The organism is Calditrichota bacterium (assembly GCA_013152715.1).
Taxonomy (GTDB): Bacteria; Zhuqueibacterota; Zhuqueibacteria; order Thermofontimicrobiales; family Thermofontimicrobiaceae; genus 4484-87.
On the sequence record JAADFU010000001.1, the window covers coordinates 1 to 43,422 of the forward strand.

The 43,422-nt window shown below is 45.3% G+C and carries 32 protein-coding genes; 10 read left to right on the top strand and 22 right to left on the bottom strand.

The window, feature by feature from the left end; translation table 11 throughout:
* Nucleotides 1–259 precede the first annotated feature (259 nt).
* The 9 genes from pyk to GXO74_00045 all read right to left on the bottom strand — a co-directional run bounded on the left by pyk (nt 260) and on the right by GXO74_00045 (nt 10,702).
* Nucleotides 260–1,693: a pyruvate kinase gene (gene pyk, locus GXO74_00005; GenBank protein ID NOZ60039.1), complete on the bottom strand. Its 1,434-nt coding sequence runs from the start codon at nt 1,691–1,693 to the stop codon at nt 260–262.
* Between the two features lie 12 nt (nt 1,694–1,705).
* On the bottom strand, nt 1,706–4,087 hold the full coding sequence (locus tag GXO74_00010) for a DNA internalization-related competence protein ComEC/Rec2 (GenBank protein NOZ60040.1): 2,382 nt from the start codon (nt 4,085–4,087) through the stop codon (nt 1,706–1,708).
* A gap of 25 nt (nt 4,088–4,112) precedes the next feature.
* Complete coding sequence (locus tag GXO74_00015; protein NOZ60041.1) at nt 4,113–4,715, bottom strand: dephospho-CoA kinase; 603 nt, start codon at nt 4,713–4,715, stop codon at nt 4,113–4,115.
* A gap of 214 nt (nt 4,716–4,929) precedes the next feature.
* Nucleotides 4,930–5,154, bottom strand: coding sequence for a DUF433 domain-containing protein (locus GXO74_00020; protein NOZ60042.1), 225 nt, complete (start codon nt 5,152–5,154; stop codon nt 4,930–4,932).
* Nucleotides 5,155–5,416: 262 nt separating this feature from the next.
* On the bottom strand, nt 5,417–5,644 hold the full coding sequence (locus GXO74_00025) for a DUF2283 domain-containing protein (GenBank protein NOZ60043.1): 228 nt from the start codon (nt 5,642–5,644) through the stop codon (nt 5,417–5,419).
* A complete protein-coding gene (locus GXO74_00030; GenBank protein NOZ60044.1) occupies nt 5,629–5,943 on the bottom strand; it encodes a hypothetical protein in 315 nt (104 codons plus the stop codon). Before GXO74_00030 ends, GXO74_00025 begins: the two co-directional genes overlap by 16 nt.
* 104 nt (nt 5,944–6,047) lie before the next feature.
* On the bottom strand, nt 6,048–7,217 hold the full coding sequence (locus GXO74_00035) for a hypothetical protein (protein ID NOZ60045.1): 1,170 nt from the start codon (nt 7,215–7,217) through the stop codon (nt 6,048–6,050).
* 9 nt (nt 7,218–7,226) lie between these two features.
* Complete coding sequence (locus tag GXO74_00040; GenBank protein NOZ60046.1) at nt 7,227–7,640, bottom strand: DUF2809 domain-containing protein; 414 nt, start codon at nt 7,638–7,640, stop codon at nt 7,227–7,229.
* A gap of 107 nt (nt 7,641–7,747) precedes the next feature.
* On the bottom strand, nt 7,748–10,702 hold the full coding sequence (locus tag GXO74_00045; protein ID NOZ60047.1) for a T9SS type A sorting domain-containing protein: 2,955 nt from the start codon (nt 10,700–10,702) through the stop codon (nt 7,748–7,750).
* A gap of 273 nt (nt 10,703–10,975) precedes the next feature.
* Between GXO74_00045 and GXO74_00050 the strand changes: the two genes are divergently transcribed.
* The 3 genes from GXO74_00050 (at nt 10,976) to GXO74_00060 (ending at nt 14,414) form a co-directional block, all read left to right on the top strand.
* A complete protein-coding gene (locus tag GXO74_00050) occupies nt 10,976–12,196 on the top strand; it encodes a BamA/TamA family outer membrane protein (GenBank protein ID NOZ60048.1) in 1,221 nt (406 codons plus the stop codon).
* A 119-nt stretch (nt 12,197–12,315) separates the two neighbouring features.
* Entirely contained in the window at nt 12,316–13,653 is a 1,338-nt protein-coding gene (locus GXO74_00055; protein ID NOZ60049.1) for a BamA/TamA family outer membrane protein, read from the top strand.
* 11 nt (nt 13,654–13,664) lie between these two features.
* Nucleotides 13,665–14,414 (top strand): 16S rRNA (uracil(1498)-N(3))-methyltransferase, encoded by a 750-nt coding sequence (locus GXO74_00060; protein NOZ60050.1) that lies wholly within the window; start codon nt 13,665–13,667, stop codon nt 14,412–14,414.
* Between the two features lie 179 nt (nt 14,415–14,593).
* Here GXO74_00060 and GXO74_00065 read toward each other — a convergent pair whose 3' ends face one another.
* The 10 genes from GXO74_00065 to GXO74_00110 all read right to left on the bottom strand — a co-directional run bounded on the left by GXO74_00065 (nt 14,594) and on the right by GXO74_00110 (nt 27,824).
* On the bottom strand, nt 14,594–18,163 hold the full coding sequence (locus tag GXO74_00065; protein ID NOZ60051.1) for a DUF3078 domain-containing protein: 3,570 nt from the start codon (nt 18,161–18,163) through the stop codon (nt 14,594–14,596).
* A gap of 104 nt (nt 18,164–18,267) precedes the next feature.
* Nucleotides 18,268–18,957 carry a rhomboid family intramembrane serine protease gene (locus GXO74_00070; protein NOZ60052.1) on the bottom strand — a complete coding sequence of 230 codons (690 nt, stop codon included), beginning with the start codon at nt 18,955–18,957 and terminating at the stop codon, nt 18,268–18,270.
* A gap of 6 nt (nt 18,958–18,963) precedes the next feature.
* Nucleotides 18,964–19,260: a hypothetical protein gene (locus GXO74_00075; GenBank protein ID NOZ60053.1), complete on the bottom strand. Its 297-nt coding sequence runs from the start codon at nt 19,258–19,260 to the stop codon at nt 18,964–18,966.
* 303 nt (nt 19,261–19,563) lie between these two features.
* Nucleotides 19,564–20,310: a LysM peptidoglycan-binding domain-containing protein gene (locus GXO74_00080; GenBank protein ID NOZ60054.1), complete on the bottom strand. Its 747-nt coding sequence runs from the start codon at nt 20,308–20,310 to the stop codon at nt 19,564–19,566.
* A 214-nt stretch (nt 20,311–20,524) separates the two neighbouring features.
* Nucleotides 20,525–21,637, bottom strand: coding sequence for an SH3 domain-containing protein (locus GXO74_00085; GenBank protein NOZ60055.1), 1,113 nt, complete (start codon nt 21,635–21,637; stop codon nt 20,525–20,527).
* 16 nt (nt 21,638–21,653) lie between these two features.
* Complete coding sequence (locus tag GXO74_00090; GenBank protein ID NOZ60056.1) at nt 21,654–22,319, bottom strand: hypothetical protein; 666 nt, start codon at nt 22,317–22,319, stop codon at nt 21,654–21,656.
* A 560-nt stretch (nt 22,320–22,879) separates the two neighbouring features.
* Complete coding sequence (locus GXO74_00095) at nt 22,880–23,851, bottom strand: HD domain-containing protein (GenBank protein NOZ60057.1); 972 nt, start codon at nt 23,849–23,851, stop codon at nt 22,880–22,882.
* A 62-nt stretch (nt 23,852–23,913) separates the two neighbouring features.
* Nucleotides 23,914–26,328, bottom strand: coding sequence for a penicillin acylase family protein (locus tag GXO74_00100; protein NOZ60058.1), 2,415 nt, complete (start codon nt 26,326–26,328; stop codon nt 23,914–23,916).
* A gap of 32 nt (nt 26,329–26,360) precedes the next feature.
* The gene (locus GXO74_00105) at nt 26,361–26,939 is read right to left on the bottom strand and encodes a hypothetical protein (GenBank protein ID NOZ60059.1); all 579 of its coding nucleotides are present in this window, start codon (nt 26,937–26,939) and stop codon (nt 26,361–26,363) included.
* Nucleotides 26,940–27,008: 69 nt separating this feature from the next.
* Nucleotides 27,009–27,824 (bottom strand): hypothetical protein, encoded by an 816-nt coding sequence (locus GXO74_00110; protein NOZ60060.1) that lies wholly within the window; start codon nt 27,822–27,824, stop codon nt 27,009–27,011.
* A gap of 226 nt (nt 27,825–28,050) precedes the next feature.
* Here GXO74_00110 and GXO74_00115 point away from each other — a divergent pair, with 226 nt between their 5' ends.
* Together GXO74_00115 and GXO74_00120 are read left to right on the top strand one after the other, a co-directional pair.
* Nucleotides 28,051–29,976 carry a TonB-dependent receptor plug domain-containing protein gene (locus tag GXO74_00115; protein ID NOZ60061.1) on the top strand — a complete coding sequence of 642 codons (1,926 nt, stop codon included), beginning with the start codon at nt 28,051–28,053 and terminating at the stop codon, nt 29,974–29,976.
* 200 nt (nt 29,977–30,176) lie between these two features.
* Nucleotides 30,177–31,190, top strand: a complete 1,014-nt coding sequence (locus GXO74_00120; protein NOZ60062.1) for a YhdH/YhfP family quinone oxidoreductase — start codon at nt 30,177–30,179, stop codon at nt 31,188–31,190.
* Nucleotides 31,191–31,339: 149 nt separating this feature from the next.
* Here GXO74_00120 and GXO74_00125 read toward each other — a convergent pair whose 3' ends face one another.
* Nucleotides 31,340–32,449, bottom strand: coding sequence for a hypothetical protein (locus GXO74_00125; GenBank protein NOZ60063.1), 1,110 nt, complete (start codon nt 32,447–32,449; stop codon nt 31,340–31,342).
* Between the two features lie 351 nt (nt 32,450–32,800).
* Between GXO74_00125 and GXO74_00130 the strand changes: the two genes are divergently transcribed.
* Both GXO74_00130 and GXO74_00135 read left to right on the top strand, forming a co-directional pair.
* Nucleotides 32,801–35,644, top strand: coding sequence for a hypothetical protein (locus GXO74_00130; protein NOZ60064.1), 2,844 nt, complete (start codon nt 32,801–32,803; stop codon nt 35,642–35,644).
* A gap of 39 nt (nt 35,645–35,683) precedes the next feature.
* Nucleotides 35,684–36,481: a hypothetical protein gene (locus GXO74_00135; protein NOZ60065.1), complete on the top strand. Its 798-nt coding sequence runs from the start codon at nt 35,684–35,686 to the stop codon at nt 36,479–36,481.
* A 109-nt stretch (nt 36,482–36,590) separates the two neighbouring features.
* On the opposite strand, the gene GXO74_00140 is transcribed toward GXO74_00135, so the two are convergent.
* Complete coding sequence (locus GXO74_00140; GenBank protein NOZ60066.1) at nt 36,591–37,442, bottom strand: sugar phosphate isomerase/epimerase; 852 nt, start codon at nt 37,440–37,442, stop codon at nt 36,591–36,593.
* Between the two features lie 204 nt (nt 37,443–37,646).
* Between GXO74_00140 and GXO74_00145 the strand changes: the two genes are divergently transcribed.
* From GXO74_00145 to GXO74_00155, 3 genes are all read left to right on the top strand, one after another.
* Nucleotides 37,647–38,684, top strand: a complete 1,038-nt coding sequence (locus GXO74_00145) for a hypothetical protein (protein NOZ60067.1) — start codon at nt 37,647–37,649, stop codon at nt 38,682–38,684.
* A 432-nt stretch (nt 38,685–39,116) separates the two neighbouring features.
* Entirely contained in the window at nt 39,117–41,324 is a 2,208-nt protein-coding gene (gene selD / locus GXO74_00150; protein NOZ60068.1) for a selenide, water dikinase SelD, read from the top strand.
* A 286-nt stretch (nt 41,325–41,610) separates the two neighbouring features.
* On the top strand, nt 41,611–43,026 hold the full coding sequence (locus tag GXO74_00155) for a hypothetical protein (protein NOZ60069.1): 1,416 nt from the start codon (nt 41,611–41,613) through the stop codon (nt 43,024–43,026).
* On the opposite strand, the gene GXO74_00160 is transcribed toward GXO74_00155, so the two are convergent.
* A partial coding sequence (locus tag GXO74_00160; protein NOZ60070.1) for a hypothetical protein occupies nt 43,023–43,422 on the bottom strand: 400 nt, incomplete at its 5' end. The two genes, GXO74_00155 and GXO74_00160, sit on opposite strands and share 4 nt — an antisense overlap.

Genomic DNA, 43,422 nt, shown 5'->3' on the forward strand with positions numbered 1-43,422 from the left:
ACGCACCATATTCAAACCGTTGAGAAAGAAAATAATAAAAGATGCATAACACATATTTGTCCTTAAAAGCCCCGCCAAAGATGGCCCCAAAACACTTTTGTGCTTGAAATGGCGTATATCGGTGTTATCTTTCGCCAACTGGCGAACTGAAAAACAATCCGTGAAAATCCGTTTTATCTGTGGCTTTTATTTTCTGGCGCGGCATTGGCTTGGGACTCCGGAATATTTTGAATCTCCAGAACGGCCCTATTCTTTCGTCTTATCTCTGAAAAGACCCTTCGCCAACCACGTGTAATTTCATCAAATTTGTTGTCCCGCGCGCGAAAATCGGAGCGCCTAGCAGCACGGAAACAACATCACCTTTTTTTACCAATTCTTTTTCGATGAGAATCTCTTCGGTTTTTGCAAAAATAGCGTCGGTGTTTTCCAGATAATCCATGCGAAACGGCGTGACCCCCCAGGATAAATTTAATTGTCGGCGCACAACATCCGATGGCGTAAAAGCGATAATATTTGTTTTGGGTTTGTACTTGGCTACCATCCGCGCGGTGAAGCCCGATTTGGAAAATGCCACAATAGCGCGCGTGTTCAAATGTTCCGCAGCTTCGCAGGCAGAATTGCTCACGGCATCGGCGATGGATTGCGTTTTCTCATCCGCTCTCAGATGCGGCACGGCAATGAAATCTCTGTGACTTTCGGCTTCCCGAATAATTTTGTCCATCACGCGCACTGCTTCCACAGGAAATTTGCCGGTGGCAGTTTCGGCAGAAAGCATCACCGCATCGGTGCCGTCGTAAATGGCATTTGCCACATCGGACACTTCCGCCCGCGTGGGACGAGAAAAAAGACGCATGGATTCCAGCATCTGCGTGGCAGTAATTACCGGCTTGCCCTTCTTGATCGCCTTGCGAATGATGATTTTTTGCAAAGAAGGCACCTGCTCCAGCGGCATCTCCACGCCCAGATCGCCGCGCGCAACCATCACGCCGTCCGCAACTTCGATAATTTCATCGAGAAAATGAATGGCTTCTGGCTTCTCCAGCTTGGCGATGACCATGATTTCGCTTCGATTTTGCTCAATAATTTTTTTTATTTTCAAAATATCATCCGGATGCCGCACAAAAGACATGGCGACAAAATCCACTTTTTGCTCGATGCCAAACTGCAAATCGGCGACATCTTTTTTCGTTAGCGAAGGCTGGCTGATGCGCACGCCCGGCAAATTGATCCCTTTGTGATCGGAAAGCGCGCCGCCTTCGACAATTTCGCACTCGACTTTTTCGCCGTCTGAGCGAAGCACTTTCAATTTGATCAAACCGTCGTCGAGCAAAATCGCGTTTCCCGGGCTGACATCACTGGCGAGATGCCGGTAGGTCGTGGAAATTAATTTTTCTGTTCCCCAAACTTCTTCGGTCGTAATCGTAATTCTCTCACCTGTTTTGAGAAATATTTTTCCGTTTTTCATCTTGCCCACGCGTAACTTTGGGCCCTGCAAATCTTGCAGAATCGCAACGGATTTATTTAACTTCTCCGCCACGCGGCGGATAATTTCAATTCTTTGCCGATATTCTTCGTGGCTGCCATAGGAAAAATTTAGCCGCGCCACATCCATGCCTGCGTTCACTAACCGCACAATTTTCTCTTCCGTCGCCGTCGCCGGTCCCAAAGTGCACACAATTTTCGCCTTTCGCATCTTTCACCTCTCTCATCGAATTCGTTCTAAAATCTTCCCATTTGTTCGAAAAACAACCGCGCCGGAGTAATCGGTGCGAGCAATTTTTATTTTCATTTTTTCTAACCGTTCAATCACCTCATCTGAAGGAAAACCAAATTTGTTCATTTTTCCCACGCTGATCACGGCAAAATCCGGTCTCACATTTTGCACGAATTCCTCGCAACTGGAAGTATTGCTCCCGTGATGGGCAATTTTCAGCACGTCCGCTTGCAAAAAATCGCCGTAGCGAACGAGCGCAACTTCCGCCTCTTTTTCGATATCGCCGGTGAACAGAAATTTTTTCTCCCCGTAAATCAATTTCAAAACGACTGAGTTGTTATTCACATCATCGGGATTCATGCGCAGAAAATCTTTCATCGGCTGCAACGCAACCAAACAGTGTGAACCAGTGGAATCCAGCATTGTCGGCGCACTCACTGCCACGTGCTCCGCGTCGAGTAAAAATTTGTACAAATGACAAATATCGCTATCGTGGTAAATGCCGTTGTCCACCACACGCTGCACGCTGATGTGTCGCAAAATTTCCGGCAATCCGCCGATGTGATCATTGTCCGCGTGGGACAAAACGATCGTGTCCAGATGGCGAATGTGTTTCCTTTTCAAAAAAGGCAAAATAAAAAAATCGGCCGCATTGAAATTTTCTGATTGGGGACCGCCGTCGATGAGCATATTCTTCCCGTCAGGAAATTGAATAAAAATGGAATCTCCCTGTCCCACGTCCAAAAATGTCACGTACAGCCAGTTATCATCGGAAAAAACCGAACCCCACAGAGAAATGTTTCCCAAAATCAGCGCCAAAAAAAGGGCGATTTTTGCCACGCGCTTTTTATTGATATTCAGAAAAATCCAAAGCAGAATGTAAAACAAAACGACGAACTGAAAATTGCTCACAAAAACATCAGCCGACGCCCAGTGAAAATTTCCTGCGACGTTAGTCAGCGCGAGTAAAATTCGCGCGAACAAAGTATTGGCATAGGCAAAAATATCTCCGACAGCAAAAATCAAAAAAGAGAAAATCAGCGATGCAAAACCGTAAGCGATCACCACGCCCACCAGAGGAATCACGATCAAATTCATGAAAACAGCGATCAGCGGCACGCGGTGAAAATAGTACACCGTCAGTGGCAGGGTTCCCAACTGCGCCGACAGCGAAACAAGAAACAGAGTGCCGATACTGTTGCCAAATTTTCCGACAGTCAATTTACGAAAAAGTGCGCTCTTTTCAAAGAGAATTTTTAATTTTTGGTAGCCATAAATGATGGCGATCACTGCCGCAAATGACAATTGAAAAGATGCCTGAAACAAATCTTGCGGATGAATAAGCAAAATGATCAACGCTGCCGCGGAAATCACATTCCAGATGTCAATGGGGCGTTGCAGCCATTTTCCCAGCAGAAAAATTCCCGCCATCAACGACGCGCGCACGATGGGCGGTTTGAATCCGACGATTAGATTGTAGGCAATCAGTCCCAGAATGATGAGCAAATATCCCTGCCGTCGGGGAACGCGGAAAACGCCGAGCAGGCTCCAGAAAATGAGCAAAATATAACCTACGTGCAGCCCGGAAATTGCCAGCGCGTGAATCACGCCGCTGCGCGCGAACGAATCGCGAATGCGGTAGGAAATTTCGCTGCGCTCGCCGATGAGCAATCCTTTCAGCAGCGCCGCCACATCGCCGGAATAGAGTTTGTCGATTTGCTCCGCAATTTTTGCTTTCACTCTTGCCGCCAGCGCCAGAATTGAAAAGCTGCGTTTTTGCGGGAGACAAATTACCTGCCAGTCTGAGCGAATGTTCACAAGACCGTAAATTCCCTGCGCCGCCAAAAATTTCCGATAATTAAAATCGCCGGGGTTTCTCTCCCCGGGCGGAGTTTCGATTTTTCCCAGAAATTTTAACCTATCGCCATAAGCCAATGGCAAAACGAAATTCCGCAAACGCAGCAAAATTTTTCCCTCGGTGGCATAGCTACGTCCCTGAAAGAGCACCGTATCCGGTTCAAATTCAATGCGCATACCGGAGTTTTTCTTTTGCGGAAAGCCGCAAACTTCGCCGGTAACGATGAGATTTTCTCTGGTGTCGGTGAAATATTTGATGTGATTTTTTGAAAATAAATGGCTGGAAAGTGAAAGCCGCATCGCCCCAGCGGAGATGAGAGTGATGAGTAAAAAATAGCCGGCGAGTGGAGGAGAAAATTTTAAACTGACCAACGAGATAACAGCGAAGAAAATCAACATTCCAAAAATGAGTACAGGAGGCGGTTCCAGCAAATACGCCGCAATAATTCCCAGCAGAAAAGGGAGAAGAGCTTTCAGAGCCGGTTTGGTTTGCAATCGTTTGAGAATATCATCCATTGCGTCGGAAAAATTCGGTCAACAATCACAACTTTTTCTGTAAAAATCGAATAAATTCATCCACTTCGTTCGCTAAATCTTCCAGCGTGCCGTCGTTGCGAATCACGTAATCAGCGCGGCGGATTTTCTCTTCCAGCGGCATCTGCGAAACAATTCGGCGCTCGATTTCCGCCTCGTTAATATCGTCCCGCTTTCTCAGCCGCTCAAAAATCGCCTTTCTCGAAGCACTGACGACAAGAATCACGTCGTAGTGAATATCAGAGCCAGCCTCGAATATCAGCGCCGCCTCGACGCCGGCGATGGGGCGCCTGCCTTTTTGCGCGATTTTTCCCAGCAATTGATGTTCGTACTGAATAACCCGCGGATGGACGATGTCGTTCACCTTCCCCCGCATTTCAGGATCGGAAAATAAAATTTCCGCCATTCGTCCCCGATTCAATTTTCCGTCAGGCTGGTAAATTCCTTCACGCAAAAGATCAACCAATTGCGCTCGAATTTTCGGATCGTGATTCATCAAAATTTTCGCCAGCCGATCCGCAGCAAAAATGGGGATTCGCCTCTGACGTAAAAGATGACTGACTTCAGATTTGCCGCAGCCAATGCCGCCGGTGATGCCGAGTTTTAGCATTTATTCAATTTGTTTTTTTGCACGCGGACACACACGGATTCTGCGGATTTGCACTGATTTATCAATTAATTTCCGCAGAAATTCGTTCGTAAGTGTTTATCAACGTTCTATTATTTCATCTCTTCTGTGTGATTGATTGTTTTTTGAAATATCAAAATTATTTTTTTAAGATAAGTGACAACTCATTAGCTAACACTTTCACCCACTACTATCTTCATGAAATTGATATCTCTTTTTCAGTTGCTAAATATGAAGCGTATTCGAGGCACGCCTTGATATCTTCGATTGTAATCCCCGGAAAATTTTCTAAAATTATATCAAAACCATCACCAGCAGCCAAATGGCTTAAAATTATATGAACCGGAATGCTAATTCTCTTTAGGTAAGAAAATCCACTACAAATTTTTGAATATGAAAAATAATTCGTTCTTTGATTTATATTATTATATATGAATGACCAGTTGGAAAATTTTAAGTAAAATAGCAATGAAAATAATAAAAGCCTTACGGCTTAATTCCTAAATTGGAGTGGAGTTATGGAGTTAAGGCGTCAGCCTTTTAAAAACAATAAATTAGCGACCTATGTTCAATTTTAACTGGTCATTCGCATTATTATTTTCATTCCCAACTTTGCTTTGTTACATTTTTAAACATAAAAGCATTCTATTAATTTCAATCAAAAGACTTTCGAAGCTACTATCTTACCTCTTGCTCACATTTGTAATGGTAACTCCAACAACTTTTTTCCCGCGAAGTCTGAGCAAAATTCCATCCGGCAAAATATCAGTGTCAGTTGCGTGTTGTGGTCGTTCAAAGCTGATGTATAAAACGTCGGCTTCTTCATCAAAATCAAACCAGATATGTTTTGAACCAAGTTTTTTGATGAAGGGTAACGCATTAAAAATGTCTTTCACTACTGTGGTTTCCATAATATTTTCCTCTTCAATAATTTTTCGATCTTACTGGTAAAAAAAGCGGTAATAACAAATCCATCCGAATTCTCTTTTATTTCTCGATAGATAACCAAAAGTGTTTTTCTTTTAGAAACGAATCTTACTGCCCACAATTCTCCCTCGTTTCCTTGCACTATCATATCAGGATTTGCAATAGCCTCCAAAACATCGAAATAATGACCAGCCATCTCATCATGGTTTTCAACAACATGAGTCCATCTTTCAGTCGTCAGTCGAATAGGTATATTGTTTATTGAATAAGCGAAATTATTCATCATTATTTTAATTTTTAATATCTTTGCTTTGTCAAACGTTAATTTCTAAGGCAAGTCAAAATCCACCTATTACCTTCTTAATATACCACAAAAAACCACTTCTGTCAAGCAAATTTATCCGATTCGTAAACTGCCCGCTGAAGAACCCATTTTTTGATCGGCTTCCACAGTAACATCGAAATCGGCACCAGCAAATTTAGCAACGGGAATAAAATGAGAAACCAGAAACCTGTTTTGACGAGTATCGGCGGAATCGAAAATCCTTTTGCCACCAGAGCAGCGGCGTGGTTGAGCAGACTGGGTTTGACGATCACCAGCGCCAGCGCGTACCATTTGACGTATTTGAATTTCAACAATGTTCTCAATGGCAGAGTTCTCCAGACAGCGCCGGATGCGCGGGCAATTTTTGCCATTCTTCCCGTTTGAATCGCCGTGCGGCTGCCCTGCCGCACGATGGTTCGCTCCGTGATTGTTCCGCCGCGCAGGGCGGCAGCTCCGGATTTGGCAGACCTGGCAAACCAGGAAACTACCGGAATCAACACCACAACATCCAGCCCGGCATCGAGCAATTCTTTGCCTGTAACGTGGGACAGGCCACGTGTCGCAACAGCAGCGTTGAAATTGGAAAGCCCGCCGCTGAAAAAATTGACGATGGTACTGGTGGTGGTCGCCACGTAATTTCGTTTTGCTCCGGATTCGGTAAAAATGAAACGCGCCAGAAAATTGTGTTTTTGATATTGGATTTCATTGAGCACAGAGAGCAAGCGCTTCTGGCGGTCAGTAAGCGAATCGGCTTGCGGAGATTTTCCGAAAATCTTGTCGAGCAGTTGGTTAAATTGCTCTTCAGCGGAAATGGCGAGATTTCCTTCGTTGTAAAAATAATCGAGCACCGGAATCACGTGATGCGGGCCAAATTCGTCGATGATCTGATAAAAGAGATGAAAATCTTTCAATTCTTTGTAAACGCGCACCGTGGCTTTGGGGTACCGCTGCAGCGCGACGAGACCATCCAAATTCAGACGATCGATTATTTCCAGTTCCTCGCCACTGAATTTCGCCAATCGCCCCGGTTTCATGCCCAGATCATCAGAAATCTCTTTCACCAAAAAATCGCGGCGAATCTCCGGCTCCGGCGGCGTGCGAAAAAAAGTCCGCCAGGTGACGCAACCCGCCAGCAAAATGATAATGAACGTGATCACTAAAATTCTTCCTTCGTAACGAAAGAATCTTTTCAGCAGCGATTCTTTGCGAATTGATTTGAAACGTCTAACCATGTTATCACCTCACTTTTCAGTGGGTTTTTCGAATTTGCGCAGCAAATGGAGCCATCCCCAGCCGACGATGGCGCCCAAAAAATAATAGAAAAAATCGCTCCAGACAAAGGAAGTTCCGATGAGCGCCCTTCCCAAAAAGAATGACCGCATCCATTCCAGCATTGGCGGATGCCAGAGCTGTGTAAATTCCAGCAGCGAAGTGACGCCCAAAACCCACGCCGCAATGAGTAACGGTTTTGCTCCGGCAACAGCCAGATGAAAAAACAGACACCAGAAAATTACGTAAAAAAATCCACCGAGCGAATTATTCACCCAGTTCGCTGCTGCGCCCGAGTAAAATTTTGAAGCAAAACCAATCGGAATGATGAGAATCAAAGAGAACCAGGTCAGGTGTCGTCGCAGAAAAAATTGTTTGATTGTCATCTTTTTTTTCGGAATGGAAGTAAGATTTCAATGAAAAATCGGATCGAAAACCAACGCGTGAAAAACGCAGCTTCCGATCCGATTGATTAAATTCCACAAAAAATTGGTTACTTCAACAAGAGCAATTTTTTCGTATTTTTGTATTTTCCGGCAACTTCCAGTTGATACAAATAAACGCCGGTGCCGACAATTTGTCCGCTCTGATCCCTGCCGTTCCACTGCACTCGATGTGTACCGGCAGTTCGCAGGCCACTTTCGAGCGTTCTGACAATTTCGCCATTAATATTGAAAATAGTCAAGTTAACGTTGGCTTTTTCCGGCAGATTGTAACTAATGCTGGTTTCCATGTTGAACGGATTGGGAAAATTTTGCTTCAATTCATAACGATCCGGCACCATGGCTTCTGTGGTTGGCGTTTCCACGGCAGAAACACTACCCTCAAAAATTTCGACGTCATCGATCAAAGCGCCGATGGACGGATTCTGCCCGTCAGAGACAAAATGAAATCTCACGTACACCTTCGTGACACCTGACGTAATCAAATCACTCAAATCCACCACATGCTGCTGCCATTTGGCGTAGTAATTTCCTGTCATGGTGTACAATTTCTGCCAGTTCACACCATCCGTGGAAGCTTCAACGTACAGGAAATCTTTATCCGCTTCGATGAAATATTTTGCCCAGAATTTCATCTTCATCGCATTAATCGTGGTCACGTCAAATCCGGGCGTAAAAGTCATCATCGCGTCCATGTTGTTGTTGTAGGGCACTTTGCCGCCATTGACATGAATGGATTGGCCGCCTGAATGAGCGGACATTTTTGTCAAGCCCCAACCGCCGGAGAGATTCCAAAAGCCTGTTTCATTTTCAAAATCATCCACCAAATTGGAAACATTCGAGGCTGAATGAAAACTATTGTTGTAAGTATTGTAGTCACCGCTAAAATTTGGCAGCGAAATGTCAAAATCAACCTGGCCTGACTCAGTAAACAGATATGGCTTGAACTGCACCACTGTTTCCCCCCAGGAAGCCAAAGAAGTGATTCGAGAAGTATCCTGATAAATGATGCTGCCGTTCTGCGTACCGGTAATTACCAAGTCAACGTTTGTCTCGGTGCTGGCACCCTCGTTGCGGATTTTCGCGCCCAGAGAAATCGGGAAAAATAATGGAATGCTCTGTCCTGGTAAAGTGACATCAGTTAGCGACAAATCATGTTGCGGCAACGCTACATCTATCTGCCAGTTAAAGCTCAAAATTTCCGGATTATTAGAATTGTAATCCAAATACACAATTCCTTTGTAGCTGCCGGCATCTAATTTTTTGGCATTGATAATCAAACCTAATTCAGCAGTGCCATTGGGCTGAATAACGCCAACGCCATTTTCCAGATTAAACCAATCAGTAACGAACTCTGCGCCTTTACCATTCCGGACTATCGTACTATCATCGTCACCATGGTTTTCATAAATTGTATTTGAGCCGTCGGCAACCTGAATTTCGTCAACAAAGAAACCTTTTAAACTCGGATCATCCGGCGTGCTGTAGCCCATGTCTGAAGCCAGCGCAAAACGGATGATGACGCTGTCTGATTTGAAAGCTGACAGATCAAACTCCGCAGGCTTCCAGCCATAGCTTTGACCGCCCCAGCCGGGGATCCCGATTCCGTAATTCCAGCCTTGTTCCGGATGACCGAAACTCCACATACTCTGGCAGTTGTAGGCTGGTGTCGTCGGCTGCAGGACAGAATATGTGGCGCCGCCGTCAATAGAAACCCACACATTGCAGCCATCCCAACCGTCGTAATTCGGATCAGCATCTGAAGCGCCGGCAGGATCTTCCACCGCCCATTTTACCAAACAATCCAATTTTGGATTAGTCGTTGTTGTCAAATCAAGCATTGGCGTTTCCATCCATTGCAGCCAATGATCCTGATAGCCGCCGATTTCCGGATCGCCGCACCACCATGATTGACCGTCGTATGACTCAAAGTCATCAGTGTGGAAGAAAAATTTAGTCAAATAATCGGTCGCGGCGTAGTACAGTGGCTGTGAACCAGTATTTTTCAAATTTACCAACTGGACGACGGAGTCACCGCGCGTGAATGAGTATTGGTATTCGTTCTGTTCCAAGGAAAGAGAACCGTTATTGGTCAACCCGTCCCAAATAAATGGGCTCCAACTTCCCATATTGCTATTATTCCACTTAATGCGAAAATACCCTTTCTCGCCCCAATTTTTTCCCCAGCTATTTTTAACGATCCAACATTGTAAATCGTCTTCCCAGCCCACGATCAAAACTGCGTGCCAACCAATAGACTGGCCGTACACATGTTCGTAAACGCCGCTGCTGTAAGCATTGAAATCCTCGAACACTTCGTAGCTAACAGACAACGGGTGCAAATAGACCGCATTTTTTATTTTTTGTATGTCAACTTCTTCCTGAGTCACATATCCCCAGCCGGGTATTGTGATTTTTTTACTTTCCCAGCCATCGCGGACACTGTCGCAGGGGACAGTATCGTCGGCCTGATATGACATATATTCTTCCGGAGGAACGCCGGTGTCTTTAATGAAGTCCAGCGCTCCGGAAATTGACCATCCGTTACAAGTTCCGCCGGAGCATGATAAGACGAACTGTTCCGATAAATCAATGGTAGTATCCGGTAGATTATTTTTTATTTTCCACCACGTTTCCACCTGCGCCACTGCGGAAAAATCCCAGCAGCTTCCGCAATTTGCCTGGTTCGTGACCGGCGTCAGCCAGTCGCCATTATTATTTCTCCAGTCAAATTTTGCGGGGAGATCATTTTGCGTTGGCAGCTCAATTATTTTGGCCTCCGAAGGATTGGGATGTTCGGGAATAGTACCAAGTAATTTGATTTGTTCTTCGCGCGGCAATCTGGTGACCCAATTCTCCCCGGCTGTCCAGCTCGCGCCTTTCGCTTTAATTGCCTGCTGTATTTGGCTAATTTCAGTATTGTCCATCGCCGATGAAATTCCAAGCAAACAGTACAACAAAAACAGAACCGAGAATAGAACAAAAAATTGCTTTTTCTGGAACATTATCTTTCTCCTGTTTGTAAATTAGCTGATTCATTGATTTGAAAGGGATACCTCTAATTTAACAAAAAAAAAATTACTCGCAACATTTTTTTTGATTTTTTTTATCCATTGCAAAAATCGAGATAATTTTTTTCACCAATTGTGTTCAAAGCCGAAGAGAAAAAATCTTCCAGCAAATACTTCTTGACTCTAACGATTTATTTTAATAATTTTAGAAAAAATATTAGCCATCTTTTCTCAAAAATCTAAAGCAAATTATCACAGGAGTCAATTATGACTTACTGCAAACGAAACGCCGGACTCACTTTTTCCCTCATTCTCTTCTTTATTTTCCTTGCAACCGCGCCGTCAGCATGGGGGCAATTCAAAATCGAAAAAATCGAGACTGCCACGCAAAGCCTTTTTGAGGGAGAAAAAGGCAAAATTGACGTGACGCCTGCTTTGCGCTACAACCGCGTGCAAGGATTTGTTGTTGGCGCCGATGCCACAATTGCATTGAGCAGTAGCAAAAAAATCGACCTGCTGGGACATATCAGCTACGGATTCAAAGATGAAGTGCGTTACATTGGCGGCCTGCAAAAATCTTTTTTTGAGTTCAGTCCCCTGACAATCGGCATACGTTACCAAAATGTTGTCGCTTCGCAGGATGACTGGTTCATCAGCTACAATGAAAATTCCGCTGCCGCGCTGTTTCTGAAAGAGGATTTCATGGACTATTTCGTAAAAAAAGGCTTGCTGGGATTCATCGACCAGAAGATCGCCGAGAAACACACGATTCGGCTCGAAGTGGAACAATCGCGATTGGAGCCAATTGAGAAAAATACCAACTGGGCACTGTTTGGAAAAAATAAAAATTTCAGGGAAAACCCGCTCGTCAAAGAGGAAGACGTCACCAGCTACCGGCTTGTGGGCGCGCTGGACTGGCGCGATAATCCGCTCATGCCCATGTCCGGCTGGTACATCGAAGGGAAAGGCGAGCTCACTAAAGGCGATTTTTTTGACACCAAAGGAATTTTTCTCACAATTAAAAAATATATGCTTTTGTTCAGCAATCACTCTCTCCGTTTCAAAACCATGATCGGTAGTCGCAGCGGATGTAAGCCGGACGCCAATTATTACACCATGGACATGGGCGGCATCGGCGCGCTGGTCGGCTACAAAGACAAAGAATTCAAAAACGGCAATCGGTTTTTTTACGCCACTGCTCATTATTTATTCAACAACACTTTGCTGGGGAAATTGCCACTGGGATTCATTCCGTTTTATGACCAGCTTTCGTTGGGCATTTTTGCCGAGAGCGGCTGGTTAGATTTTGATTTTGCTGATGAAAATGTTTTTTCCGGTTTTAAAAGCATGACTTTCGCTGACATGAAGTCGGATGTCGGAGTCAGTTTGTATTTGACGGAAGGGCTGGCGCGAATCGACTTTGCCAAACGCACCGACCGCGGGAAAGATGCCTGGCGCGTGACGTTTCGGATTATGAATCGGTTTTAATTAAATGTTTTCAAAACACTGGCGTCAATTTTCGTACAAGCACTTCATTCGCTTATCTTTGCAATTCAAAAAGAGAATGACGGTAGCTTTCGGGAATTTTTTAATTCAGGGAGTTTCTATTGCAAGACAGAACCATCACCTTCTATTTAGCAATTTTCACATTAATAATTTTACCGTTTTCCGTCGCGGCCCAGGTTTATTTCAACAATCACATTTTGGACCCGGCTGGCAATGGCGACACGGCGTCGGTTTTTCTGGGCAAAATTGAAATTGTCGGCAACAAAGCAACCAAAGCCGTCATCATTCACCGGGAACTGCTTTTTTCGGAAAAGCAAAAAGTGACCTTTTCCCAGATTTCCGCGGCACAAAAACGCCTCGCCAGTCTGGAATTGTTCACCCAAGTGCGCTTCGATATTGTCGGCGATGAAAAATACAGCACGCTCATCATTACGGTTTACGAGCGCTGGTACGTTTATGCAGCGCCGATTTTTTACACCAATGAGCGGAGTTGGAAAAAACTCTCCTACGGCGCGCAAGGCAGATATTACAATTTTCTGGGCAGAAACATCACGCTCAAACTCACAGCAGCATTCGGCTACAATCCTGAGTTTCGATTCCAATATGAAAATCCCTGGTTTTTTGGCAATTGGCGATTATTTACGCAATTCAAAGCCTACAAAGGAAAAGTTCAGGCAAAGAATTTCGAATTGGATCAGTTAGAATATAAATCCCGAGGGATCGACTGGCTGGTCGGGAAACGATTTGGCCATTTTCTTTTTTTCGGACTGAATTTAAGCTATCAGCAAATCAAAACTGACTCCGGCTCAAAACTCACTGTTTCGCCATCAGGGAAAGACAACAAAATAACGTTTATCAGCAGCGTGCAATATGACAACCGCGATTGGAAGGAATATCCCCATCGCGGCTGGAATATCAACTTTTGGGGAAAACGGGTGTCCGTGAATCACAGCCATTCCTATTATCGTTTCGGCGGAGATGTTCGCACTTATATGCCGGTGACAAAAAAAACAACTTTGGCGCTGCGCGCGGCATCCAGTTTCAAAGCCGGAGACGTGCCGCTCTACGACCGTGTCTTTTTTGGTTACGATGAAAGAATTCGCGGAAGATTCAATCAAATCGTGGAAGGCGAACAATTGCTCTTCGGTGGCGCCGAATTTCGTTTTCCGATTTTGCCTATTCGCTACATTGCACTTCCCTCGGTGGAACAGTTGGAATATTATTCCAGTCATTTGAAATTTGGCATCAGCGGCGCTCTTTTCGTGGAAACGGGAGCGGTCTGGTACGAAAATCAGGCGCTTACCGCGGATATTTTTCGTTCGGGATTTGGCGCCGGCATCCATTTTCATCTGCCGTACGTCAATCTGCTCCGCGTGGAATTGGGTCTGAACAGCACCTGGAAAGCCGAAGCCATTATCGAAGTCGAAGCTGCTTTTTAAAGAGGATTTTTATGATCACGCACGATTTTTTTTACTCCCCACCGGAATTGATTTCCGATGCTGTTGTCGAAATTCAGGGCGAAGAATTCAGGCATTTAACCCGTGTGATGCGCAAAAAACCCGGCGACATCATCAACGTTGTGGACGGAATCGGGAATGTGTACACTGTGGTCATCAAAAAAATCACGCGCACCCTTGCGCAGGGAGAAATTCAAAAACGCGTCCGTCTCATGGGCGAACCGATTTTTCAGTTGACTCTGGCGCAGGCAATTCCCAAAAGCACTCGTTTCGACTGGGTCGTTGAGAAATCCACCGAACTGGGTGTCGCTGAAATTATTCCCCTTGTTTGCGATTTTTCTGTCAAAGAAGGAAGCCCGAATCGCCGCCGTCGCTGGGAAAAAATCGCCATCGCCGCCATGAAACAGTGCCATCGTTCTCGCCTGCCGAAAATTCACGAGCCAGTGCGTTTTTCTGATTTCCTTGCGGAAAATCCGGCCAAAAGACCGGCGTTCATGGCGCATCCCGAGAAAGGCGCGCCGGGTCTGTCAACTATCCTTTTGAATAAGCAGGAAAAATATCGCAGAAAACGCTCGGCAATTATTTTCATCGGCCCCGAAGGCGGATTTTCCGAAAATGAAATTGAATTGGCAAAAAAGAAAGAATGCCAGTTTTTCACTCTGGGACAGAGAAGATTGCGAGCAGAGACCGCCGGGATTGCAGCAGTAACGATTTTCATGGAATTGATCGAGCAAATTTTTTAATTTGCTTTTTTGCCACCGAGGCTCCAAAATACAAAGAAACAGAATTTTTTTATTTATGATTACTCAATTTGTCCAGAAGAACCATCTAAATTTGACAGTGCTGAGAAAAAATGGGATGCGAACATTTTTTAAAAAAAATCCGCGGAGATCAACCCAATCCGCGTGCCATTTTTCCTACCTCAAAATTTGTAACTCAACCCAAACGATGCATTTTCCCAGAATTGACCGCCGGGCGTAGTATCCCGATCGTAAATAAACTTCACGATGGCATTGAAAACAACGTACTGCGTCAGTCTGACATTCAGCCGCTGCTCCCAGTAAATATCCAATTTTCGCCAGTTTTGATTCGGGTCTTTTTCTTTGGTAATCGAGGAAATGACGGCTTGAAAAAATTTCAACTTTCCATCGAGCACGGCGCCTTTTTTGATTTCAGAATGATATTCAGTCAGCCACTCGATTCCGCCGTCGATTTTCACTCCTCTGGATTCGTCTCCTGTCCACAGTTTTCGGAATTTGCGCTGCGTAGTGAAAAATTCATTGGACGCGTAACCCACTCGTGTTGTGACTTTAAGTTTCTTTTTCCGGATTAAATTTCTCGCTACGCCGGCGCTTTGCGACATTTTTAGCGGGTTGGCAAAACGGGAAATTATTTTTTTTGTTTTCGAATCGTATCCTTCGTGAAACTGCGTGCTCGCGGAAAATGCCACATAGGGGTCGATGAATTTTTCCAGCGTCAATTTCAACACCGAATCAAAATCGATCACGTCTGTGGACTTCTCCGGCGAGCGCCATTTTTCATCTTCTTTAACGGTGATTTGCCCGAAGGCAAGATAGAGCGAGTTTTTCCAGTTGTACTTTTTCCTTTTGTACAAAAAATTCATCCGACTGTAAATCTTCCAGGTAAAATTGCTCTTGCCGCCGCCTTTCCAGTTGCTGTTAAATGCCAACTGATTGGCGTCAAGCCCCACCGTAATATCGCGCGTCCAGTAGCGAGGACCAACTTTGAACGGCGGCTTGAAAAAAGGCAGACTCCAGTAATGATCAAACCAGCCGTAATCTGTCCAGGTCGAATAATCATTTTGGGACACATTATTCCCGATGACGACAAAATCATGGTCAAAAATTAAATTGGCATCTTGAAAATCCGATACTTTTTCTAAATTTTCAAGTCCGCTCGTATCTCGCGCGAAACAAACCAGAATCAAATTCGCCGGACTTTGTGGATTGGGATAAATGAAAAGCGCAGCGCCGCCCTGATCATAGTAAAACATTTTTCCCAGACGAAGTCCCGGCCCATGAATTTGAATGGGCAATTTTCCCTGAATTTGTTTCAAAAATGCATTGCTCTGGTAATTGCCGAAAATCACAAAATTCGCGTCGCCGGTTTTTTTGAGCGCCAGCGTGTCCGGCAATAGCATTTTTTTTAAAAAATCACTATTCCCCCGACGCACGCTTTGTCGTGCCAGTTCGTAAGTGTAGTGATTATATTTCTCGTCATCGCCAATGGAGCTGTAAACGAAATAAACTGTTTTGTCGAAAATTGCGCGCATGGGGCCAGAACAGCCTGGCGATTTTTCCAGCGTTTCCGAATTTGTCTCCGTTTTATTCCATTCGTTCGCTTGCCAAAAAAAATAACTCTTGCCTGATTTCCTTCCGGCGAGCTCGAACTCGAATCTGCCATCAACAAACACGCGAGCGGGAAATTTCAGTGACTCCGGCAACAAATCCGGCACGAGGGCAAATTGGGACAAATTTTCCGTGGAAATCATCACTTTGTCCGAATCCACTCGGGCGCGGAAGAAAGCGACTGACCCGTAATTTTCCTGTCCTAAAATTTCAACCCAGCCGTAACGCGCCGGTTTAAGCTGTTGGATTTCCAGCGTGATTTGGCGCGGTTTGCGATTTTTTCTCTGCTGCAATAGCCAGTGCAGATATTCGCCGGCAAACACAGGCGCAAAATCCTGCTCCGGAAAATTTTCAAATTCGCGCAGGCTGACTTTCCCGCCATGCTTTCGTAAAAATTCAATCTGCTCAGCGATTTTCACTTTTTTCGCCGGAGTGGTATCGATCCACAGCGGCAGCAACGCCAGATTGGACAACTGCCGCTCATCTTGAAATTCCGGCACAAACAGTGTCAGCGCTACGAACAAATCAGGATTTCTCTTCGCCAATTGCATTGCAGCAGCAGCGCCGGAGCCTTCAGCAGCGAGAAAAATGCGCGACTTATCGGTGTTGAAATTGTCGCCGGCATGATGCAAACAATCCAGAATTTCATGCAATTGGAAAAATGAAACCGCCGTTTGAGAATATTCGGGGATGAAAATTCCGATCATTGCCAGATCTTTTTGTGTGAAAATTTCTCCCATTCGGCGGGCGATTTCTTCGGCATTGTCGCGGCGATCGTGGAGAAACAGATAGACCGGATAAGTCTTGTGTTCGTCATAATCCGGCGGTAGGAAAACGAAATAACGCCGGTATCGCTGCTCATATTTTGAAAAATAAAATTTTTCCAAAATATGATTTTCGTGATCAAAATAGACCTGTTTTTTCATGTAAAAATTGGGAATCAATTCCACGCGGCGGCGCGCTGCCATCATTACCTGATAAAAATCAAAATTTGTTTTCGCCCGTTTTAGTTGATTTTGCAACAAATCGATCCAGTTTTCCACAGTGACGCTCGCTGAAGGATCGATTTGTTTCACGTTCTTCATCATCGCCGCCTGCTGCGACAAATAATCAATCTGTTCAGCAATAAATTCTTTTGACCAGACTGAAATCTGATACTGTTGAGATGTTTTCACAGAATTGACGGCGAGCGTCAAATTCCCCCAATTCAAGAATTTCGGCGGAATCGCCAGCCGCGTCCAGCGCTGTCTTCTCAGTGTCACCCGTTTGCGAAAAAGAACCTCGCTGGCATTGGAGAGCATAAATTCTACATTTTTGCGATAGTAGCGGCAATACGCCCAGACAAAAAGTGTGTCTTCCGTGGACAAAAAAGTCTGCGTGGGAATTGCCTGCGTGAAAGTGACGTTGGGATCGAACAAAATTACCGTGGCAAAGGGCAGGGTAAATTTCTTGCGCGTCACGCCCGGCGTCCATTCGATCCAGCCGCGGAAATCACCACCGTCATTATCGAAAAACACCGTTGAAACGCCAATATGCATGCCGGCTGCCGGTTCAGTCATTCCCAAAGCTTGCCAGGGAATGAGAATTTCATATCGCAGTGTATCGCCGCGCGCGACAATCGAAACAGGAAAATTTCGATAACCGGAAACCCGCTGTTTGGCGTAGCAAAATTCGTAAACAACCGCCTCACTGTCCGCAAAAGTCGCCACAAATTCCCGGTCGTCATTCTGGTAGGCGTCGGCGTTGTTGTCGTCCTGCACGTCGATAGCGAACTGAAAACAATCATTTCGCCACACATCGCGTCCGGTGAACGGAAACGAAAGGGAGTCATCCACAACTTCAGCGGCAAGCGCCAATCCCCAACTGTTCCAACCGATCCAAAATTTTCCGCTCAAATCGTTTTTTCCGCCCCAGGTTCCGCTGCGATATTCAGTCTGGTTCTGTTTGTCCAGCACAACCGCAGGCAAACTTCTCCACTCGGAAAGAGAGCTGTCTATTTCAGTGAAATGTCTCAGCGCAACGTAAAATAATCCGTCGTTCGAATTCGGTTGAGATGAAAAGACTTCAGTAATGTGCATCACAATCAACAAAGTCATCAGAACAAAAAATTGTATTTTTCGCATCGTTAAGTACCAACAAATAGTTATTCGTATCCTGCATTTTGAAATTATTTTTCAAAAATATCAGTAAAAATGCCCTTTCTCGCGGCGAAATAATTTTTTCGGATTTATGACTCCCGAGCGTATTTCTTTCGGGGAAAAATAAGAACAATAGCCAATATTCCGGCGACAAATCCGCCGACGTGAGCCCACCACGCGACGCCGCTGTAGGCTTCATGCGCGCCGAGCGATAATGTTCCGCTGATAAATTGCATGAAAAACCAGATTGCCAGAAAAATCGAAGCCGGAATATGAATAATGGGGAAAATTAAAAACAAAGGAATAATCGTCAAAATTCGGGAATGCGGGTACAGCACAAAATATGCCCCCATGACGCCGGCGATGGCGCCACTCGCGCCGATCGTTGGCACCGATGATGCCGGATTCATGTAAATATGAACCGCTCCGGCAAGAATGCCGCAAAAAATGTAAAACAAGAAAAAATTGAAATGTCCGAAATGATCCTCGACATTATCGCCAAAAATCCACAGATACCACATATTCCAGAGCACATGAAACCAGCCGCCATGCAAAAAAACCGAAGTTACGAACGGGAAAAATCGTTCGAAAATATTCGACGCCGGCGCCTGGGCTAATCCAAAATAGCGGTCAGGAACCAGCCCCATGACATTGATGAAATTATGCAGCGCGTCGCCTAGGGACACTTCAAAGAGAAAAATCACGCCGTTGACGACGATCAGCAAGATTGTCACGTAAGGAAAAGTGCGCGAAGGAATCGTATCTCGAATTGGTATCATAATCCGTTAAGACAAAACGTAAACATCGTCTTTCTTCTTGGTAATGTGAACCGATTGGCCGAAATGCAGCGGAAAAATTTCCCAGAACGGCTTTGCGTCGATGCGATAATTCTGTTGCGGTTTCTTGGGCCCCATCGTCCAAACTTCATGCGGTTGGATCGTCGTTTCAAATTTTTTGTCTTTGACCTTCAACGTGAAGGGTTTCCCGATCTTCGGGAAAAAATCCAGCTTGTTTTTTACGATGGCAATGTAACGCTCTTGCGCTTCTTCACCCGAGATCTTGCGACGATACTCTTCAGCCATAAAACCTCCGCCGTTTTTGATCAATAATTTTTTTCGATTTGGGGAATACCCATCTTCAGTTGCTGAAAACCGTCTTTTGAAATATAGGAAAAGAATCGGGCAAAATCAAGCACTTTCTTTGGGAAAAAAGCAATTCGGAAGATGTAGTCCACCTGCGAGGTGGACTACATCTTGAATAAAATTCGTGCAAACCCGCGTTCTGTCATCGGAGTTTTGTCTAAACTAAAAAAGTTGGCTTCCGCCACTAAAGACGAAAACCAACTTTGCATGATAAGAGGGGAAAACTTGAAGCAGAAAAACTACTTAATCCACCAACACATCTTCCCGGTCCCGTTTGCCAAATGAAGGAACAAATTCCTCATCTTCATCCGCTTGCCCCATTTCGATGTCTTGTTCCTCATCATCTTCCGGTTCAAATCTTTCCATCTCGTAGTGACGTTTGCGACGCACCAGATACCACGCCATCACGCCCACAATTAATCCAATCGCCACAATCGTCAAAATGATCGGAAAAAGACTTGACTCTTTCACATCGCTTTCAGCGGCGCCATTTTCGACAGCAATTGCCGGAACGGGCTCGGCTGCGACTTTTTCAGTTTGTGCTTCCTCGCTCGGCGGCGCAACTGATTTTTCCGCGGAGGTCTCCGTAGCTGTTTGTTGCTCCTGAAGCTGTGTTTGTGACGCTAAAGGCGTCGTGGAGACGTTGTGATTTTTCGCGATCCAATCTTTCTGATCTTCCACAATTGAATTCACCCTTGTCAGGCTCCGGGAATGATGCAATTTCTTGACCGCATCCAGATTGGGAATAATCACTTCTTCCCCGGGAAAAACCAAATCTTTATTCGGCGCGCGATTCACCAACGCCAATTCGCGCCAATACTTCGTGGTTCCGTAGTACTGTTTGGACAATTTGCTGAAATAATCGCCCTTTTGAATGATGTGTTTCGTCGGCTCATTGAAGAGCATTTTTTTACACCACAGCAAATTCTCTTCCGAATACATACCGACAACCACCGTGACCAGTATGAAAATAACCAGTAATTTCTTCATCTCAATTCCTCCTTAAAATTTAAAAGTTTTCGGCTCTTTGCACTTTCTATAGGCAATTGAGATGCCAAAAATGAGCCACCCATGCTTATCTTCTTGTCGCTGCTTTTAGTTATTTGTTTTTATTGGTGTTATAAAATTTTCAATTTTAATCATTTCTTCCAATGATAAATGCACGAAAAGCGATTCGTGTAATTTTTACACAAAACTTCTCCGATCATTGCTGAAAGTAATTGGTAATTTTTACATACTTTCGACCAATCCAGCCAATGCGGCGGCGCTTCAATTTAATTTTCACCCAACCACCATATTCCGCGAGCACAATAAACTGCTGCCCTTTCTTCGCAACCGCTACCACCGGAAAATTTACGCCCGGGCCAGAACGAATATTCAACTGCCCAACTTTGACTATGGCTCGAGGCGGCGAGTGTTTGGCTTTGGATTTGAAGCTAATGGTAACATCAAAAACATGAGATAATTCATTACTGAGCTGGTGATTCAAAACAGCGTAATTCAAACTAAAAACCATGTTTCTCAACTCTTGCACCAAACCTACGCCTAACGCCAATTGATTTTCCTGCCACCCCATTCTTAACCGCAGCGGAGAGGAGATTTTGACTTCAGTGCCCGCTGAAATGATATTTTTGCTGCGATAACCAACTGCAACGAGCGCTCCCGGCGCTAATTCGTAGGAAACACCCACACTGCCCACCTTTTCGAAATGGTCTGCGTGTCCGGTTTCCCACGCCAATTTTTCCCGAAAATCATTCAATGAAGCGCCAACGCTGAGTTTTTCTCCTAATCTGTAAATGAATCCAAAGTCGACTCCCCAGCCGGAGGCATAGTGCTCATCCAATGTTTGACGAAGCAAATTAGCCGAAAATCCCAGAGCAAGGCTCCCACCGATTCTTCTGGCATAAGTGAGACCGACCATCTGTTCCACGTTGTTAAAAAGATAATCCGACTGTGCCGTGTTGGACGATCTCGCTTCAATATCATTAATCAAAAATCCTTTCCAGAAAACGCCAAATTTATCATTCCTGTCCACGGGAAGGACTACTGAAACGAATCCGACTTGACGATTGAATGCGATTCTCGCATGACTCATGCCAACAAAAATATTTCGCGAGAATCCGACGCCGGCCGGATTCCGCTGACCCGCCAGATAATCTTCACTGACCGCCACAAAAGACGATTTGAACACCATCGCCCTCGCGCCGACGCCAAAATTGGTAAAAAAATTCTTCTTCTTATCCGCCGCTTCAAGCGTCAACGCGTTTAACACAAACACGGCTAACAATATTATTTTCAATATCTTACTTCTCATCATTTTCTCCGCATTAAAATTAACGCACCACTGCAATCGTCACCACTTTCACAATAAAGTCGTAGCGAATCACAGCAAAATAGACGCCATTGGACGCTACGGCTCCTTGTTCATTTTTACCATCCCAAACATCTTCGGTGTGCTCGCCCGCTGGCTTGCGAGTCAGAGGCAGTAGCTGCCGCACAAGTTCATCGTTCACATCGTAAATGTCAATCGACACTTTGCTTGTTTGTGGCAGAACATAACGAATTACTGTTCTCTCTTTGTCCGGATTGAAAGGATTGGGAAAATTGTACGCCCTGCCGTCATCGCCGGAGCCGGGCTCTGTATCAGGTTGATTTCTTATTTCAAAATAGACTTCTTGCGAAAATTTGCTCTCATTGCCGGCAGTGTCGTAGGCAGTCACGGCAAAAAAATAGCCGCCTGGCGATAAATTTTCTATCGGGCATATCGTATCCGCCCCCGCTGCCTTCCAGTGGCTGTAATTTCGCGATTCCGTACCCCAGTAAACGCGATAGCCGGCGACGTCTTTTTCCTGATTTCGATTCCACTGGACAATCACGGAATGCCCGGACAATAAAATCCAGAATAATAAAATGAACACAATGTTCAAATATTTTTTGTGACGATGTACTCCATTTTCCGGTTGGAGCGCATCTTTCGTATTTAAATATTTTTTTTCCATCGACTCTTGTTGTCAATTTCCTGGCTGTTTATTGGTGGAGTGAAGAGATACGTTCCGCCTCTGAGGGGGAGCGTATCTTTAAAAAAAATGCTAACTTTCTACTCGTCGTTCTCAGTTGCTAATGAAATTAATCATCAAATACAAAACTAATGCCATAAAAAAAATATGCCTTTCAGGCAGAAAATGTCCTTTGTTTTTATGAAGTTAGAATTGTACTATTTTGTAAAGCAAATATTTTCAAGCAACAAAGCTAGGTAATTTTTTCTCAATTAGCGCTTTTGTGGGAAAATTTTACACAGTGGGAAGTTTGACAAAATGGGACAACAACAAAATCAGGGGAAAGACAGGATGCCTTTGCCGGAAGTTAGCCAAAAATGAAATTTCTTTGCCGCAACGCCGAAAAATTTGCGCGGCGCTCGCGATTTAGCGCTCTGCCAAAATTCAGATATTTTTGCCGCTAATATTTTTTTCTTGGGGGACCGACCAGCAACTTTTTTAAATTAGCGTTTTTCACAATCTCATTTTAGTAGCAGAGGCTAAAGTTTCAAAAAAGCTATTTTTTATTTGGATTCTTCAACTCCGCCCAAATAAATAAACCGATCAATCAAATTCACGTAACGGCTCCACATTTTTCCGGGTTCACTTTCTCTGGAAATAATTCGCTGAAACGCACCGACCAGGGAATCCAATTCATCGGCGTAGCTGAGTATCAGCGCTTCCAGCGTCATCGGGACGACCGGCGAGCCTTTTTCGCGGGCGCCGTGGTGGCTCAAAATGCAGTGCAAAACCTGCTGGCTCAATTTTTTGGGAAATTTTTCAATTTTCAAAATCGCGTGACTCACCCGTTGAAACGCAATATTGATGTGGCCGATCAGCCGCCCGTGCGTAGAATAATCAATGAATCCGTTCATTGCAAACTCATCGATTTTACCAATATCGTGCAAAAACGCAGCCGTTTTCAAAATTTCTTTGTCGACATCTTCTTTGTAATGATCCGCGATTATCTCGACCAGGCGCATCACCGAATACGTGTGTTCGGCCAGGCCCCCAACGCAGGCGTGGTGCCAGAGCTTGCCGGCGGGGGCTTGTTTGAATTTTTGAATGAAATTGTCGTCGTCAAGGAAATAGTGAATCAATTTAAGCAAATTGGAGTTTTTAATTTCAAGCAACGATTTTTGGATTTCAGCAAGCAAAGCTTCAGTATCTTTTTCACTGACAGGCAAAAAATTTTTCGGGTCGACTTTGTCACCGGAACTTGCGGAACGAATTTTTTCCACGTTCAGATGAGGTTTATTTTGGTAGGAAATCACTTTGGCTTTGATGTTGACGACGGCGCCCACTTCCACGTTTTTTTCAGTTTTTGCGGCATTTTCCCACAACGATCCCTGCATCCTGCCCGAGCAGTCGCCAAATTCGAGCGCCAAATAGTTGTCAGCGCGATTTTTCCGCTGCCGCAATTCCTTCTTTCGCAGCACAAAAAATCCCTCCACTTGATCGCCGACCTTGAAATCCTTGATTAATTTTTGCGCCATGTCAAACTCCTTTTTGCTAAAGCAATGAATTTTCCGAGATGTGAACCAAAGACGCAGAGCGGTCATTTTTGAGGAACAAGAGTCAATAAATCCGAAGCCGAAGTTGCAACTGAGAGGCTGTCCAATGCCAACCGGCGGTATTTTCCTCCCCGCCAGAGCTGAGTCTGATCGCTGTAGTGTTCACTCAATGGGTTACCGCATTGTCCTGTGGGCAAAACATGCCACGGCTCATTCAGACGAGAGAAATCCACAATTTGCCGCATGGACGCGCCGACGGTCATGGCAAATTTTTTGTCCGAGAATGGAAACACGCCGGCGTTGACTGTTGTATTGGACCCGCCGATGGGAAAAGAGCGGATGTTGAAGAAAGAATCGAGCGGCTTTTTTTGGCCCAGCAGATGTTTGAGTTCCAATCGATGGACATTTCCCCAGCGCCACTGGCGAACATTTTTAGAATAATTTTCCGCCAAAAAATCAAAGGTCTGATTCAGCGAACGCAAAATAATATCGTCCCGCGTTTCGACAATTTCTCCGCTGGAAACATCGTCGAACCAAGGGGCGTCGTTGCTGTCGATGAATCCGTCAACAGCGCGAATGGGAATGTTCGGCAATTGCACAAATTTTTTGTAAAGCTCCCCACCCATTTCATCACGAAAAATATTTTCGTAAAAATGAGTGAGGAACACTTCAAAAATTGCCGCGCCCACCGATTTTTCCGAAACAGTCCGATCCCAGGTTTTCAGCGATCGGTAAAAATAATTTCTCAAGCTGTCATTTCGATCAAAATTTCCCAGTACCGGCAAAATGAACGGCATCAAATATTCCGCGTGCAAATCGTGACGATCACGCTGCATTTTTTTGAAATTTTCAACGGAAACTTTTTCCTGAGAAGAAAGCATTTGCCAGATGCGGCGAAAACGATATTTCGGCTCCCAGTAATCGGAAATGAAAAACGGGTAGCGATTATCGACCATTTTCTGATTGGCGGAGATGATCATTCCGGAATCCGGATTAATCCAGTGCGGCAACTGTTCGAAAGAAATTTTTCCCTGCCAGTCGAATCGCTGATCCCAGCCGGGTTTCAGCAAAATGCCGCGACCTCGCTTGCGAACGGGGACAGCTCCGGCAGCGTAGTAGCCGATATTTCCGGCAGTGTCTGCGTAGAGGAAATTTTGCGGCGGCACAGCGAAATCTCGCAGTCCGTCAACAAATTGCTCCCAGTTGCCAGCTTTCATAATTTTGTCAAATGCCAGAAACTCATCGCTCGCCTCTCTGCCAGTCCAGTGCACGGAGACGCTGAACGGCAATTTCGTTAGACTGCTGTCCAGATCAGAAATCAGAGGCCCGTGTTTTGTCCGGCGGGTGATTTGAACAAAGGGCTTTTTCCCCTTCACGAAAATCGTGTCGATGACAACGTCCATTTGCCGCCACCTGTTTTGATAAAAATATTTCAGCGAGTCCGCCGGATGGATTCTTTCCTGAAAATAATCACAGCCGTCTGCCATGAGATTGGTCAAGCCCCAGGCAAGCGATTGGTTTTGACCGATGACAATCCCGGGCAATCCGGGAATGGTAAAACCAGCACATTTCACCTGCGGCGAATGAAGCTGAACTTCGTACCAGATGGACGGATTTTGCAGCCACAAATGGGGATCATTCGCCAGAAGAGGCTTTCCGCTCCGCGTGCGATCTCCGGATACGACCCAGCCATTGCTGCCGCATCCGGCGCCGCCAATACCAGTGAATTTCTTCAATGCCAGACCAACGTCCAAAATTTTCGCGAATATTTTAGAAGACGAACCCTTTGCTCCTGGCATGTCCGCATATTTTTTCTCAAAATGTTCCGGTAAAATTTCCCGCAATTTTTGGGGAGAAATTTTATTTTGCAGCACGGCAAAAGCAGGATCAACAAACCACCCCATTTCCAGAGACAAAGCCAGTAAACGCTGAATCGCGATGGAGTGCTCGATTTTCCAGGCATGGGGACGATAATTCAAAATAGTAAATTCCGGTGGCAAACGATTCTGGTTTTGTTGCAGAAAAGCGTTGACGCCGTGGGTGTAATTTTTGAGGATGAAAAGAGATTGCTCGGAAAGGCTATTTTTTATTTGGGAAGAAATCCGTGGAATTCCCACCAGCCGGATGAATTTATCCACAAACAGCGCGCGTTCGCCAATAATTTCCGACAACGTTCCGGTTGCCACCCGGCGGTACAAATCCATCTGCCACAGCCGTTCTTGAGCATGAACGTAGCCAGAAGCAAAATAGAGGTCTGCTTCGTTCTCGGCAAAAATATGTGGGGCGCCGAATGAATCGCGGAAAATGCGGACAGGACGAGAAACCCCTTCAATTTTCAGTTCGCCCGAGGTCTGGGGCAAAGATTTGTGCAGCAAACGATAACTCAAAAAAGCGCCGAAGCCAGCGACAAAAATAATCAGCGCGAAAACCAGTAACGCAACTCGAACAAGCCGCGGCATGTCAACCTCTTTCCCATTGAATCAGCAGATCATCATTTTTTCTCTTTCTTTTTCTCCTTCGTTCGCGAGACACGTTTTGGCGCCGGCGCCGCAGGCTGACTTTTTTTTGCCGGTGTGGAAACAGAATGGCGCCGCTCTCTGCGCTTTGACGGCGACGAATTATTTGAAGAGCCGCTCGATCTCGACTTGGACAAAGCCGGGCTGGAAGAAGCTGGCGTGGCATAATTGGGCCCGGGCGCTTTCTGACGGCGATCAAAATCCCGGCGTTGCGTAGGCGCTAATTGGTCGTCTCCGACCGCAGTCCTGCTGTCGCCAGAATAATAATACGGATCGTACCACCACGGCGTCATGTAATAATAGTTCCAGTCAGAATTTTGTTCATAAATCGGATCCGCGTAAATGTCAGTCTCGTTCTCGACATATTTTTTCTGATCTTCGTGGCATTGGCTGCAATCATCGGCAAACGTTACTTCCTGCGCGTAATAACTCGTAGAATCCACCGGCACATAAACCGTGGGGTGCTGAAATGTCGTATAGCATTGAGAAAAAAGAAAATAAAATAAAATTGCCACCATAAAAATGATCGGACTGTGGAGATAAATTTTTTTCATGAATTCACCATCAGCAAAAATTGTTCGGGCATTTCAAATAATTTGACAACAATCATCGGCTAAATTTTCTTAAAAATTTTCAAAATAGAGAATCTTCAGTTCTCTGCTTTCGTTAGGAATCTCTTCGATCTTGCCCACTGCCTTGTTATTTTTTAGCAAATTTTTCACAGAAAATTCCAGCATCAAATGCCGCGAAAATGCCCAGCGAACCGCTATATTCATGTATCCTTTGCCGGTCCCAATGGAAGAACTGTCGTTGTCGTTGGTAGCAAAATTATATTCCCAGATGAGCGACAGGTCACGATCCACGTACAAATGGGAGCCAATAAAAAAATTCATATCTCTTTCCGACCCCTTGTTTTCGCTGCTGTAATTGATGCCGCCGTGCAAACCTAAATCTTTTAAAATTGTAAAATTCTTACTCGCGACCGCGTAAAAACCCATGGATTTGATCTGATATCTTTTCAAATCAGAGTAATATGTGCCGTATCCTTGAGAGTCAAATCCGATGGAGACCGCAGGGTAACGCTCGGTTTCAAATTTGACGCGATAGCGAACATTTACCCCCGGCGCCTCGTTCCACTTGATGTGTCCATGTCCGACAATATTCTGACCGCCATAGGTCACGCCGAACATCAGTCGGGGAGTCAGCCCCACTGTCAAACCAGCGAGCATTCCACCCAAATCATAAACGCGCAGTTTCAACTGAAAATTTTTCAGGCTCAAAAAATTTGCCGTGGGGACGTCAATTAAATTGATCGGCTTGATCTTGTCAACCAGGCCATAACCATCATATCCGCCTCCGCCATATTCACTCTGCTGGGAAAAGCCGAAGTTGACAAGAAGAAACACCTGTAAAAGGATGCAAACAGCTCTTCGCTTCATCGTAATGCTCCTTTTTAAGTGAAGCAGTCAAATTTGTTAAGATAATATAAAATATTTGAGTTACAAAATCAATGGAAAAGTCATATTTTTAAAAAAAATACCTGAAACAGAAAATATGCTTTATTTTTTCAATAAAATTTATTATTTTAACGCTCAGTAGCACCATTTTGCTCCGAATAAAGTTCATTTTTTATTTGCAAAAATTCAGAAGACAACTGAGGTTAAAATGAGATACAAAATTCAGCGACTGCTTTCAAAACAAAAAATAATAATCTCATTGCTTTTCATCGCCATCGCAACTCAAGCGGTGCCGACATTTGCTCAAATTCCATTGCCGCCAGTTCCTCCTCCACCGGACTCATTGACCAAACAAACAAGGACGGATTCACTCCCTGCACCGCCAGCGAAACCGCGGCTCGTTTTCCCGAATGACACTCTGGCGCAAGTTCCCTTTCAAATTTTGAATCACCATTCCTTGCAATCCATTTTCGCCGAAGACATCAGCGACTGGTTCAAATTAGTCAATTCGATTTACATTTTTGATCCGGCCGCTGCGGGACAGCAGACCTATTTTTCATTTCGCGGCACAAATCCACGCCAATCAAAAGTGTTTCTCGATTACAGACCTTTCTACGACCCGATGAGCGGCGAGGCCGATTTGACGCTCCTTCCCATGGAATTCATGGAATCGGTCGATGCAAAAAATTCGAACGAAATGCTATTATTTTTTTCTGACGCGGAGACTATCGGTTTGCGAACGACTCCCTTTCGCGGACGCGAGCCCTATTCGCAAATTTACCACCACAAAGCGCCGCGCGGCTTCAGCGATGTCGATTTTCGTTTCGGGCAGCAAGTGAGCCACAAAGCCAACGTCATGGTCGGCGGACACATCAAATCCAACGACGGCAGAAACGGCGCCTATTTGTACGAACATCAAAATCTGCGCGCCCGGGTGAATTTTCTTTTCTCGCAAAAATGGCGGCTGCAATATTCGGTGATCAACCATTCTCTGAATCGCAAGCTGCCCGGCTATTTCGTCAACGATGAATTTGCCGCGCCGTCCGCAAAACAAAAGCTGACGCGCACCGATCACACCGTCAATTTCTTCGGCAGAATGTTCGGCGCGCAAGCGGAGAATTTTCGCGGCGCCCTTTACTTCAGCAATCAATATACCAAATTGACGGACGTTGAAGTTGACAAAAAAGACATCGATCGCAGCCGTTACGCGGGAACGAATTTCACCTTTCGGCTCGGCAACGGCTCTTACTCGGCGTCGCTGGACGGAGATGCCGAGTTCACCGACGCCAACGCGGCTGATTTCGGCGAGAAAAAACAAAGCAAAGTCGGCGGTTTTCTGCGGCAAAGCTGGCGTCCCAATGAAAAATGGGCGACAAATTTCGCCGCGGGACTGCGCTGGCAAAATGATTTCTCCCCGCGATTTTCCGGTTCATTTTCTCAAATATTCTCTCCGGACAGCAGTTGGGAATTTTCTCTGCGCGGCAGCCGGGGCGTGCGTTTTCCGTTTTTGGCCGAACTTTTCGCAGGCAGTCCCGTTCGCGGCAATCCGTCACTTGCGCCGGAAACAGTTAATGAACTCGCGTTGCAGACAAATTTTTCTCTAACGGGTTCCGCCCATTTTCTCGCTACCGGATTTTTCAAACAGATTGAAAATGAAATACAGTACCAATTTTCAGATTCATCGGCTTTCATCGCTGCCAATTCTGATGCGTATCAATTTTTCGGCGCCGACCTGGGAGCGGAAATTTTCTTCTTTCACAATTTTAAATTCCAATCAATGGCGATGCTGCTGGAGAAGTGCCGCACAAATCATTTGCCAAAAATCAGCGCTGTAACGGCGCTTGAATATTGGAATCAATTTTTTCAGGGAGACTTGCGCGTCCTCGCGCGAATCCAGGGGCAATATTGGGGAGAAAGGACGAGTGAAGTTTTTCACCCGTACCAGGCGATCAAATTATCAAAAAAACTTGATCCGGCGCTGGTGCTGAATTTTTTTGCTAATTTGAAATTTGGCAAATTGCAGTTCTATTTTTTGCTGGAAAATATTCTGGATGAAAAATACGAAATCATCTACGGCTATCCCATGAATCCGCGATCTTTCCACTATGGCATTCGCTGGGAATTCTGGAATTGACAGCGCATTTTTTTTGGCGAAAAATATTTTCTTCGTTTTCAAAGATCAAAAAAAACAATTTCTACCGTAGAAGACACCGAGGGTGTTCAATATTTGCAGAAAAAAATGCACAAAAGAATCAACAATCCCAGTAGGAATGAAACCATTTTCAAATTGCAGCGTCAATTTATATTGAACTAACAACCAGAGAGGATTTGAAAATGCAAATAAAACAACCCTTTCGCGCTTATCTGGCGACAAAAGACGACTCCGGCGACACGCACGCTGAAATTGTTCCGCGAAATTTATCCGATTTGCCGCAAGGAGACGTGACCATTCAGGTCGCCTATTCTTCGTTGAATTACAAAGATGCGCTTTCCGCGACCGGTGTTTACGGCGTGACGCGGAATTATCCGCACGTCCCCGGAATTGACGCCGCAGGGATTGTCGCCCGCAGTGAAAATTCCGATTTCCAGCCCGGCGACCGTGTGCTCGTGACCGGCTATGATCTGGGAGCAGACACCGACGGCGGCTACGAAGAATACATTCGCGTTCCCGCGGACTGGGTTGTGCCGCTGCCTTTGGATTTGTCGCTGAAACAGGGTATGATTCTGGGCACAGCCGGCTTTACCGCGGCAATTGGCATTAACGCCGCGCTGGAAAATAATCTGAAACCGTCGGCCGGCGAAGTTGTCGTCACCGGCGCGACCGGCGGCGTGGGTTCCATTGCGGTCGCACTGCTGGCAAAGGAAAAATTCCAGGTGGTGGCGGTCACCGGGAAAGCCGACGCCGTCGATTTTTTGAAATTTCTCGGAGCGAGCCGGGTAATTGGCAGAGAAGAACTGAACGACCAAAGCAACAAGCCTCTGCTGAAAATGGTCTGGGCCGGCGGCATGGACACGGTCGGCGGAAACACGCTGTCAACGCTGGTCAGATCGACCAGAAATCACGGCGTCATTTCCGCGTGCGGCGTTGTCGCTGGCGCAGAGTTGAACCTGACTGTTTATCCTTTCATTTTACGCGGCGTGCGGTTGATCGGCGTTGATTCCGCGCAATGGCCCAAAGAGCCGCGCTGGAAAATCTGGCGCAGATTAGCTCATGAGTGGAAAATTGAGCAGTTAGAAGACATTGCAACGACCATTCAGTTGGAGCAGCTTCCTGAATACATCGAGAAAATTCTCCAGGGAAAAATTCGCGGTAGAGTGGTTGTGGAAATTAATGGGGAACTGGAATAGGGTTTCGGTTTGTAGTTTCGAGTTCAGCAAAACACAGAGCCGGATGCTAACACAGCGTCTCGCCTATTTCCGAGGCGCTGTTCCGTTCTTGCCGAATAAAAGTACTTTATCCGTGCAAATCCGCGTTCCATGTTTTTAATGATTTCCAACTAATCGAATCTCAATTGCCGCGCTTGATTCGTTCTCAGCTTGTCATTTTGCTTCTCCCAATATCGAATCCATTGATCCAAAATGTGGTTCTTCATGTAAATTTCATTGCCTGTTCCGATTTTCAACTCATCAAATTCACCGATGATTTCAAAAGTTTTTCTCCACTTTTTTTCGCGCCACAATTGTTCCAACGATCGAGCAAATACGGTGCGACAGTTTTTCACAAAATTTTCGTTATCAGGATAGCGGTACGCGGCGTCTGCCATCACCTCGAATGCCTGGGCATAGTCCCTTTTCTCGAAAAGTTTCCTGCCCCAGCGATAGTAGAGATTGATTTCAAATTTCTCGTTGGAGCGGGAATCGCTGTTGAATAACTGCGCTAATTGCACAAACTGATACGCCCGATCAAACTGCTGCCGCTCCGCGTGCATCACTGCTTCGTTGTAGCAGATGAGACCCAATAATTCAATATTCGAAATTTCTCGCCCGCGGGAATTTTCGTAGAAATAGAGCCGATCCAGTCCAATTTTCAATGCTTCATTTTTGGGATAAAAACGCGCCAAATAGCGGGAATATTGCTGCAAATTTTTCATGATGTTGAAGCCCATGGACGAGGTATTTTCCACCATCAGCCGCTCCGTGACATTGGTGAAAATCGTGTAAACGTGCGTCGGCGTCTCGAAAGCGCTGGTCGAAAGCCCCAATTCGTCGCACGTCAAATTGAACAACACCGTGGCGCTGACGCAATTGTAATCGCCTTTTTCTTTAATATCGAACAACGTAGTTGCTCGCTCGCGATATTTTTTCAGCACCAGCGAATGAAAATACATGAACAGCCGTTCCGCCGAAGCGCGGCGGTCAAATTGAATCAAATTTTTTTCGCGAATATCGACAAGCAAACTGTCGTACCAGCGAATGCCATCATTCATTTTTTCGCGCGTGTCTGCCCCGGAAAGAATGAACGCCGCTTCAATGGGAGAAAATTTACGCAGTTCGCCATTCCGGATGTCCTTTTTTAATTTTTGTAGCAAATCAGACTTTGCCGGAAGTATTGCCGGAGCTGCCAACAAAAGTGCTACTACGAATAGTCGCGTTATTTTTTTTCTCATAAAAACCCGTTTCCCCAATGTTTTCACTGACGAAAATGCCATCTATCAATTTACACCCTTCAGGGCAAAGATTCAAGCATTTTTTAAAATTTGCCGCCAATTTGTTCGATTGTTAATTTTTTGCAACGAAGATGAATTGAATTGATTTTTTCGGTGAGAAGTTTTATATTAAAAATCATCAAGCTACCAAGACTCCAAAACACAAAAATTTATATTCTATTAGAACAAAAACGCACCATGACTTGTTCAATTTTTAATGAATTATTCTTTTTGAAAAATAAATATTTTGAATGATCAAGCTCATTTCCCATCGCGGCAAAAAAACAATCACAAAATAAAATGGACAATTGCATGGAGCATTTTCGCCGGTTGAGTACAAAAAAATCTGTTTTTCAAAAATATTTAATTTTTCCGCTATTCATTTTTCTTGTCTTTCCAAATTTTTTGATTGCACAACAGCCAATCAAATTTTCTTTGCGCGCGCCAGAAAGCACTAAATCAATCTCGGTGGTCGGAGATTTCAATAATTGGGATAAAAATGCCAATCCGCTGCACGACAAAAATGGAGACGGAATCTGGAAAACGGAAATTTCTCTGAAGCCCGGCATTTATCAATACCGATTTTTGCTCGACGGCGTTCGCTGGATTAAAGACCCGGCAAATCCGCGCTGGAGCGGACCTTACAGCAATTCCACATTATTCGTCACGAAAAAAGGTGCGCCACAATTAACCAATTTGAAACCGGAGACCGGAAGTGTCCTGCGCCGCGCCGACATCACCATTCGCGCTGATTACCGCTCGGACTGGCGAAAAATTCCGCCGGATTTACAAAAATCGGAAATTTTGCTCAACGGCAGAAAATTAAATTTCATCTTCAACGAAAAAGAAAGCCGCCTCGAAATTCTTCCTGGCAAATTGAAAGACGGCGAGTACGATTTGCAAATACGCATTCGCGACAAAGAAGGAAATTCTGCACCGCCCTTACAATCGTATTTTATCGTCAACGCCGTAAATTCGCCGCCGGTGGCAGACGCCGGATTCACGACCATCGCCGCTGCCAATTCGAAAGTCACGCTCAATTCCGGCGTGTGCTACGATCCGGATCGCGAGCCGATTGAAAATTATCGCTGGAAAATGATCAGCAAACCGGCACACAGCAAAACCAAATTGAAAAATTCGCATGCGCCATTTCCCTCTTTTGTCCCGGACAAAGTTGGCAGATACGTTTTCACGGTGCAAATCAGCGACGGCAGAGCGCAAAGCAAAATTGACACCGTCGATGTGTACAGTTTTGTGCGGCACGAATATCCGGTAAAATTCGAGCTTGCCGACTCAGTTTTCTTCCGTCAGTTTGAGAAATCCATCGATTCCGTGAGCGTCGCCGGAGAGTTCAATAACTGGTCTGCCAACGCCACTCCGCTGCACGACTACAATCACGACGGCGTCTGGACCGCGTGGGTGAATTTGGATCCCGGTGAGTACGAGTACAAATTTGTCGTCAACGGCAAGCATTGGATTCCCGATCCGACAAATGACCGAAAAGTCCCCGACGGCTGGAACGGGTACAACTCTGTGATTGCTTCCACGAAAAATTTGGCGCCGGTCATTGCCGTGCAGCAGAAATTTGCGCCGGGGAAAATTATTCTGGATGCGTCCAAAAGCCAACCACAGATGGGCGAATCGCTGGAATTTCTCTGGTTTCAGGACATCAATAATCCGCAGCGGTTCAAACTGCCACATTCGCCCAATCTGCAAATTCCTCAACCGAAACAAAATGGCACTTACTATTTTTACCTCGTCACTCGAGACAAGTACGGCAACACTTCGCAGGAAATCATCGCCTTGTTTGTCGAAAGAGGAATGGCGAAAATCGCCAATTTCAGCCAGACGCCCGACTGGGCACGAGACGCGATTGTTTACGAAATTTTTCCCAGAAAATTTCATCCCAGCGGCAACTTGCGCGGCATCATCGAAAAACTGCCGTATTTGAAATCGCTGGGCATCAACTGCATCTGGCTCATGCCCGTCTGGGAAGGTCCCACGGAGCACGGTTACGGTCCCACAAATTTTTTTGCCATTGAATCGGATTACGGAACCATAGCAGACTTTCGGGATTTGCTGCAAAAAGCACACGCCGCCGGCATCCGCCTGATTCTCGATTTTGTCGCCAATCACACGTCGGATCAGCACCCCTATTTTTTGTCGGCGTATCAGAATCGATTTTCTGCCTTTCGCGACTGGTATCGCTGGAAAAGCACCCCGGCACAAGACTCGTTTTATTCCTACGAATTTCACAACGACTGGGACACTTTGCCCAATTTAAATTACGAGAATCCCAACGTTAGGCGCTATGTATTAGATGCAGCAAAGTTCTGGGCAAATTTAGGCGTTGACGGTTTTCGCTGCGATGTTGCCTGGGGCGTACCGCACGATTTCTGGAAAAGATTTCGCCGTGAACTCAAGCAAATCAACCCGGACATTTTGCTCATCGACGAAGTGTTGCCCCGCTCGCCGGCGTATCACAAAGACGAATTTGACATGTCCTACGATACTGATTTTTACGGAAATGTGCTCGATGTCTTGAATGGCAAAAAACCGCTCACAGCGATCCACTACGGCTTGGAGAAAACAAAAAAGAATTACCCGCGCCAGACACTCGATTTTCGCTATTTGGAAAATCACGATTTGGAGCGATTCGTCAAAACTTTTGGCTTGGAAAAAACAAAATTAGCGGCAACGCTGCTGCTGACTGTTCCGGGCACGCCACTGATTTATTACGGTCAGGAAATCGGGCTCACGGGAAAAACGCCGACGATGGCGTGGGACAAAGTCGGCAATGATTTGTACAAATTTTACCAAAAACTTATTCTGCTACGCCGTGAGCACCGTTGTTTCCGGCGCGGTGAAATGGTGAAAATTCCCACGGATCACGAGCAAGAAGTTTACGCCTATTTGCGTTTCAATAAAAATGAAAAATTTCTGGTCGTGCTGAATTTCGGCGATCAGCCTGATCAGTGCCGGTTCGTTGTCCCTGAGAAAATTTCCTTTTTCAAATCTGGTAAAAAATTCATTTTACAGGACATTCTTGGCAACGAGATCCCGCCGGTAAAATTCATCGATAGCAATCATTTTCAAATGGAATTGCAGCCGGGAACCGGAAAAATTTTTCGTTTGTATAATAATTTTAAAAAATAAGACGATTGACGATGCGGGGATTTTAGAGGAGAAGCACCAATGACAATCAGACGCGCGCTGATTTCATTCATGTTGACAATTTTCGGATTGGTTTCAACGAGTATCGCTCAACAACGGGAATCGAAACCTGTCATTGAAGTTCCAGTGGGCGAAAGCCGGACCTTCATGCTGTCCAACGACATCGGGCTTTACTTTTGCGGAGAAACCAATCAGCACAACACCGCCCGCTATCACGGGCTGAGTTTTTTAACTGAAGAATTTCTGGAAGATTTGCTTTTGGAAATAGGCGGCAAGCCGCTGGACAGAGGACAGGCGAAAACGACTTTGTATCCCGACAGCTTGAAACGTTTCTATTCGCAACTACAATTAACAGAAACCATAACTTTGCCCGATTCCATTCCTGCTCTCATCATGCGGTTGGAATCTCCGAAAAGGTACTTGTTGAAGATTGTTCCCGTTGTGTCCGGCTCCAGAAGGCTCCGCGATTTCAACATTAGTTGGGACACAAATGAAAAAATACTATTCGTCAGCCGCCGGAACCAATTTGTCCAAAATCCTCAAAATCACAAAGTTTCTTTGATGGGAATTTTCTCTTACCCCCTGTCTGATTTCTTTGATGGCGAATTTGGCAATTTTACAAGTCTGAATTTGCACCAAAAATTCAATAGTGTGGTCGCCGGCGAACTCAACACCATGCTCGACCGCAAGGCGCTGGTGTTAGTCATTTTAGGCGACACGAAAAAGGAAATCACTACGCTGCGCAATAAAATTCTCAACAAGTGGCACATCGAATTTGAAGCACCGAAAACACAAATTGAGGGGATCAGAAAAATTTAAAAATATCTCTCGTGATCGCGGCTTCAATCGTGAAAAAAATCAAAAACTTCTCAACGCAAAAGACCCGGGGCAACCGGGTTTTTTGCAAATATTCACGGGAAAATCCGGATCACTCTTTAAAGGCATTGCTCACGATTTTTGTCAGTGATGAATAATGAAGCAAAAGCTGAAGTTTTGAGCGCAAATATTGAGGATAATCAAAAGTTTTCATGACCATCAAATAACTTTCGATTAGCGGTCGAATATCGGATAATTTCCTCGGCATGAGTTCCAGATTAACGAAACCGTCAAAATTTTGCTGTTTGACTTTTTCTAAAATTTCAGCGACGGGCAACTGTCCGCCCAGACCGAAAGGCAGGTGTGCGTCCACATTGTTTTTGCAATCAGAAAGATGCAAACAAAAAATATCGCCGTCCATTTGACTCAAAAATTCGACCGGATCATTACCGGAAAGAAGATAATGCGGCGCGTCGAAACATTTTCCGACAAGCTTGTCACCGAGGACAGATTGAGCCTGGCGATAAAATTTTTCAAATTGCTCTGGACTCATGAATTGCGTGTTTTCTATTACTAAGGGGACCTGCAACTGATTTAAATTCGATAACAGATATTCGACTTGTTCCGTTGTCGGCTGAGAGCCATGCTCCTTTTCAGGCGGGTGCGAAAGACAATATTGAATGTGCAGATCGCGATAATTTTCATTAATCAGGGCGATTAGATTTTGAATATGATCATGTTTATCACGGTGAGAAAAATCATATCCAAAGTCGTGCAAATTGGGCAAATGGAATCCTGTTTCAATGCCGGAAACTGCTTTTTTGACATTGTCCAAATCGTCAAAAACGGACTCCGTTAATTCCACGAATTTGACGCCGAATTTCGAGATAATTGTCAACAACTGCGAAGGGGACAATCCCTTGAAGTTATCAATGGTAATGCCAACTTTAGCTCTTTTTTTCAATGGTATTCCCTTAATCTTCTGTTCTCGCATAAAAACCAGGTTCAGCGATATTCTATGAAAATTTCGTTAATGATTTTAATCCGTTCCACGCGATAAGTTCCCGAAACAATTTTCAAATATTATTGTAAAAGCAGCTAACTAACTATTTTCACATCAGATGTCAGCAATGCGAATACGATTCAATTTTGGCAGAAGGAGATTTATTTGAAATATTTTGTGGAAAATATGGCGCTGTTCGTCATCATTTTTTTAATGCGGGCTGACGTTTTCGCCCAAAATAATTTCGGCAACGCTGATTCGTTAATTCAGCGCGCGATCAGGCTGTCCATTATTCACAAGTACGAAACCGCGGACTCCCTGCTCGATGAATTTGTAAAGCAATTTCCCGATCATCCCGCGGGCTATTTTTTCAAAGCAGCAGTTTTGCAATCGCGCATGATGGACTACGAGCGTTACGACCAAAAACAAAGCTTTGTCTTTTATTTGAAACAAACCATCAAGAAATCTGACGCTTCTGTAGCGCACCTCGGCCGCAAAAAACAGGCGGAAATGTTATTTTTCAAAGCCAGCGCGCTCTCGTATCTGGCCTTTCAGCAGGGGAAAGAAAAAAATTACTTGCGTGCCATTCAGCAGGGAATTCAAGCGATCACTCTGTTGAACAAAATCGTTAAAATGGATCCCGAATTTTACGACGCCTATTTAGGCATCGGCACGTTCAAATTTTGGCGCAGTCAACTGACGCGATCGCTGAACTGGCTGCCGTTAGTGCCGGACGAACGAGAAAAAGGACTAAAATATGTCAAACTTGCCATTACAAAAGGACGCTATTCCCGCTACGCCGCTTTGAACGAAATTGTCTGGATGCTGTTGAAAATCCATCGCCCGCAGGAAGCGCTCAACTGGGCGCAGGCAGGATTAAAAAAATTTCCCGGCAGCCGATTTTTCCTCTGGGGAGCTGCAAAAAGTGCGTTTGCCGTGAAGGATTTTTCCCTGTCAAAAAAATATTTTGAGCAAATTTTGAGTTCCCTGCAGAAGGAATCAATTAAGTCCAAATACAACATCTACATTTGCCGCCTGAACCTTGCCAGAGGCGCAATAGAAATGGGCAATATTGACGAAGCAAAAAATAATTTGGATTATCTGGAAAATATGACATTAGAAAAAGCGGAAAAAAACCGGCTGAAAAAACAGATTCAAGAAACGAAAGAGCTAAAGCGGGAAATTAAACAAACTGGGCGATAATATTTTGATTTTAAAAGTTTAAGCTGACGAGGTAGCAATAGTTGCGTTTTTATTTAGTAAGGGGGGGTGAAATTATTTTGCCTCTAAATTGCGAAACACAGCAGCGCTTCAAAACAGACGATTCGATTAATCCCTTGACATTTTACCAGAGAATGAATATATTTTGAGAGTTTCGAGATCGCGGAATACGGTTTGTAAGTTGTTGCTTCACGGGGCATCAGGAATAGAAAGCTATTGTCAAAGAAAAAAATGTAATTTTGCTGAATTGCTACCATTCTGACAGGTCAAAATTTAGGAATTAATAACAAGTTACAAACCAGAAATGTCGCGCCAATAATCAAAACGCGGAACTTCCACTTCAAAATTCAGAAGCCAAAAAATCGAAACTCAAAATACACTTGTTCTTCGTTTTTCTCTAAATGGAGATATTGCATGAAGCCGATTTATCTTGATCACAATGCCACGACTCCCATCATCGACGAAGTGGCGGACGCGATGATCCCTTTTCTCAAGGAAAATTTTGGCAATCCATCGAGTTCCCACTACTACGGTATGCAGACGAAAAAAGCGATTGCTCTTGCAAGAAGACGAGTGGCGGAATTGCTCGATTGCCAGCCGGAAGAAATTATTTTCACCAGCGGCGGCACCGAGTCGAACAACTACGCCATTCGCGGCGCAGCAGAGACTTTTCAGCACAAAGGAAATCACATCATTACATCCCAGGTCGAACATCCGGCAGTAAAAAATGTTTGCCAATATCTGGAGGGAAAAGGTTTTTCCGTGACATATCTGCCCGTGGACAAATTCGGCATGGTCAATCCCGAAGATGTAGAAAAAGCCATCCGCCCCGAAACGTTTTTGATCACCATCATGCACGCGAATAACGAAGTGGGTACGATTCAACCCATCGCTGAAATCGCTCAAATTGCCAAAAAACACGACGTTTTGCTGCACACCGACGCGGCACAATCTGTAGGAAAAATTCCCACGCGCGTAAACGAGCTTGGAGTTGATCTGCTGTCTGTTGCCGGGCACAAATTGTACGCGCCTAAAGGCATTGGCGCGTTGTACATGCGCAAAGGTCTCCGGCTGCAACCGCTGATGATTGGCGCGGACCACGAATCAGGCCGACGCGCCGGCACGGAAAATGTGCTGGAAATTGTCGGTCTGGGCAAGGCATGCGAAATCGCCCGGCGTGATTTGGACGAAATTCAGCGTCATTCGCGGAAATTGCGGGAGAAATTGTGGGAAGGTCTAAAAAAAGAGATTCCCGACATTCAGCTCAACGGACATCCGGCAAAAAGGCTGCCCAACACACTCAATGTTTCTTTTCCGGGAATCGACGCCAACACTCTTTTGGACGAGCTGACAGATATTGCGGCTTCTGCCGGCGCCGCCTGCCACACGGACGTGGCGGAACCGTCGGAGGTTCTCGTCGCCATGCGTCTGCCGTTGGGGCAAGCTCTGGGAACGATTCGTTTTTCCGTGGGCCGGCTGAATGACGAAAAACAAATCGACCGCGCCGTTCGTTCGGTCACGGGAGCAGTGAAACGACTGAAGCCAGCCGCAGACGAAGAAACACCGCTTTTCGTCGACAGCGAAAATATTAAATTGACGCATTTCACTCACGGTCTGGGCTGCGCCTGCAAATTACGGCCGCAAAATCTGGAGCAGGTGCTTGCGTCAATGCCGAAAATCACCGACGCTAACGTATTGGTCGGAACGAACACCGCGGACGATGCGGCAGTTTACCGCATCAACGACGAGCAGGCTGTGGTGCAGACAGTGGATTTTTTCACGCCAATTGTGGATGATCCGTACGATTTCGGCGCGATTTCCGCTGCCAATTCTTTGAGCGATATTTACGCCATGGGCGGCAAACCGATTTTTGCTCTCAACATTGTCGGTTTTCCTGAGAAAAGGCTGCCGCTGGACGTTTTGCAGCAAATTTTGCGTGGCGCGAGCGACAAAGCCACGGAAGCAGGAATTCCCATCGTCGGCGGCCACACGGTAGAAGACAGCGAACCCAAATTCGGTCTCGCTGTCACCGGACTGATTGACCCGAAAAAAGTTCTCACCAACAGCCAGGCGCGTCCCGGCGACGCCATCGTTTTGACCAAACCCATCGGATTGGGAATCATCACCACCGGTCTCAAACGCGGCGTAGTTGACGAGGCCACAAAAAAACAAGCCATTGCAATAATGGCGCAGTTGAACGGCGCCGCCGCCGAGCTGATGGTGCAGTTTGAAGTTCACAGTTGCACTGATGTGACCGGGTTTGGCTTGTTGGGACATTTGAAAGAAATGACGACCGGCAGCGGCGTCAATGCAGAAGTGCGAGCTTCCGAGGTGCCGATTCTGGAGCAGGCGCGCGAATTAGCGCTCGCCGACGTGATTCCCGGCGGCACGGTGGCGAACGTGGATTTTGTTAAAAAAGTTGTCCGTTGGCACGAAAAAATTTCCGAAATTGACAAATTGCTCCTTTGCGATGCGCAGACTTCCGGAGGCTTGCTCATTGCACTGCCGGAAGTTGATGCGAAAAAGTTCGTCGGCCAAATGAATGCGAGTGCCAATGGCGGCAGTGCAATTATTGGTAAATTTACCGAAAAGGGAGAGGGGAAAATCACAGTGATTCCTTGAAAGGCAATAAATTTCTTTTGCACCAATTCGTTCAATGACTTGTACCCTGTGGGGCATTGTTTTGTCGACATTACTTTTCAATTGCTAATTTTTGTCACAAATTATTTGTAACCATTTGTTTTTATTGTTTTCTTTGTTTCCTAAATTATTTGGTACATTATTTGATAAATGAATAACAAAAGTCGAGTTCACAAAAATGGTTTATTTTAGAACAATATTTTTAATTTTTTTTCTCTTGGTCAGTTTGCCATTAAAGCCGACTGTGGCGCAAGAAGCTCGTATCTTCGTGAAAAGACTCAATCAGACGCGCCAGAAACTGAATTTTGCGCGAGACATCCAGACAACCGCCAATAACCCGGAAGCGGGCAGACTTATCCGCATGGCTGACGTAAACCTCCGACGGGCGGCAGATGCCGCGCGAAATCTTCGGCGCTTTATAGCCGCTCGAAAATTGCGCAAGGCGGACAATGCTGTAAATTCCGCATTAAAAATTTTATTCCGGGAAAATATCACCAACCGCCGGCGCAAGCTGGAAAATCTCATTGGGGAAGCCGGGCAATTGACTCAAACCCATGAAAGCCCGGAAGCGCGACAATTGTTTGAGCAAGGACTGAAAAATAGAGATTTAGCTGTTAATTCTTTGAAAAATAATGATTTCAAGCAAGCGCTTTTTTATTATAACAAAGCAGTTTTTTTGTTGCGAAAATCAATCACCGTGGCACGAAATGAAGATAAATCGACGGCGCAATTGGCAGAAGATGAAGCCTATCGCTTTGATCAATTTTATCAGAAAAACAAGCAGGTTTTGCCGAAATCATCCAATCCGGCGGTAAGAAAAAATACAAATCTGGCTCTGAAAATAGCAAACAAAGCTGATCAGGCTCGTCGTAACGGTGAATTTCAGCAAGCGATTGACTATTACCATCAAGCGACACGGCTCATGTCGCGGGCTTTAAACATCGCAACGGGAAAAGGCGGACTGACAGAGACACGCGCGGATGAGGAAGTGGCTTTGCTCGACGAATTAGTCGAAAATCTGGAAAGCCAGCTCACGCCTGAAAACAGCGACGAAATGACAAATTTTTTATTCAGCCAGATAAAATTGCTTCAGGAAAATGCGCATGTTTTTTTGAAAGATCAAAAATCAGACGAAGCAATCAAGAACGCTTCCATGGCGCGGAATCTGGCGGAGCGATTGTTAAAAAAAATGAGAAAACCAAGTGGAGGAAAAAAGCCTTCAATCGCGATAGCCTTAACTGATCTGGAAGATCATATTCGACAAATTGAACCACAGGTGACGCAGGACACAGACACTGAAGTGAAAATTTTGTTAAATTATGCCAAAACAGGATGGCGAAAAGCACAGACAGCAGCCAATAATAATAATTTTTTATTAGCACTCGAGGTAATTGACATGGCAGAGAACTTATTAAATTCGGCGGATCAGATGATAAACGACAACGCACCACAAATTTCCCAGCAAAAATTGAAAGAGCGAATCGACAAATTGAATAAGTTAGTTGCCGAAAACCGCCTCAAAGTCGAGCGGGCCAAAAATAACCGCACAGAATTTCATTTCAATCAGGCGGAAAACATGCTCCAGTTGGCGCAGGAAAACTATGACAAAGGATTTTTTCATGTGGCAAATGCTTTTTTGCAATTAGGAGCAAATCACATCAGAAAAATAGGCAGAATAAATTAATTTTCAAACTTTTCTTCAGTAACATAAAAATAAGGCGCCTGCAAAATAGCGAGCCCGATTTGAGACCTTCCACTCTCGAGGTAAGAATCATAAGGCACATCGCGATTTTCTCCCCCGCCATAGCCTTCATACCACAGAAAATATTTCCCGGCAATCTTTTCCACTGTGGTAAACCAAATCGCTCCTTCGTCCCAATTTCCGCGATCGCCACGAGAGAAAATCGGGTTATGCGGGAACTTTTTCCAGTGAATCAAATCTCTCGAAATTGCCAGCCCGGCATGTTCCGGGTAGTCGTCATGCTCACCAGAGCCACAATAAATCATGTGAAATAAATCGCCTTCGCGAAAAATTCGCGGCGTTTCCACAGTATGGCTTTCCCAGCAATTTTCACCCCCG

What these genes read in the sequence shown, in the direction of transcription:
- GXO74_00135 (NOZ60065.1), top strand. Translation starts at nt 35,684, where the DNA reads ATGACAATCAGACGCGCGCTGATTTCATTCATGTTGACAATTTTCGGA.
- GXO74_00090 (NOZ60056.1), bottom strand. Translation starts at nt 22,319, where the DNA reads ATGGAAAAAAAATATTTAAATACGAAAGATGCGCTCCAACCGGAAAAT.
- GXO74_00010 (NOZ60040.1), bottom strand. Translation starts at nt 4,087, where the DNA reads ATGGATGATATTCTCAAACGATTGCAAACCAAACCGGCTCTGAAAGCT.
- GXO74_00080 (NOZ60054.1), bottom strand. Translation starts at nt 20,310, where the DNA reads ATGAAGAAATTACTGGTTATTTTCATACTGGTCACGGTGGTTGTCGGT.
- GXO74_00125 (NOZ60063.1), bottom strand. Translation starts at nt 32,449, where the DNA reads ATGAGAAAAAAAATAACGCGACTATTCGTAGTAGCACTTTTGTTGGCA.
- GXO74_00030 (NOZ60044.1), bottom strand. Translation starts at nt 5,943, where the DNA reads ATGAATAATTTCGCTTATTCAATAAACAATATACCTATTCGACTGACG.
- GXO74_00045 (NOZ60047.1), bottom strand. Translation starts at nt 10,702, where the DNA reads ATGTTCCAGAAAAAGCAATTTTTTGTTCTATTCTCGGTTCTGTTTTTG.
- GXO74_00100 (NOZ60058.1), bottom strand. Translation starts at nt 26,328, where the DNA reads ATGCCGCGGCTTGTTCGAGTTGCGTTACTGGTTTTCGCGCTGATTATT.
- pyk (NOZ60039.1), bottom strand. Translation starts at nt 1,693, where the DNA reads ATGCGAAAGGCGAAAATTGTGTGCACTTTGGGACCGGCGACGGCGACG.
- GXO74_00110 (NOZ60060.1), bottom strand. Translation starts at nt 27,824, where the DNA reads ATGAAGCGAAGAGCTGTTTGCATCCTTTTACAGGTGTTTCTTCTTGTC.
- GXO74_00120 (NOZ60062.1), top strand. Translation starts at nt 30,177, where the DNA reads ATGCAAATAAAACAACCCTTTCGCGCTTATCTGGCGACAAAAGACGAC.
- GXO74_00025 (NOZ60043.1), bottom strand. Translation starts at nt 5,644, where the DNA reads ATGGAAACCACAGTAGTGAAAGACATTTTTAATGCGTTACCCTTCATC.
- GXO74_00070 (NOZ60052.1), bottom strand. Translation starts at nt 18,957, where the DNA reads ATGATACCAATTCGAGATACGATTCCTTCGCGCACTTTTCCTTACGTG.
- GXO74_00085 (NOZ60055.1), bottom strand. Translation starts at nt 21,637, where the DNA reads ATGATGAGAAGTAAGATATTGAAAATAATATTGTTAGCCGTGTTTGTG.
- GXO74_00130 (NOZ60064.1), top strand. Translation starts at nt 32,801, where the DNA reads ATGGAGCATTTTCGCCGGTTGAGTACAAAAAAATCTGTTTTTCAAAAA.
- GXO74_00015 (NOZ60041.1), bottom strand. Translation starts at nt 4,715, where the DNA reads ATGCTAAAACTCGGCATCACCGGCGGCATTGGCTGCGGCAAATCTGAA.
- GXO74_00035 (NOZ60045.1), bottom strand. Translation starts at nt 7,217, where the DNA reads ATGGTTAGACGTTTCAAATCAATTCGCAAAGAATCGCTGCTGAAAAGA.
- GXO74_00060 (NOZ60050.1), top strand. Translation starts at nt 13,665, where the DNA reads ATGATCACGCACGATTTTTTTTACTCCCCACCGGAATTGATTTCCGAT.
- GXO74_00095 (NOZ60057.1), bottom strand. Translation starts at nt 23,851, where the DNA reads ATGGCGCAAAAATTAATCAAGGATTTCAAGGTCGGCGATCAAGTGGAG.
- GXO74_00105 (NOZ60059.1), bottom strand. Translation starts at nt 26,939, where the DNA reads ATGAAAAAAATTTATCTCCACAGTCCGATCATTTTTATGGTGGCAATT.
- GXO74_00040 (NOZ60046.1), bottom strand. Translation starts at nt 7,640, where the DNA reads ATGACAATCAAACAATTTTTTCTGCGACGACACCTGACCTGGTTCTCT.
- selD (NOZ60068.1), top strand. Translation starts at nt 39,117, where the DNA reads ATGAAGCCGATTTATCTTGATCACAATGCCACGACTCCCATCATCGAC.
- GXO74_00075 (NOZ60053.1), bottom strand. Translation starts at nt 19,260, where the DNA reads ATGGCTGAAGAGTATCGTCGCAAGATCTCGGGTGAAGAAGCGCAAGAG.
- GXO74_00065 (NOZ60051.1), bottom strand. Translation starts at nt 18,163, where the DNA reads ATGCGAAAAATACAATTTTTTGTTCTGATGACTTTGTTGATTGTGATG.
- GXO74_00050 (NOZ60048.1), top strand. Translation starts at nt 10,976, where the DNA reads ATGACTTACTGCAAACGAAACGCCGGACTCACTTTTTCCCTCATTCTC.
- GXO74_00115 (NOZ60061.1), top strand. Translation starts at nt 28,051, where the DNA reads ATGAGATACAAAATTCAGCGACTGCTTTCAAAACAAAAAATAATAATC.